At 71.1% G+C, this 47,977-nt stretch carries 41 protein-coding genes, 2 pseudogenes and 1 riboswitch; of the genes and pseudogenes, 18 read left to right on the top strand and 25 right to left on the bottom strand.

Annotation, left to right across the window (positions count from 1 at the left end; all coding sequences use genetic code 11):
- Positions 1-198 (bottom strand): annotated as a pseudogene (locus tag ABD378_RS14020) (hypothetical protein); the annotation flags it as partial.
- Between the two features lie 134 nt (positions 199-332).
- On the opposite strand from ABD378_RS14020, the gene ABD378_RS14015 reads away from it, so the two are divergent.
- Positions 333-2,402, top strand: coding sequence for a DHA2 family efflux MFS transporter permease subunit (locus ABD378_RS14015; RefSeq protein WP_344521062.1), 2,070 nt, complete (start codon positions 333-335; stop codon positions 2,400-2,402).
- Between the two features lie 49 nt (positions 2,403-2,451).
- On the opposite strand, the gene ABD378_RS14010 is transcribed toward ABD378_RS14015, so the two are convergent.
- The 5 genes from ABD378_RS14010 to ABD378_RS13990 all read right to left on the bottom strand — a co-directional run bounded on the left by ABD378_RS14010 (position 2,452) and on the right by ABD378_RS13990 (position 6,789).
- Positions 2,452-3,018 carry a GNAT family N-acetyltransferase gene (locus ABD378_RS14010; RefSeq protein ID WP_344521270.1) on the bottom strand — a complete coding sequence of 189 codons (567 nt, stop codon included), beginning with the start codon at positions 3,016-3,018 and terminating at the stop codon, positions 2,452-2,454.
- A 78-nt stretch (positions 3,019-3,096) separates the two neighbouring features.
- Positions 3,097-3,735: a LysE family translocator gene (locus ABD378_RS14005; RefSeq protein WP_344521061.1), complete on the bottom strand. Its 639-nt coding sequence runs from the start codon at positions 3,733-3,735 to the stop codon at positions 3,097-3,099.
- Positions 3,736-3,805: 70 nt separating this feature from the next.
- Complete coding sequence (locus ABD378_RS14000; RefSeq protein WP_344521060.1) at positions 3,806-4,132, bottom strand: antibiotic biosynthesis monooxygenase family protein; 327 nt, start codon at positions 4,130-4,132, stop codon at positions 3,806-3,808.
- Positions 4,133-4,192: 60 nt separating this feature from the next.
- On the bottom strand, positions 4,193-4,543 hold the full coding sequence (locus tag ABD378_RS13995) for a hypothetical protein (RefSeq protein ID WP_344521058.1): 351 nt from the start codon (positions 4,541-4,543) through the stop codon (positions 4,193-4,195).
- A gap of 104 nt (positions 4,544-4,647) precedes the next feature.
- Positions 4,648-6,789 carry a multicopper oxidase family protein gene (locus ABD378_RS13990; protein ID WP_344521057.1) on the bottom strand — a complete coding sequence of 714 codons (2,142 nt, stop codon included), beginning with the start codon at positions 6,787-6,789 and terminating at the stop codon, positions 4,648-4,650.
- A 294-nt stretch (positions 6,790-7,083) separates the two neighbouring features.
- On the opposite strand from ABD378_RS13990, the gene ABD378_RS13985 reads away from it, so the two are divergent.
- Together ABD378_RS13985 and ABD378_RS13980 are read left to right on the top strand one after the other, a co-directional pair.
- Positions 7,084-8,274 (top strand): sensor histidine kinase, encoded by a 1,191-nt coding sequence (locus ABD378_RS13985; RefSeq protein WP_344521055.1) that lies wholly within the window; start codon positions 7,084-7,086, stop codon positions 8,272-8,274.
- The gene (locus ABD378_RS13980; RefSeq protein WP_344521054.1) at positions 8,271-8,951 is read left to right on the top strand and encodes a response regulator; all 681 of its coding nucleotides are present in this window, start codon (positions 8,271-8,273) and stop codon (positions 8,949-8,951) included. Before ABD378_RS13985 ends, ABD378_RS13980 begins: the two co-directional genes overlap by 4 nt.
- A gap of 31 nt (positions 8,952-8,982) precedes the next feature.
- Here the strand turns inward: ABD378_RS13980 and ABD378_RS13975 are convergent, their stop codons facing one another.
- Positions 8,983-9,390: a DnaJ family domain-containing protein gene (locus ABD378_RS13975; RefSeq protein ID WP_344521053.1), complete on the bottom strand. Its 408-nt coding sequence runs from the start codon at positions 9,388-9,390 to the stop codon at positions 8,983-8,985.
- Positions 9,391-9,518: 128 nt separating this feature from the next.
- On the opposite strand from ABD378_RS13975, the gene ABD378_RS13970 reads away from it, so the two are divergent.
- A complete protein-coding gene (locus ABD378_RS13970; RefSeq protein ID WP_344521052.1) occupies positions 9,519-9,911 on the top strand; it encodes an FHA domain-containing protein in 393 nt (130 codons plus the stop codon).
- An 84-nt stretch (positions 9,912-9,995) separates the two neighbouring features.
- Here the strand turns inward: ABD378_RS13970 and ABD378_RS13965 are convergent, their stop codons facing one another.
- Positions 9,996-10,664 carry an O-methyltransferase gene (locus ABD378_RS13965; protein ID WP_344521050.1) on the bottom strand — a complete coding sequence of 223 codons (669 nt, stop codon included), beginning with the start codon at positions 10,662-10,664 and terminating at the stop codon, positions 9,996-9,998.
- Between the two features lie 142 nt (positions 10,665-10,806).
- On the opposite strand from ABD378_RS13965, the gene ABD378_RS13960 reads away from it, so the two are divergent.
- Complete coding sequence (locus ABD378_RS13960; RefSeq protein ID WP_386545274.1) at positions 10,807-11,922, top strand: serpin family protein; 1,116 nt, start codon at positions 10,807-10,809, stop codon at positions 11,920-11,922.
- A 135-nt stretch (positions 11,923-12,057) separates the two neighbouring features.
- Here the strand turns inward: ABD378_RS13960 and proP are convergent, their stop codons facing one another.
- Complete coding sequence (gene proP, locus ABD378_RS13955) at positions 12,058-13,476, bottom strand: glycine betaine/L-proline transporter ProP (RefSeq protein ID WP_344521049.1); 1,419 nt, start codon at positions 13,474-13,476, stop codon at positions 12,058-12,060.
- A 460-nt stretch (positions 13,477-13,936) separates the two neighbouring features.
- Here proP and ABD378_RS13950 point away from each other — a divergent pair, with 460 nt between their 5' ends.
- Entirely contained in the window at positions 13,937-15,997 is a 2,061-nt protein-coding gene (locus ABD378_RS13950) for a bifunctional glycosyltransferase 87/phosphatase PAP2 family protein (protein ID WP_344521048.1), read from the top strand.
- On the opposite strand, the gene ABD378_RS13945 is transcribed toward ABD378_RS13950, so the two are convergent.
- The gene (locus tag ABD378_RS13945) at positions 15,951-17,573 is read right to left on the bottom strand and encodes a hypothetical protein (RefSeq protein ID WP_344521047.1); all 1,623 of its coding nucleotides are present in this window, start codon (positions 17,571-17,573) and stop codon (positions 15,951-15,953) included. The two genes, ABD378_RS13950 and ABD378_RS13945, sit on opposite strands and share 47 nt — an antisense overlap.
- Before the next feature lie 224 nt (positions 17,574-17,797).
- Positions 17,798-19,042: a cytochrome P450 gene (locus ABD378_RS13940; RefSeq protein ID WP_344521046.1), complete on the bottom strand. Its 1,245-nt coding sequence runs from the start codon at positions 19,040-19,042 to the stop codon at positions 17,798-17,800.
- 294 nt (positions 19,043-19,336) lie between these two features.
- Here ABD378_RS13940 and ABD378_RS13935 point away from each other — a divergent pair, with 294 nt between their 5' ends.
- Positions 19,337-20,506 (top strand): steroid 3-ketoacyl-CoA thiolase, encoded by a 1,170-nt coding sequence (locus ABD378_RS13935; RefSeq protein ID WP_344521044.1) that lies wholly within the window; start codon positions 19,337-19,339, stop codon positions 20,504-20,506.
- A gap of 152 nt (positions 20,507-20,658) precedes the next feature.
- Here the strand turns inward: ABD378_RS13935 and ABD378_RS13930 are convergent, their stop codons facing one another.
- The 7 genes from ABD378_RS13930 to ABD378_RS13900 form a co-directional block, all read right to left on the bottom strand.
- The gene (locus ABD378_RS13930) at positions 20,659-21,114 is read right to left on the bottom strand and encodes an aggregation-promoting factor C-terminal-like domain-containing protein (protein WP_344521043.1); all 456 of its coding nucleotides are present in this window, start codon (positions 21,112-21,114) and stop codon (positions 20,659-20,661) included.
- A gap of 346 nt (positions 21,115-21,460) precedes the next feature.
- Positions 21,461-22,309 carry an ECF transporter S component gene (locus tag ABD378_RS13925; protein WP_344521042.1) on the bottom strand — a complete coding sequence of 283 codons (849 nt, stop codon included), beginning with the start codon at positions 22,307-22,309 and terminating at the stop codon, positions 21,461-21,463.
- Positions 22,306-23,997: an ABC transporter ATP-binding protein gene (locus tag ABD378_RS13920; protein WP_344521041.1), complete on the bottom strand. Its 1,692-nt coding sequence runs from the start codon at positions 23,995-23,997 to the stop codon at positions 22,306-22,308. The genes ABD378_RS13925 and ABD378_RS13920 overlap by 4 nt, the downstream gene beginning before the upstream one ends.
- Entirely contained in the window at positions 23,994-25,385 is a 1,392-nt protein-coding gene (locus ABD378_RS13915; RefSeq protein ID WP_344521039.1) for an energy-coupling factor transporter transmembrane component T, read from the bottom strand. Before ABD378_RS13915 ends, ABD378_RS13920 begins: the two co-directional genes overlap by 4 nt.
- An 8-nt stretch (positions 25,386-25,393) precedes the next feature.
- Positions 25,394-26,074: an SCO2322 family protein gene (locus ABD378_RS13910; protein ID WP_344521038.1), complete on the bottom strand. Its 681-nt coding sequence runs from the start codon at positions 26,072-26,074 to the stop codon at positions 25,394-25,396.
- On the bottom strand, positions 26,071-27,285 hold the full coding sequence (locus ABD378_RS13905; RefSeq protein ID WP_344521037.1) for an SCO2321 family membrane protein: 1,215 nt from the start codon (positions 27,283-27,285) through the stop codon (positions 26,071-26,073). Before ABD378_RS13905 ends, ABD378_RS13910 begins: the two co-directional genes overlap by 4 nt.
- A gap of 144 nt (positions 27,286-27,429) precedes the next feature.
- Positions 27,430-27,498: riboswitch (cobalamin riboswitch) on the bottom strand.
- A gap of 79 nt (positions 27,499-27,577) precedes the next feature.
- Positions 27,578-28,627, bottom strand: a complete 1,050-nt coding sequence (locus ABD378_RS13900) for a Strvi_7410 family MBL fold metallo-hydrolase (RefSeq protein ID WP_344521036.1) — start codon at positions 28,625-28,627, stop codon at positions 27,578-27,580.
- 226 nt (positions 28,628-28,853) lie between these two features.
- Here ABD378_RS13900 and ABD378_RS13895 point away from each other — a divergent pair, with 226 nt between their 5' ends.
- The 6 genes from ABD378_RS13895 to ABD378_RS13870 all read left to right on the top strand — a co-directional run bounded on the left by ABD378_RS13895 (position 28,854) and on the right by ABD378_RS13870 (position 37,439).
- The gene (locus ABD378_RS13895; RefSeq protein WP_344521035.1) at positions 28,854-30,320 is read left to right on the top strand and encodes an aldehyde dehydrogenase; all 1,467 of its coding nucleotides are present in this window, start codon (positions 28,854-28,856) and stop codon (positions 30,318-30,320) included.
- Positions 30,320-30,553 carry a ferredoxin gene (locus ABD378_RS13890; RefSeq protein WP_344521034.1) on the top strand — a complete coding sequence of 78 codons (234 nt, stop codon included), beginning with the start codon at positions 30,320-30,322 and terminating at the stop codon, positions 30,551-30,553. The genes ABD378_RS13895 and ABD378_RS13890 overlap by 1 nt, the downstream gene beginning before the upstream one ends.
- 206 nt (positions 30,554-30,759) lie before the next feature.
- Complete coding sequence (lanKC, locus tag ABD378_RS13885; protein ID WP_344521032.1) at positions 30,760-33,387, top strand: class III lanthionine synthetase LanKC; 2,628 nt, start codon at positions 30,760-30,762, stop codon at positions 33,385-33,387.
- A gap of 45 nt (positions 33,388-33,432) precedes the next feature.
- Positions 33,433-33,558 (top strand): SapB/AmfS family lanthipeptide, encoded by a 126-nt coding sequence (locus ABD378_RS13880; protein WP_135335021.1) that lies wholly within the window; start codon positions 33,433-33,435, stop codon positions 33,556-33,558.
- A gap of 141 nt (positions 33,559-33,699) precedes the next feature.
- Entirely contained in the window at positions 33,700-35,436 is a 1,737-nt protein-coding gene (locus tag ABD378_RS13875; RefSeq protein ID WP_344521031.1) for an ABC transporter ATP-binding protein, read from the top strand.
- A gap of 23 nt (positions 35,437-35,459) precedes the next feature.
- Complete coding sequence (locus tag ABD378_RS13870) at positions 35,460-37,439, top strand: ATP-binding cassette domain-containing protein (protein WP_425583842.1); 1,980 nt, start codon at positions 35,460-35,462, stop codon at positions 37,437-37,439.
- Here the strand turns inward: ABD378_RS13870 and ABD378_RS13865 are convergent.
- Both ABD378_RS13865 and ABD378_RS13860 read right to left on the bottom strand, forming a co-directional pair.
- A pseudogene (locus ABD378_RS13865) lies at positions 37,365-37,607 on the bottom strand (LuxR C-terminal-related transcriptional regulator); the annotation flags it as partial. The gene ABD378_RS13870 and the pseudogene ABD378_RS13865 sit on opposite strands and share 75 nt — an antisense overlap.
- Positions 37,608-38,090: 483 nt before the next feature.
- The gene (locus ABD378_RS13860; protein WP_344521030.1) at positions 38,091-38,726 is read right to left on the bottom strand and encodes a TetR family transcriptional regulator; all 636 of its coding nucleotides are present in this window, start codon (positions 38,724-38,726) and stop codon (positions 38,091-38,093) included.
- Positions 38,727-38,955: 229 nt separating this feature from the next.
- Between ABD378_RS13860 and ABD378_RS13855 the strand changes: the two genes are divergently transcribed.
- Genes ABD378_RS13855 through ABD378_RS13845 form a run of 3 tightly spaced genes read left to right on the top strand, consistent with a single transcriptional unit; the run spans position 38,956 to position 42,145 of the window.
- On the top strand, positions 38,956-40,314 hold the full coding sequence (locus tag ABD378_RS13855) for a glycosyltransferase family 4 protein (protein WP_344521029.1): 1,359 nt from the start codon (positions 38,956-38,958) through the stop codon (positions 40,312-40,314).
- Entirely contained in the window at positions 40,314-41,057 is a 744-nt protein-coding gene (locus ABD378_RS13850) for a class I SAM-dependent methyltransferase (protein WP_344521028.1), read from the top strand. The genes ABD378_RS13855 and ABD378_RS13850 overlap by 1 nt, the downstream gene beginning before the upstream one ends.
- Positions 41,054-42,145: a prenyltransferase/squalene oxidase repeat-containing protein gene (locus ABD378_RS13845; RefSeq protein WP_344521027.1), complete on the top strand. Its 1,092-nt coding sequence runs from the start codon at positions 41,054-41,056 to the stop codon at positions 42,143-42,145. Before ABD378_RS13850 ends, ABD378_RS13845 begins: the two co-directional genes overlap by 4 nt.
- Positions 42,146-42,325: 180 nt before the next feature.
- Here the strand turns inward: ABD378_RS13845 and ABD378_RS13840 are convergent, their stop codons facing one another.
- Positions 42,326-42,616, bottom strand: a complete 291-nt coding sequence (locus ABD378_RS13840) for a hypothetical protein (protein WP_344521026.1) — start codon at positions 42,614-42,616, stop codon at positions 42,326-42,328.
- A gap of 115 nt (positions 42,617-42,731) precedes the next feature.
- On the opposite strand from ABD378_RS13840, the gene ABD378_RS13835 reads away from it, so the two are divergent.
- Complete coding sequence (locus ABD378_RS13835; RefSeq protein WP_344521025.1) at positions 42,732-43,277, top strand: hypothetical protein; 546 nt, start codon at positions 42,732-42,734, stop codon at positions 43,275-43,277.
- Positions 43,278-43,325: 48 nt separating this feature from the next.
- Here the strand turns inward: ABD378_RS13835 and ABD378_RS13830 are convergent, their stop codons facing one another.
- The 4 genes from ABD378_RS13830 to ABD378_RS13815 form a co-directional block, all read right to left on the bottom strand.
- Positions 43,326-44,363 (bottom strand): LLM class F420-dependent oxidoreductase, encoded by a 1,038-nt coding sequence (locus ABD378_RS13830; protein WP_344521024.1) that lies wholly within the window; start codon positions 44,361-44,363, stop codon positions 43,326-43,328.
- A 116-nt stretch (positions 44,364-44,479) separates the two neighbouring features.
- Positions 44,480-45,343, bottom strand: a complete 864-nt coding sequence (locus tag ABD378_RS13825; protein WP_344521023.1) for a hypothetical protein — start codon at positions 45,341-45,343, stop codon at positions 44,480-44,482.
- Between the two features lie 170 nt (positions 45,344-45,513).
- A complete protein-coding gene (locus tag ABD378_RS13820; protein ID WP_344521022.1) occupies positions 45,514-46,512 on the bottom strand; it encodes an N-acetylmuramoyl-L-alanine amidase in 999 nt (332 codons plus the stop codon).
- A 22-nt stretch (positions 46,513-46,534) separates the two neighbouring features.
- Entirely contained in the window at positions 46,535-47,179 is a 645-nt protein-coding gene (locus tag ABD378_RS13815; protein ID WP_344521021.1) for a class I SAM-dependent methyltransferase, read from the bottom strand.
- 117 nt (positions 47,180-47,296) lie between these two features.
- On the opposite strand from ABD378_RS13815, the gene ABD378_RS13810 reads away from it, so the two are divergent.
- Positions 47,297-47,941 carry a CatB-related O-acetyltransferase gene (locus ABD378_RS13810; RefSeq protein ID WP_344521262.1) on the top strand — a complete coding sequence of 215 codons (645 nt, stop codon included), beginning with the start codon at positions 47,297-47,299 and terminating at the stop codon, positions 47,939-47,941.
- Positions 47,942-47,977 lie beyond the last annotated feature (36 nt).

Below are 47,977 nucleotides of genomic sequence, written 5' to 3'. Positions count from 1 at the left end.
CCTCGCGTCCCGCGCCGCGAAGGCGGCCCGCTCCGTACAGCCGCAGGCGGGCGCGCTGCCCGGCTCGCGCGACGTACCGCATTCGGGACATCGCTGAGCGTCGTCCGGGCCGCTGCCCAGCTCGTCGTCCCGGCCGCTGCCCGGTCCGTCGTCCCGGCCGCTTTCGGCGCCGCTCGCACGCGTTTCCCTGCTGCTCACTCTTGGTACCCCGCCCCTAGAGAACTCCAGCGATTATGCAGACCCTGGCTTCAACAGGCCATAACGGGCCACACGGACCAGGATGGAGAGGGAGAGCCCCTCGCGGGACACGCGGGAGCCCTCAGGAGGTGTCCATGACGCAGGACGTCAGCGCCCGCCCCGTGGGGCCGGAGCCAGATCCCGTCCCCGGGCCACCGGACGTACACGCACACGGCGGCGTACTGGTCTCCATCGGAGCACTGCTCCTCGGGATGCTGCTCGCGGCCCTCGACCAGACCATCGTCTCGACCGCACTGCCCACCATCGTCAGCGAACTCGGCGGCATGGAGCACCTGTCCTGGGTCGTCACCGCGTACCTGCTCGCCGCGACGGCCGCGACGCCGCTCTGGGGCAAGCTCGGCGACCAGTACGGCCGCAAGAAGCTGTTCCAGCTGGCCATCGTGATCTTCCTGGTCAGCTCGGCCCTCTGCGGCATGGCGCAGAACATGCCGCAGCTCATCGGCTTCCGCGCGCTCCAAGGCATCGGCGGCGGCGGTCTGATGGTCCTGTCGATGGCGATCGTCGGCGACATCGTCTCGCCACGCGAACGAGGCAAGTACCAAGGCCTGTTCGGCGCGGTCTTCGGTGTGACCAGTGTCCTCGGACCGCTGCTCGGCGGGCTCTTCACCGAGCACCTCAGCTGGCGCTGGGTCTTCTACATCAACCTGCCCATCGGCGTCGTCGCGCTCGTCGTCATCGCCGCGGCCCTGCACATCCCGGTGCGCTCGACGAAGCACACCATCGACTATCTCGGCACCTTCCTGATCGCGGCCGTCGCCACCTGCCTCGTCCTCGTCGCCTCGCTCGGCGGCACCACCTGGGACTGGGGCTCGCCGCAGATCATCGCCCTCGCGGTGCTCGGCGTCGTGCTCGCCGTGGCCTTCGTGTCCATCGAGCGCAAGGCGGCCGAACCTGTCATCCCGATGAAGCTGTTCCGGGTCAGGACGTTCACGCTCTCCGCGATCATCAGCTTCGTGGTCGGCTTCGCGATGTTCGGCGCGATGACCTATCTGCCGACGTTCCTCCAGGTCGTCCAGGGCGTCTCGCCGACCATGTCGGGCGTGCACATGCTGCCGATGGTGATCGGCCTGCTGATCTCGTCTACCGCGTCCGGCCAGATCGTCAGCCGTACGGGCCGCTGGAAGGTGTTCCCGGTCGCGGGCACCGGTGTCACGGCCCTGGGACTGCTCCTCCTCCACCAGCTGGACGAGAACAGCAGCACGGGCGAGATGAGCGCCTTCTTCTTCGTCTTCGGCTTCGGGCTCGGCCTGGTCATGCAGGTCCTGGTGCTCATCGTGCAGAACGCGGTGCCGTACGGGGATCTGGGCGTCGCCACGTCCGGCGCGACGTTCTTCCGCTCCATCGGAGCCTCGTTCGGTGTCGCCATCTTCGGCACGATCTTCGCCAACCGGCTCGTCACCAAGCTCTCCGACGCCGTCGCGGGGCAGCAACTGCCGCCCGGCGTCAGCGCCGACTCCCTGACGTCCGACCCGCGGGGCATCGCCGAACTCCCGGCAGCCGTGCGCCCCGGCGTCGTGCACGCCTACGCCTCGTCCATCACGGACGTCTTCCTGTACGCGGCGCCGGTGGCCCTGGTCGCCTTCGTCCTGGCCTGGTTCCTGAAGGAGGACAAGCTGCGCGGCTCGGTCACGGCGCCCGATCCGACGCAGACGCTCGCCAGCAATCCCGTCGAGCGTTCGTCGTACGACGAGGTGGCGCGGGCGCTCTCGGTCCTCGGCACACGGGAGGGCCGCCGCGAGATCTACGTACGCATCACGGAGCGCGCGGGCTACGACCTGCTGCCCGCCGCCAGCTGGCTCCTCCTGCGGATCAGCCGCCACGGCCACGTCGAACCGGCGACGCTCGCCGACCGCAGCACCGTGCCCCTGTCCGTGATCACGGCGGCGTCCCGCCAGGTCGAGGAGCGCCGTCTTGCCCGGCGCGAGGGCATGGGCCTGACCCTGACCGACGAGGGGCGGGCGGCGGTAGCCAAGCTGTCCAAGGCCCGCGAGGAGTCGCTGTCCGAGCTGCTCGGCGACTGGTGGGGCCCCGACCGGCCCACCGACCTGGTCAAGCTCGTCGAGGAACTCGGCGCCGAGATGTGCGGATCGGACGCCGAACGGCCGTACGACGGGAAGCCTCCACAGCGCGGCGTTGCGGCCTGAGCGGCGCCGCAACGCCGCTCCGGCCGCGGGGTGCCGCCCTCAACTGACCTCAACCGGCCCGAGGCGCCAGCTTCTTGGCGTACCAGCACTCGGCGTACATCCGCTCGGTGAGCGGCTCGCTCTCCTCGTAACCGTGCCGTGCGTAGAGCGCCCTGGCCTCGACCAGATCGAGGCGCGTGTCGAGGATGATCCGCGCGGCCCCGAGCGCGCGGGCGGCGTCCTCGGCGGCGGCTAGGAGGAGCGCGGCGCCGCCCTTGCCACGCATGTCCTCGCGGAGGAAGACGCGCTTGAGCTCGGCGGTACAGACGCCCCTCAGGTCGCCCATGAGCCGCACCCCGGCCGTCCCCGCGGGCTCGCCCCCGTACCGGGCGACGAAGAGGGCGCCGGTGGGCGGTCGCAGGTCGTCGCCCGTCTCCGCCGCGATCTCGCGCTCCAGCTCTTCGGGGGCGGTCCTGCGCCTCTCATGGAGGAGGTAGTACCGGTCGCTGACCTCTGTGTAGTACGCGCGCCAGAGCGCCGAGGCGACGGGGGAGTCGACGGCTTCGGGAACGACGGTCCAGGAGGCGGACCCTGCGTTGCTGGTCTCGACATTGCTCATGTCGCTCATGCGGCTCATATGGCTCATGGAGGCCATTCTCGGGACGCGACTGCCATGCCCCGCAAGCGAATTACGCCCCCTCGCCCCTCGCCCGGCTCAGTCCTTGCGCCCCGTGGCGGCGACGCTGACGCCGAGCCCGATCATGGTGAGCCCGCCGACCCCACCGATCATCGAGAGCCGCCGCGGCGAGTGCGCGAACCAGCCGCGCGCGGTGGCCGCGACCAGGCCCCACACACTGTCGGACGCGATGGCGATGGCATTGAAGACGAGGCCGAGCACCAGCATCTGCAGCACGACGTGCCCCTGCTCGCGGTCGACGAACTGCGGCAGCACGGCGGCGAAGAAGACGATGGTCTTCGGGTTGGCCACACCGACCGCGAACCCCTCCCACAACGTACGCAGCCCGCTGTGCGCAGGGCCGTCCCCGGTGAACGCGGCGTGCAGCGAGGCGCGTTGGCGCACTGCCTTGACCCCGAGGTGGACGAGGTAGGCGGCGCCAAGCAGCTTGAGCGCCGTGAAGACGACGACCGAACGCTCGACGACGGACCCGACCCCGAGCGCGACGGCCATGACGAGTACGTACGCACCGATCGTGTTCCCCAGCACGGTGGTCAGCGCGGCACGACGCCCCTGCGCCAGCGCCCGCCCGACGACGAACAGGACGCTGGGCCCGGGGATCACGATGAGCAGGAACGACATGGCCGCGAAGGCGAGTATCCGGTCGGTGGACATCATGGGGCCCATGGCACCACGGGGCTGCCGCGCGCCGGTACCTGTTTTTCCCGCGCCCGGGTGCTTCGCTTCCCTAGCCCTTGGGCGCGGCCTGCTGCACGACCTCGAACGACCAGACCGCGGCACTGCTGGACGCGGGCTTGGGCCGCTCCCCGCCCCCTGCGCCGCCGCCCTGGTGCGCGGCCTTCATCGGCCCTTCCATCCACGCCTTGAAGGACTCCTCGTCACGCCACCGCGTGTAGACCAGGTAGTCGTCAGTCCCCTCGATGGGACGGAGAAGCTCGAACCACTCGAAGCCGTCCGAGTTCTCGACGGCACCCGCGCGGGACGCGAAGCGCTTTTCGAGGGTTTCCCGCTGTTCGGCCGGGACGGTCAGGACGTTGATCTTGACGATGCTCATGCGTCCATCCTGCCGTAAGGGTGGGCAGCCTCGACGAGGCACCCAAGGAACGCACCGGGCCTACTCCGTGGACGACGTCGATTTGCCGGACTTCTCTTCTGCCGCCAGTTTCGCCGAACCTGCGTCGGGCCCCATGTCGAGGTCGATCTGAACTCCGGTGATCGACAGCCCCCGCCCGCCCTTGTCGGCAAGGATCTGACGGGCTTCGCGCCGAGCACGGGGATCGTCGGGTACGCCGCCCACTTCGATCAACTGGTCCGCGTCACGGGCATTCAACGCCTTGACGTAGGACTCAACGGCGTTACGGGCACCTTCTTCAGAGTCTGCGGCGCTCTCGGAGTCTCCTCCAGAGCCGCACGCGGACAGAAGTGCCACGGCCAGCGCGACGGATGCGAGGTACCGCCGGTCCATAGTGCCTCCCCGGGGAATCACGCGATGTCCCCATGATGCTAGGGGTGCAGTCCTGGGACCTCGGAGCGGCCGTACGTCTGGCTCTTTCCGGCGCGTCAGGACCCTCACTCGGGCTTGTTGCCGACGGGGCCGCCGATCTCGTACGGCGTGGTGACGTTGTCGTAGGCGAGGTGCATGACCATGCCGAGCTTGCTGTGCCAGAAGTTGTGGCAGTGGTCCATCCAGATGCCGGGGTTGTCGGCCTTGAAGGCGACCTGGACCTCCTCGCCGGGCCGGACGAGCACGGTGTCCTGCCACATCGGGCTGCCGGAGGCCCGCTTGCCGTTCTTGCTCAGCACCAGCATGTGGTGGCCGTGCAGATGCATCGGGTGGTCCTCGCTCCCGCGGTTGATGAAGGTGGCGCGGGCCAGGTCACCTTCCTTGATCATCAGCATCGGGGTGTCCGGGAAGACATGGCCGTTGATGGTCTGCTTCAGCCCGAAGCTGCCGTCGTAGAAGCCCAGCCACTCGTCGAAGACGAGTTTGTAGTCGCGGTCGAAGTCGCTGTCCGGGCGGAGTTCCGTCTTCTTGGGGCTGCCGTAGCTGTACGGGTCGAATTCGGGGCCGCCGTTCAGGTCCGCGTTCAAGTCCCCTTTGCCGTCCGGCGAGTACACGATGCCCGCGTCCGGCGCGCTGCCGTCGGTCACCCGCACCGGCCCGTCCGGCATGGTGAATTCGACGTCCATCCGGTTGCCACCGCCGAGCACCAGCTTCTTGCCCTTGAGCGGGGTCGGCTTGTGCACGTCCGTGCCGTCCAGGGCAGTGACCTTGTACGGGACGCCGTCAAGGGCGAACTCGCGAGTGGCGCCGCTGGTGTTGGTGAGCCGTACCCGCACCTTCTCGCCCGGCTCGGCGCGGCGCCGCTCCAGCTCGTCGGACGCGCCGATCGCGGACACCAGGCCCTTGTCGGTCTGCCAGTCGTGGGCGAGGACGCTGACGTCCTTGTCCACCGGCCTGGTCTGCTTCTTCGGCTCGATGACCAGGGCGCCGAAGAGGCCGCGTTCGACCTGCTCGGAGGCGGCCTGGTGGGAGTGGTACCAGCGGGTGCCGGACTCCTCCACGCGGAAGCGGTAGGTGAAGGACTTGCCGGGCAACACCGCGTCCTGGGTGGCGCCGGCCACGCCGTCCTCGCCGTTGGGGACGTCGACGCCGTGCCAGTGGATGGTGACAGGGGTCTTGCCGGGCAGCTCGTTCCGCAGCTCGATCTCGACCAGATCGCCCTCGGTGACCCGCAGTTGAGGGCCGGGGACCCGGCCGTTGTACGTCCAGGCGTCGACCGTCCTGCCGGAGGCCAGCTTTACCTTCTTGGCCTGCGCGGTGAGGGAGAAGCGCCGGTCGGGCGTACCACTTCTGGGACCGCGCAGCTTATCGACGGACATCCCGTGCGCCCCGCCGGTGCCCGGGGCCATGTGGTGGCCGTGGGCCATGTCGTGGTGCTGCCCGGAGGCACCGCCGCCCCAGTCGGCGCTGCCCTTCATCATCGAGAAGGTGTGCGGAAGCCGGCTGCCGGCGATTCCGTGATTGACCAGCCCCGCCACGGTGCCGAGCACCACCACGGACGTACCCAGCCGCACCGCCAGCGCCCGTCGCCAGGGGATCTCACGGCCCGTGAATAGGCGTTGCAGCCGCGCGTTGGCACGCCAGACCAGCAGCCCGGCGACCGCGGCGGTGATCAACCCGTAGGTGACGAGACTGATCCAGAACGACCGGTCCGGTGGCAGGAAGATCTGCGCGAGGCAGGCGAAGCCGCCGAAGGCCGCGAGCCGGGGCGGCACGACATGGCGCGGGGACCTGGCGCGCGACTGCTCATCCAGCGGCACCGGCGCATCCGGGTCGGGCAGCCTTCCCCAAGCTCTCGGCTTCGCTCGAGCAGGGGATACCCCATTCCGGGCGGCGGATGCCAGCCACGGCACCGTCCAGACCGCGGTGGCGATCACGGCCGGGAGCAGCATGACGAAGGTGGTGAACAGCCGCCGGTCGCCGACGAACGCCCACCCATGGAGGGCAAGCAGCCCGTACGTGACGAGCCTGGCGGCGGTGAGCAGCAGGGCGACGGCCACCAGCACCAGCGCGATACGGGACATCCGCCGCATGCGGCCGGCGGTGCGACGGCCTGGCTGCAGGCCTGTTGTGACGGCGGCGATCAGCCAGGCGGGGAGCAGGAAGATGCCAAGACCGAGTTCGAGTCCGGCTACGGCTACGTACATGGCCGTCACCCCCGGCCCTGCGACCGTCGGGCCGCGGTCGACGGCGGCTGTGGTGGGCGTCTGCGTGGCCGGCGGAGGTCGCGGGCGATCTGGTCGCCGAGGACCCGGAGGCGGCGGCGCCCTGCTGCGGTGGATTCGGTGATCTGAGGCATGCCGTCAGCGTGGCGATCACCGCACCGGCCGGGCATCCGCCGATCCTCGCTCTCTTCCTCGGCGGAAAGTCGCGGGCCGGGCGATGCCGCGTACAACTATCGATTGACGCGTGCCCTCCCGCACCGCGGCTAGCCTCCAGCCATGACATGGGACAGTCGCCTCACGGCCCACCGGGAACGCCTGCGGCCGGTGGAGGGCGCCCTGTTGGCGCTGGCCCTCGCCGCGGCCACGGTCACCATCGACGGGATGTCCGCGAGGTTCGACTACCTTGCCGCGCACCCGCCGCTCTTCGTGGCGATCCCGGTCGGGCTGGTGGTCGGCCTCGCGGCATGGTTCCGTGACCGCCGTCCCGAGCTGCTTCTGCTGGCTGCGCTGGGCGCCTATGTGGTGCTCTCGGCCTGGATCGCCGTGGTGTTCGCGCAGTACACCCTGGCCGACCGCGCCGCCTCCTGGCGCCGGGTCGCCGTCGCCTCCACGGTCGCCGTCACGGTGGTCGCCCTGCCGATATGGCGGGGCGGCGGCTTTGACGCGGCCATCATGAGCGTGGGCATCTGCGTCTTCCCGGCCCTGCTCGGCCTGTACACGGGCGCCCGCCGCCGCCTCATGGCCGAGCTGCGCGAGCGCGCCGAGCGGGCCGAACGCGATCAGCAGCAGCGGGTGTTGCAGGCCCGCAGCGACGAACGCGCCCAGATCGCCCGGGACATGCACGACGTCGTCACCCACCGCGTGGCCCTGATGGTGCTGCACGCGACCGCCCTCGAGGTGACCAAGGGCGCCTCCGCCGTCGACATGGGCAAGCAGATCGGCGCCATCGGCCGCGAGGCACTGACCGAGCTCCGCTCGCTGGTGGAGGTCCTGCACACCCGATCCGAGGCCCCGCTCGCCCCGCAGCCCGGCCTGGCCGAGCTGGAGACCCTGATCGCCGACTCCCGCAGCCTGGGGACGCCGGTCACCCTCGAACTGACCGGAGAACACGGCACCACACGCCCACCCGAGCTGCCGGCCCTGATCGAGCACGCCGTCTACCGGGTGGTGCAGGAGGCCCTGACCAACGTCCACAAGCACGCCGCCGACGCCGAGACCCACGTCCGGGTCCACTGCACCCGCCGGCTGCTGCACCTCACGGTGATCAACCGGCACGGTATCGGCGGCAACCCCTCCGGTCTGCCCAGCGGCGGCCACGGCCTGCTCGGCATCGCCGAACGGATACGGCTCGTCGGCGGCGAACTCACCTCGGGCCCGACCCCGGACGGCGGCTTCGAGATCGCCGCCGAGATCCCGCTGGACGACGTACCCCAGAAGCAGCCCACCCACATGGAAGCCACGCGATGAGCGAGACGACGACCCGGGTCCTGATCGTGGACGACGAATGGATGGTGCGCTCCATGCTCAGCACCATCATGGCGTCCGCCCCCGACATCGAAGTGGTGGGCGAGGCATCGGACGGCAATACGGCGGTGTCGATGGCCGCCGCCCTGGAGCCGGACGTCGTCCTGATGGACATCCGGATGCCCCGCTCCGACGGCCTGACCGCCACAGAGCGCCTCACCCACTCGCCCCGCCCGCCGCGCGTCGTCGTGCTGACCACCTTCGACCTGGACGAATACGTCCAGACAGCGCTACGTCACGGGGCGGTCGGTTTCCTGCTGAAGGACGCCACCGCCGATGACATGATCGCTGCGGTGCGCAGCGCGGCCCGCGGCGACGCGATGCTCTCCCCGAAGGTGACCCGCCGCCTCATCCGCCGCTTCACGGAGGACGACGGCCCCTCCGCCGGGCGGCAGCGCCGCCGCTCCGAGGCCCGCAGCCGCCTGGAGGCCCTGACGGAAAAGGAGCGCGAGGTCCTGATCGCCCTGAGCGGCGGCCTCTCCAACACCGGCATCGCCGCGGCCCTGCACATGAGCGAGGCCACCGCAAAGACCCACATCAGCCGGATCCTGTCGAAGCTCTCCCTCACCAACCGCGTCCAGGCGGCGATCCTGGCGCACCATGCGGGGCTCGTGGACTAGGGCGCGTGCCACCACTCGAAGCCGTCCGAGTTCAGTCCGGGTGGCGTTCGCGCCAGGTTCGGGTGATCTCGTCGACGTCGAAGGGCTTCAGGCCCAGGGGTGGGCCCGGGGGTGGCATGCGCAGGGCTTCGTGGATCTTGGTGTTGAGGTCGGTGACGAGTTTGCGGGCCGCCTGCTCGGAGGGGGCGTCCGGCGCCGCGGCGAGTACGTCCTCGGCCTCCTTGCGCAGGGCGAGGGTCGGGGGGAGGTGGGAGAGGCCCTCGCGGGCCATCTTCTGCTTGATCCACCACTGCTCGTCGTACGAGGAGTCGGCGAGGCCGTCCGGGAGCGGCTTGCCGCGGCCCTTCAGGGTGGCGAAGTCGCCGCGCTCCTCCGCCTCACGGATCTGCTTGTCGATCCACGACTCGAAGTTGACTCCAGGTGGCTTCCGTTCGGTCATGGGTCCATTGTTCCAAGGGCCCGTGCTTTCGCGCGAGGGGCGACTTAGGATGCGGCGCGGCGCGATGCGGAGCGGGCGAGGTGCGCTCCGGGGGTGCGCGTCCGGTCGTCGAGAGTGGGGGAGCGTACGTGCTTGAGCTGACCATGGCCCTGTTGTCCGGGGCTGACGAGGGGGCGACGGCGGGCATGCTCATGGCCGACGCGCCGAGCGCACCGGGTTCCGTGTTGCGGGTGGGGCGCGATCGCAGCGTGTGCCGTCTTGTGCCGCCCGATGACTGGCTGTTCGTGTCGCGTACGCATCTGGAGTTCCGCTGCGGGCCCGACGGGGCCTGGACCGTCACCTGGCTGCGCGGATCGCATCCCGAGCCCGCGTCGCAGGTGCGCCTGACGGTGGGTGGGGCGGCGGCGCCTCTTGAGTACGGGGGAACGGCGCCGCTGGCCCGGGGCGGGTCCGGTGACGTGGTCATCCAGGACCGGGCCGGGGCGCGCAGCGTGAACGTCGGGTTCTATCAGGAGGGTTGAGGGGGGCGCGTCGTCCTTCCTCCGTATCGGTCCAGCGCGTGGTCCAGTGCGCGGTCCGGCCTCGGTCCGGTATGTGGGCCGGGCTCAGTCCAGTACGCGGGCCAGTGCCAGGCCGTCGTAGCCCTTCGTGCCCACCGTCTGCAGCGCCGTGCCGCTCAGCTTCGGGTGCCGGGCGATGAGTTCGAGCGCCTTGCGCGTGCCCTGCACGCCGGGGTCGGTGGAGTCGGCGTCGGCCACCGCGCCGCTTCGTACGACGTTGTCGACGATGATCAGGCTGCCGGGGCGGGTGAGCTTGAGCGACCACTCCACGTAGTGCGGGTTGTTGGCCTTGTCCGCGTCGATGAAGACCAGGTCGAAGGGGGTCGCGTCCTCGTCCACCAGCGCGGCGAGCGAGTCGAGGGCCGGGCCCACCCGGACCTCGGTGAGCTTGTCGAGGCCGGCGCGGGCGAGATTGCCGCGGGCCACGTCGGCGTGGACCGGGGAGTACTCCAGGGTGATCAGCCGGCCGTCCGCGGGCAGGGCGCGGGCCAGCCAGATCGTGCTGTAGCCGCCTAGCGTGCCGATCTCGAGGATGCGGTGCGCGCCCTGGATCTGGGCGAGGAGCTGGAGCAGCTTGCCCTGATTCGCCGCGACGCTGATCTGCGGCAGACCGGCGGCGTCGCTGTCGTGCAGGGCCGCGGTCAGTGCCTCGTCGGCGGGGGCGAGCAGGTCGGTGAAGTAGGTGTCGACCGCGGTCCATTGCTGCTGGGTCATGGGGGCCTTCCCAAGTGTTCGTTAGGTTCGCTAACGATGTTAGTGGGGTGGGGGTCGATTGTCAGTGGGGACTCGCATACTGGGGTCGTCGGGCTGTGATGGCGCGACGCGGGATGTGGGCTGCGGGCTGTGGGGGGTTGAGATGACGTACGGAACGGGGCAGGTGCTGCCCGCGGCGGCGATCCGGGGGCTTGCCGACCGGTGGCTGCCGCTGATGGCTTCGCCGGGTGCGGGACCGCGGGGCGACGCGGGCGCGGGGGACTTCGCCTGCTCGCCCGCCGGTCTGTGGCTCGCGCTGGCCGCCGTCGCGGTGGGTGCGCGGGAGGAAACCGCCGGGGAGCTGCGGGAGTTGCTCGGCGTGGCGGGAGAAGACGCCGCGGGTGTGGTCACGGGAGCCGCGCGGGCGCTGGCCGGCACGGACGCGGTGGCTGTCGCCACCCGGGTGTGGAGCCGGGTCCCGGTGTACCGCGCGTATCGGGAGGCGCTGCCGGACGTGGGGTTCGGGCCGATGGATCCGGACGGCATCGACGCGTGGGTGCGGGAGGCGACGGACGGTCTCATCGATCGGCTGCCGGTGGTGATCACTCCGGATGTGCTGCTGCTCCTCGTCAACGCGCTTGCGCTCAAGGCGCGTTGGGAGATCCCCTTCGAGGGGGCGGGCACGCGCGACCAGGACTTCACGGACGCGCTCGGCGTGCGGCACCGGGTGCCCACCATGCACCGGCCCGTTCCGCTGAACTGCGCCTGGACGGTGGGCGGCGCGAGCGTCGTCGAGCTGAAGTGCCGGGCGGAGGGCGGGCGGGCGCCCGCCCGGGTGCGGTTCGTGCTCGGTGAGCCGGGTGCGGGGGCCGCCGAGGTGCTGCCGCTCGCCTGGGCGCCGGAGGGGCGGTGGACCGGGATCGACGCCGAGCAGATCAACATGGCGGTGCCGCGGATCTCCTTGCGGACGCGGACGGACGCGACGGAGCAGTTGGCCGCGCTGGGTGTGCGGTGGGCCATGAGCGAGAGGGCCGACTTCTCCGGGATGTCTCCGGAGCGGCTCGCGATATCTCAGGTCGTGCAGGAGGCGGTGGTGAGGGTCGCCGAGGAGGGGGTTGAGGCGGCGGCGGTTACGGCTGTGCCGATGGCGCCGGGCGGGGCGTATGTCCCTCGACGGATCGAGTGGATCGCCTTCAACCGGCCGTTCGGGGTTGTGGTGCTTGACGGGGTGGGGGAGGTGCCCTTGTTCACTGCCTGGCAGGCGGGGGTGCCGGGGTAGGGGCGCTTTTCTTTCCCCAACCCCGCCCCTTCCCGAAAACCCGCTCGGCGCGGGGGCCTTGGTTGCCGTCATCACCGGCTTCGCCGAGTTCGTCCTCAAGCGCCGGACGGGCTGGGTGGTCCGCCGAGTTCGTCCTCAAGCGCCGGACGGGCTGGAGATCGAACTCGCTTCCACCGCCGGGGGCGAACCCGGCAGCGGACGTCCCGCGCTCTCGCTCATGAACCACACCGCGACGCCGCCCACCACCGCCGCGGCCATCATGTAGTACGCGGGCATCATCATGTTCCCCGTCGCCCCGATCAGCGCCGTCACGACCAGCGGTGTCGTGCCTCCGAAGATCGACACGGAGATGTTGAAGCCGATGGAGAGCGAGCCGTAGCGGACCTTGGTCGGGAAGAGGGCGGGGAGTGTCGACGGCATCGAGGCCGTGAAGCAGACCAGGAGCAGGCCGAGCGCCGCCATGCCCAGGCCGATCGCCCAGAGCGAGCCCTGGCGGATCAGGAGCAGGGCGGGGACCGAGAGGAGCAGGAAGCCCACGCAGCCCGCCGCGATCACCGGGCGGCGGCCCACCCGGTCGGTCAGCGCGCCCGCGAACGGCTGGACGCACATCATCAGCGCCATCACGGCGAGCACGACCAGGAGCCCGTGCGTCTCGTCGTACTTCAGCTCGCTGGTCAGATAGCTCGGCATGTACGACAGCAGCATGTAGTCCGTGACGTTGAAGACCAGGACCAGGCCCATGCACAGGAGCAGCGCCTTCCACTGGCCCGTGACCATGTCGCGCAGGCGCACCTTCGGGCGGGACTGCTCGTCCTTGTGCGCCTTGGCCAGCTCCGCCGCGAACGCCGGGGTCTCCTCCAGCTTCATCCGCAGGTACAGGCCGATCAGGCCCATCGGGCCCGCGATCAGGAAGGGGATGCGCCAGCCCCAGGAGAGGAGGTCATCCGAGGACAGGAGAGCCGTCATCAGGGTCACAAGGCCCGCGCCGCCGATGTAACCGGCCAGCGTGCCGAACTCCAGCCAACTGCCGAGGAAACCCCGCTTCTTGTCGGGGGCGTACTCGGCGATGAAGGTGGAGGCGCCCGCGTACTCGCCGCCCGTCGAGAACCCCTGCACCAGACGGGCGATCAGGAGCAGGATCGGCGCGCCCACGCCGATCGCCCCGTACGACGGGATCAGGCCGATCGCGAACGTGCCCGCCGCCATCATGATCATGGTGAGGGCGAGTATCTTCTGGCGGCCGATGCGGTCGCCGAGCGGGCCGAAGACCATGCCGCCGAGCGGGCGGATCAGGAACGCCGCCGCGAAGGCGCCGAAGGTGGAGAGAAGCTGGGCCGTGGGGTTGCCCGACGGGAAGAAGACCTTGCCCAGCGTCACGGCGATATAGCTGTAGACGCCGAAGTCGAACCATTCCATCGCGTTGCCGAGCGCGGCCGCCTTCACCGCCCGCTTGACCAGCGCCGGGTCGACGACGGTGACCTCCGCCGACGCCTGCCCGGAGGGCGGGGCCTGCGTCTGCGGTGCGACAGGTGCGACGGATGCGGCGGTCGGCAAGGGTTCGCTCGCCTGCCTCTCGATTGACGACAAGGGCAGAGCCGCCCAGCAAGGGGCGGCCCGAAAGCGACCATAGGTGTAGGCGACATCATTACGTTCGGTGTCCGGTCGGCCGCACATCGTCCGGAAAGTGCCGCTATCCAGGGCAAATGGTTCCGCTTCCGGCGGAGGTGAGAAGGCGCCCTTGTGATCTTTGTCGCGGCTTGTACGGGGAACCGGGGCGACGCCCGGACGAAACGGGCAGTTAGGAAGTCTGCGCAAAAGCCGATAGAAAGCGGTGTGGATGCCAGGTGAAATGAGGGTTGCGCGCGTCTTCACATGAGGGCGCGGGCGTCCCGGAGCCGACTGCACGTCTCGGAGCAGCCGACTGCACAGCTCCGAGCCGACGGAGAACTCTCGGAGCTGACCGGACGTTGGGACCGAGCAGAGATGACGAGCGGGGCGGGAGGGCCGACGGCACGTGGCGAATGTCGAGCACGGAGGACCGGGAAATCCCTTTGGGGCGGGGGCCGGTGCACCGAAGACGCGGATCGGGGCGGCCCGTGTCGCCCTCTGGCTGATCGCCGCCGTGCTGGCGGTACGGCAGTTGGTCGTCGTCCTGCGTACGCCGGAAGGGGAGCGGCTCACCGACCTGGAGACCTGGATCGGTCCGGACGGCGTCCTTCATGTGAACGGGTCCTTCTACGACGCGGACAAGTTCACCGGCACCCCCTTCGCCGGACTCGTGCTCAAACCGTTCTCCCGCGCGGCCGAGCAGGCACTCGGCTGGGGCTGGACGTTCGGCACGCTGATCCTGGTCGTGATCCTCGGCATGGTCGCGGCACGGGCGCTGCCGCAGCCCGTGTCCCGGCGCACCTCACTGCTCGCCGCGCCCGTCGCGATCTGCCTCCTGATGCTGTCGCTCCCGGTGCGCAACACCCTGCACCTGGGCCAGACCAGCATCATTCCCGTACTTCTCGTCCTGCTCGGATGCTTCGCGGTCCGCGGGGAGCGGGCCAGCGGCGTCCTCATCGGCATCGGGGCCGCGCTGCAGCCCACCTTGCTGCTCTTCGCCGCCCTGTTCTGGTGCACAGGCCGCAAGCGCGCCACGGCATCCACCGGCGCCACCTTCCTCACCGTCACCGCGCTCGCCTGGGCCGCGATGCCGCACGACTCCTGGGTCTACTGGGTGCATCACCTGGCGGGCGCCGGCCTGGGCGCGAGCCCGGACGGTGTCGCCAACCAGTCGCTGCACGGCGCGCTGCTCCGGTTCGGCCTCGAAGGGCCGCTGGAGATCGGCCTGTTCACCGCCCTGAGCGCGGCCGTCGTCTGGTTCGGCCTGCGCCGCGCCGTCCGCTACGCCAAGGACGGGCAGCTGCTGCTCGCCGTCGCGATCACCGGCTGTGTCGCCGTCGCCGTGTCCCCGACGACCTGGCAGCACCAGCTCCTGTGGGTGCTGCTCGCGGTGGTCGGCCGGGTCGGCAAGAAGCAGTCCGACCGGTACATGTGGCCGGTGGCCGTCGTCCTCGTGTCGACATTGCCGGCGAAGATGATGCTGCCGAACATGCCGGTCGTGGAGCCCATCCGCGACAACACCGTGCTGATCGCCGCGCTCGCCGCCGCCACCGTCGTGCCGTTCCTTTCCCGTACGGCTCCGCAGTACCAGGAGCCCATCCCCACCGACTACGCCAAGCCGGTGCCCGCGCGCTGGAGCCGGGTGCCGCTGCTGCCGTTCTGGCGGCGGGTCATCACCCGGCCGAACCTGCTCCTCGAACTGCTCCTGATCCGCGTCGGCTACTCCGCCTACCAGCAGGCGCGGCTCGCCGCGACGGGCGGCACCAACTCGGGCGGGCGGGCCACCGCCGAGCGCCACGGCGACCAGATCTACTCGATCGAGCAGTTCCTGCACATCGACATCGAGCACTGGGTCAACCACGCGGTGGTGAAGGCGGGCTGGCTCGAGGACTTCTTCAACTTCTACTACACGTCGTTCCACTTCGTGGTGCCGCTGACCGTCCTCGGTGTGCTCTACGCCCGGCGCCCCGCCGACTACCGCTGGGCGCGCTCGGCGCTCGGCTTCGCCACGGTCCTCGCGCTCGTCGGGTTCTGGCTCTATCCGCTGGCCCCGCCGCGCCTGATGCCGGGCCTCGGCTTCATCGACACGGTCCATGGCGTGCAGGACTTCAGCCGGCCGGACTACGGCACGCTGACCGCGCTCACCAACCAGTACGCGGCGATGCCCTCGCTGCACTTCGGCTGGTCGCTGTGGTGCGGCGTGGTGATCGCGATCCTTGCGCCCAAGTGGTGGATGAAGGCGCTCGGCCTGCTGCATCCGCTGTTCACGGTCTCCGCGATCGTCGCCACCGGAAACCACTGGGTCCTGGACGCGGTGGGCGGCGCGGCCGTCGTCGGCGCGGGCTTCGGACTCGGCCACCTCCTCGCCGGGCCCCGGGTGGGCAGGACCCTGAAGGTGGCGACAGGGGCGCAGCCGCCGGTCATCGACATGTCGAAGGACTCGGCGAAGGACCGTACCCCGAGCTGATCCTGTACGTCCCCGGCCTGGACACCGTGAGCCGGGTGAAGTCGCCGTGCCGCTTCAGGCAGGCCCCCTCCGCCCGGAGCCACGGCGAGTACACCAGGCGCAGCGTCACCGGCTCGCGCGTGGGGACGCGGACCGTCATGGCCGAGCCGGTGGACCGGACGACGGACGCGGGCTTGGACACCATCGGCACCGCGTCCTTCACCCGGAACACCCGCCAGTGCGTGTCCCGCCACACCGGCTCCAGCCACTTGGGGCCGCCTGCGACCAGCGCGGCCTCGTCCTCGGCGAATCCGTCCGGCTTCCCCGACGGCAGCACCACATAGCCGACCGCCCACTTGTCCAGCCACGCCCGGTAGGTGGTGGCCGAGAAGGACCCGTCGTAGAAGAGCCGGCCGCGCTCGATGTCGAGCTGCCGGTTCCAGCCGCGCGCCATGTTCACGTACGGGGCGAGGGCCGTGGCCTCGCGGTGGTTGCGGGCCGGGACCACTTCCACGCGCCCCCGGTCGGCGCCGAGCCGCTCCAGCTCGCGGACCACGCCCTGGGTGTCGGCGGCCCACTTCGGCACGGTCGTCGACACCGCCAGATCGTCCACGGTCTTCTGCGTCACCCAGGCCGTGGAGAGCACGAGGGCGACGGTGAGCACGACGCGGCGTACGCGGGACAGCGCGGGCGCCAGCAGCGCGCCGAGCAGCGCCGCGGGCGCGAGCAGCTCGGCCAGGCGCTCCACGTTCGTGCCGATGGGGGACGGGATGAGATACGTCAGGACCGTCCCGGCCGCGTACACGGCCGCCCCCCACCGCAGCACCCGCCACTCGCGCGGAGCCGCCACGACCAGCGCCAGGCCGAACACCACGGGCGGGAAGATCCGGTCGAAGGGCATCAACTGCTCGCCGGTGAAAGGGAAAAGGACGGTCGTCGCCCCCACGACCACCACCGGCGGCACGAGCAGCGCAGTGGCACGCCCCCAGTCGCGTACGAGGAAATAGGCGGCGCCCGCCACGACGAGGAAGAGACCCGCCACCGGACTGGACATGGTGGCAAGGGCCGCGCACACCACGGCGGCCCCCACGCGCCGCTCCCGCACGAGAGCCAGGCACGCGGCGAACCCGAAGGCGATGCCGAGCGCGAACGTCGTGCGCCCCGACGCGACGTTGCACCACACGGCGAGCGAGGCGAGCACCGCGGGCCACAGCGGGCGCCGTATCCCGGTGCGCTCGATCAGCGCGGCGACCAGCCAGGCACCGGCGACGCCCGACACCACGGTCACCGTCTTCACGCCCATGGCGGCCATCAAGTAAGGGGAGATCAGGGAGTAGTTGGCGGTGTGCATGCCGCCGTACCAGAACAATCCGTACGCGGCAGCGCCGTGCTCGGAGGCGAAGCGGGCCCAAGCCTCCTGCGCCGCCAGGTCGCCGCCGCCGGTGGCGAGGAACGCCGCCCACACCGCGTACAGCGGAAGCGTGGGCAGGGTGGCGATGAGCGGAATCCGGTGGCGTCGGCAGAAGGCCCGGAGGGAGGCCTTCCGCCCGGTGGGTGTGCTGCCCGATGACGCGAGAGAGAGATCGGCGGAGACCACGGCGACCGTTTCCGTTCGAAGTCTTGGAGAGGCAACGTTTGCTTCTCAAGACGCGTCTCGCAACGGAAACGTTGGCTCCCGACAGCTCATGGCTGGATATGCCACCCGGATGCCACTACGGGCCGACCGGACACCGTCCACGGGCCGACCGGGCGCCGCCGGTGGCCGAGGGGAGGCAGGGGCAGGGCGTAGGGGGGAGTCGCCCCTGCCTCCCTGGCAGCAGGTCAGCCCGAGCTGACCTGCAGTTCCTTGACGCCGTTCAGCCAGGCCGAGCGGAGCCTGCGGGGGTCGGAGACCAGCCGCAGATCGGGCAGCGCGTCCGCGATCGCGTTGAAGATGAGGTTGATCTCCAGGACCGCGAGCGACTTGCCGAGGCAGAAGTGCGGGCCTCCGCCGCCGAATCCCAGGTGCGGGTTCGGATCGCGGGAGATGTCGAACTTCTCGGGCTCGTCGAAGACTTCGGGGTCGTTGTTGGCCGAGGAGTAGAAGATCCCGACGCGGTCACCCTTCTTGACCGTCACGTCCCCGATCTCGGTGTCCTGGGTCGCGGTGCGCTGGAAGGAGACGACGGGGGTCGCCCAGCGCACGATCTCCTCGGCGGTGGTCTCCGGGCGCTCGCGCTTGAAGAGCTCCCACTGCTCGGGGTGGGTGAGGAAGGCGTGCATGCCGTGGGTGATGGCGTTGCGGGTCGTCTCGTTTCCGGCCACCGCGAGCAGGATGACGAAGAAGCCGAACTCGTCGGAGGAGAGGTTGCCTTCGTCCTCGGCGGCCACCAACTGGCTGACGATGTCCTTGGCCGGGCACTCCTTGCGGGCGGCGGCGAGGTTCATCGCGTACGAGACGATCTCCATGGCTGCCTCGGCGCCGACCTCCTCGGTGATCGCGTACTCCGGATCGTCGTAGGCCGCCATCTTGTTGGACCAGTCGAAGATCTTCGTCCGGTCGTCCTGGGGCACGCCGATGAGCTCGGCGATGGCCTGCAGGGGGAGTTCGACGGCCACGTTCGTGACGAAGTCGAAGGAGCCGTCGGGCGCGGCGTTCGCCAGGGCCGTCTCGACGATGGAGCCCGCGCGCTCGCGCAGGGCGTCCTCCAGGGAGCGTATGGCGCGGGGTGTGAAGCCGCGCTGCACGATCTGGCGGACCCGGGTGTGCTCGGGCGGGTCCATGTTCAACATGATCATCTTCTGGACCTCGATCTGGTCCCGGCTGATCGTCTCGTTGAAGCGGATGACCGCGGTGTTGAGGTTCGAGGAGAACAACTCCGGGTGCGTGGAGACGTATTTGACGTCCGAGTGCCGCGTGACGGCCCAGTAGCCCGCGTCGTCGAAGCCGGAGATGCGCGGCGGCTGGGCGATCCAGCGCACCGGTTCCGTCTGTCGCAGCTGGGCGAACTCCGGGAGGGGCACGCGCTCTTGGAGCAGGTCGGGGTCGGTGAAGTCGAACCCGTCGGGCAGCGCTGGACAGGGCATCGGCAACTCCAGGAGTTCAGTTCCGGTTGTGAGTCGTGGTGCTGAGTCATGGTGCTGAGTCCGGCTCTTGCTTCTGACGGACCATCAGGAGATGCCCCGCAAGGTAGTAACGGGTTCTACAAGTGGCAAGGCCCGTGACGGGTCCGCTTTCGTGCAGGTAGTGCGCAAGGTGCGTGCAAGCCCCTTGCGGTGCCGGGGTCGGGCTCAGCAGACTGCATGCAGAACTAGAACGCGTACTAGTTCTCCGCGTGGGTGCCGGGACACTCGCGCGGGATGTGGATGGAGAGGACGCCCATGGCCGCGGAACCTGTCATCGTCGAAGCCGTACGCACCCCCATAGGTAAGCGCGGCGGCGCGCTCGCCAACCTCCACCCCGCCTATCTGCTCGGCGAGACCTATCGCGAGCTCCTCGGCCGCACGGGCATCCACGCCGACTGTGTCGAGCAGATCGTGGGCGGCACGGTGACCCACGCCGGGGAGCAGTCCATGAACCCCGCGCGCACGGCCTGGCTCACGATGGGCCTTCCGTACGAGACCGCGGCGACGACAGTGGACTGTCAGTGCGGCTCGTCGCAGCAGGCGAGCCACATGGTCGCCAACATGGTCGCGGCCGGCGTCATCGACGTGGGGATCAGCTGCGGCGTCGAGGCGATGTCACGGGTGCCGCTGGGGTCGGGCTCCAAGCACGGTCCCGGCAAGCCGTTCCCCGAGGAGTGGAACGTCGACCTGCCCAACCAGTTCGAGGCGGCCGAGCGGATCGCCCGCAACCGGGGCCTCACGCGGGAGAACGTCGACTCGCTCGGCCTCATCTCGCAGGAGCGCGCCGCCACCGCCTGGGCCGAGGAGCGCTTCAAACGCGAGACGTTCGCCGTCCAGGTCCCGACGACGGAGGAGGAGCAGGCCGCGGGGCAGGGCATGTGGCGGCTCGTCGACCGGGACGAGGGGCTGCGCGACACGTCGATGGAGGGCCTGGAGCGGCTCAAGCCGGTGATGCCGACCGCCGTGCACACCGCGGGCAACTCCTCGCAGATCTCGGACGGCGCGGCGGCGATCATGTGGGCGTCGAAGCGGATGGCGCGGGCGCTGAAGCTGAAGCCGCGGGCGCGGATCGTGGCACAGGCGCTCGTGGGCGCCGATCCGCACTTCCACCTGGACGGGCCGATCGACGCGACGCGGGCGGTCCTGGGCAAGGCGGGGATGTCCCTGAAGGACATCGACCTGGTGGAGATCAACGAGGCCTTCGCCTCGGTGGTGCTGAGCTGGGCGCAGGTCTTCGAGCAGGACCTGGAGAAGGTGAACGTGAACGGGGGCGCGATCGCGCTGGGGCATCCCGTGGGGGCGACCGGAGCTCGGCTCATCGCGACCGCCCTGCATGAACTGGAGCGCCGGGACAAGGAGTTCGCGCTGATCACCATGTGCGCGGGCGGGGCTGTGGCCACGGGGACGATCATTCAGCGGCTGTAGGGCCGGTCTGGAGATGCAGAACGCCGGGGCCGGGCTGGATATATCCAGCCCGGCCCCGGCGGCATTCAGCCCGTCCGGCGTTTGAGGACGAACTCGGCGAAGCCGGTGATCGACGGTGCGCAGGGCTTCGGCTCAGGCGGCAGCGCCAGGGCTCAGTACCAGCCGTTGGCCTGCCAGTGAGCCCAGGCGCCCGTCGGGCTGCCGTAGCGGTCGTTCATGTAGTCGAGGCCCCACTTGATCTGGGTCTCGGGGTTGGTCTTCCAGTCCGCGCCTGCCGAAGCCATCTTCGAGGCGGGCAGGGCCTGGACCAGGCCGTAGGCGCCGGAGGACGAGTTCGTCGCCTTGTGGTTCCAGTGGCTCTCGTGCTCGACGATCTTGCTGAACGCCTTGTACTGCGCGGGGTCCGGGATCATCTTCTTCGCGATCGCCTGCGCCGAGGAAGGAGCCGCGGCGGGAGCGGCGGCCGGAGCGGCCGCCTTCGCCTCGGTGGGGGCCGCGGCCTGGGCCGGGCCCGCCATGAGCACCATGCCGGTCGTGGCGGCGGCCACGGCGGCACCGGTGAGGGCCTTCTTCGGGGTGGCAATACGGCGGAGGAGCGTGGCGGACAAAGCGTGACCTTCCGTGGGGGACATGGTGTCGCGGGCACGCCGTGGGCCACGGGGTGTGGCTGGGGGAATGCGTCGGCGCCCTGGGCCTTGAGGCCGTCGGCGCCGTGCGACTCGATCCAGAGAAGCAGGGCTGTTACGTCTCCGCAATGACCCCTTTTACTAGTGGATGTCGCATGTAAGCAGAAGGTCCTTTGTGTGACGTGGCTCTCAATCCCCAGGTCAGGGCGTATATTGACGCGTCCGCGTCAGGAGAGTTGATCTACGGCCCTGCCTAGTAGAGGACCAAGGTCCTGTGGGCCGCCTCACCGCGAAGGGACCCCTTCGGTAACGGAGAGCCGACGGCCGCCTACGCCTTCGGCCCCTCGAATGTGACCTGGGCCTCGAAGGCGGCCCGGCGCGTGGCCCGGCGCAGCGCCTTCAGGACGGCGGGGCCGAGGGCGAGGCTCAGCAGGACGGTGACGACGGCGCGGGGAAGGTCCCAGCCGAGCGAGGTCGCCAGGCAGTACGCGATGAAGCGGCCGAGGTTCTCGCCGACAGGGTCGCCGGGCACGAAGGAGACGCCGGTCGCGAGGCCGCCGAGGTAGGGCCAGCCCTGCAGGTTCATGACGGTGCCGTACAGGACGGACGAGACCGCTCCGTAGGTGGCGAGCAGCCACAGCTCGCGCCGCCCGCGCAGGCTGTCGGGGCCCGGCAGCAGTCCCGCGCCCATGCAGACCCACCCCATGGACAGCATCTGGAACGGCATCCATGGCCCGACGCCGCCGGTGAGCAGCGCGGAGGCGAACATGGACACGGCACCGAGCACGAACCCGAACCCCGGTCCGAGCACGCGCCCGCTGAGCACCATGAGGAAGAACATCGGCTCGATCCCGGCCGTCCCCGCCCCCAGTGGTCGCAGGGCGGCCCCCGCGGCGGCAAGCACCCCGAGCATCGCGATGGCCTTGGCGTCGAGCCCGACATCGGCGATGGTCGCCACGACCACGGCGAGCAGGAGCGGCAGCAGGGCCGCGAAGAGCCAGGGCGCGTCCTGGGCGTGCGCGCTGAGCCCCGATTCCCCGCCCGCGATGAGCGGCCACCCGAAGGCCACGACGCCGACCGCGCTGACGAGCGCGAGGGCGCCGATGGAACGCGGGCCCAGGCGGATGGGGCGGACCTGGCGGATGGCGGCACGGCCGGTTCCGGGAGCGTGGCTCACGCGGCCCCACCCCCGGCACCCAACGCGTCCCGTACCTCCGTGACCGTCAGCCACCGCTGCGGGGCAAGGATCTTGGTGGTCTGCGGGGCGAAGGACGGGGACGAGACCACGATCTCCGGGGTCGGGCCGTCCGCGACGATCTCGCCGTCGGCGAGGATCGCCACCCGGTGGGCCAGTTCCGCCGCCAGTTCCACGTCGTGCGTGGCCAGGACGATCGCGTGGCCCTCGGCGGCCAGGCCGCGCAGGAGCGTGACCAGGCGGGCCTTGGCCGCGTAGTCCAGGCCCCGGGTCGGCTCGTCGAGGAGGAGAAGGGGAGGGCGGGCCGTCAGGACGATCGCGAGGGCCAGGGTGAGGCGCTGGCCCTCCGAGAGGTCGCGGGGGTGGGTGTCGTCCGCGATGCCGGGGAGCAGCTCTGTGACCAGCGCGCGGCAGGTGCCCGGGGCCGCCGCCGCGTCATGGTCCGCCGCCGCGCACTCGGCGGCCACCGTGTCCGCGTAGAGGAGGTCACGCGGCTCCTGGGGGACCAGGCTCACGTGGCGGATCAGTTCGCGCGGGCCCGTGCGGTGCGGGACGGCTCCGCCGACGCGGACGGAGCCAGCCGAGGGTTCGAGCAGGCCCACCAGGGTCGACAGGAGGGTGGACTTTCCGGCGCCGTTGCGGCCCATCAGGGCGACCGTCTCTCCCGCGCGGACGGTGAGGTCCACGCGGCGCAGGGCCTCCACCCGGCCCCGGCGGACGGCCAGACCGGAGACGTTCGCGGCGGCTGCCTCCGGTGCATCCGTCTTCGTACGCTTACGCAAGCTGGGCCAGCGCGTCGCGGGGCCCGCCACGGGAGGCAGGGCCTCGGTCTCCTCGCGCGGCTCGGCTTCCGCCATCGCCAGGCGCTCCCGCAGCGCGCCCGCCCTGCGCCGCGCGTCCCGCACCGTCAGCGGCAGCGGCGACCAGCCCGCCAGGCGGCCGAGGCCCACCACCGGCGGGTAGACCGGAGAGACGGCCATCAGCGACGCGGGATCCCCGAGCACGGGCGGCTCGCCGGGCGCCGCGAGCAGCAGCACCTGGTCCGCGTACTGCACGACCCGCTCCAGGCGGTGCTCGGCCATCAGGACCGTGGTGCCCAGGTCGTGCACGAGGCGCTGCAGTACGGCGAGTACTTCCTCGGCGGCGGCCGGGTCGAGGGCCGACGTCGGTTCGTCGAGGACGAGGACCTGGGGGTGCGGCGTGAGCACCGAGCCGATGGCCACGCGCTGCTGCTGGCCGCCGGAGAGCGTGGCGATGGGGCGGTCGCGCAGATCGGCGAGGCCAAGCAGGTCGAGCGTCTCCTCGACCCGGCGGCGCATCACGTCGGGGGCGAGCCCGAGCGACTCCATCCCGTAGGCGAGCTCGTCCTCGACCGTGTCCGTCACGAAGTGCGAGAGCGGGTCCTGACCCACCGTGCCGACGACGTCGGCGAGTTCACGCGGCTTGTGTGTACGGGTGTCGCGCCCCGCCACCGTCACACGGCCCCGCAGCGTGCCCCCGGTGAAGTGCGGCACGAGTCCGCTCACCGTGCCGAGCAGCGTCGACTTGCCGACCCCGGAAGGCCCGACGAGGAGCACCAACTCGCCCTCGGGCACGGCGAGATCGACCCCGCGCACGGTGGGCTCGGCGACCCCTTCGTACGTGACGGAGACATCCTCGAAGCGGATCATGAGGGCTCCTCGGTGGGTACGGGGGCGTCGGACTCGGAGGGCGGGGCGGCGGACTCGGGAGGGGCGGGCGCCGGTTTCCCCGCGGAGGGGGCCGTCGGCTTGTCCACGTGTGCGGACGCCGAGTCCCCGGCATGCGCGGGCGGCGGCCCCGGGGGCGCGGTGTCCGGCTCTCCTGCTGGTGCGGACGCCGGGCTCCCCGCCTGAGCGGACGCCGACTCCCTGGCCCGCGCCGGACTCGGTTTCCCCGTCCGCTCCGGTGCCGCCGCCGCCGCGGGCACCGGTGCCACGAAGGCGGGCAGCAGCCCGACAAGCACCGCCGCCGCGGGCCACAGCGGCAGCGTCGGCGCCGTCAGCGGGACGACTCCGGGGTGCAGGGCGGACGCGTCGTAGGTGGCGGCCCAGATCATCAGGCCCGCCACCGCGATCCCCGACCCGGCGACGAGCCAGGCGCGCACGCCCCACGGGTCGGGGCGGTAGCGGGTGCGGACGGAGCGCCGGCCGCCGAGGCGCAGTCCTGCGAGGGCGGCGACGAGACCGGCGGCAAGGACCGGCAGACCGTAGCCCATGCCTCCCTCGGAGAGCAGGCCGTACGTTCCCGCGCAGACGCCCATCAGGCCGCCCAGCGTCAGCACTGCCGTCGTCCTGCGCACCCCGGCGGGCACCGGCGCGCTGCGGCCGAAGCCGCGCGCGTCCATCGCGGCGGCCAGGGCGACCGACCGCTCCAACGCGCCTTCGAGGACCGGCAGCCCGACCTGGAGCAGCCCCCGGATGCCCTTGTCGGCGCGCCCGCGAAGGCGCCGCGCGGCCCTGAGGCGCTGCACATCCATGATCAGGTTCGGCGCGAACGTCATCGCGACGACGATGGCGACCCCCACCTCGTACAGCGCGCCCGGCAGCGACTTGAGCAGCCGGGCCGGGCTGGCAAGCGCGTTGGCGGCGCCCACGCAGATGAGGAGACCGGCCAGGCGCACCCCGTCGTAGAGCGCGAAGAGCAGCCCCTCGGCCGTCACCCTGCCGCCGATCCGTACCCCCTTCGCCCAGTCGGGCAGCGGCACTTCGGGAAGCGTCACGATGACATGCGTACCGGGGATGGGGGAGCCGAGTACGACGGCGAAGACGAGCCGGATCGCGATCACGAAGAGGCCCAGCTTCACGAACGCGCCGTACGACCGCGCCCACGGGGCGGACGTCTTGCGCGCCGCGACGACATACCCCGCGACCCCGATGAGAAGGCCGAGCAGCAGGGGGTTGGTGGTGCGGGACGCCGCGACGCCGAGGCCGAGCGCCCACACCCACCAGGCGCCCGGGTGCAGCGCGTTGCTCCGGTGCGCTTCGGGGGCCAGACGCCGCCGCAGCGCACCGGGAGCGGTGCTCGGGTGATCGGTCATCGCGCGGGTCAGCCGCGTCGGCGGCGTGCCTGCCAGACGGCGGCCCCGCCGAGCAGGGCGATGGCGGCCACGCCCGCGATCAGGCCGACGGAGGGACCACCGGAGTCGTCCTTCTTCGCGCCGGACTCGGTCGACTCGCTCTCGGCGGGCTTCTTCTCAGACTCCCCGTTGCCCGCGACCTGCTCGCCGCAGCCCGACTTCGGGTAGTCCGCGATGGCGCACAGCAGCGCGTTGCTGTCGTAGCGCAGCGGCTTGGCCACCGCGGCGAGCGCGTCCGCGCTTGTCGCGTCGTCCGCGATCTGCGCGCAGGCGGTACGCGGCTTCGGCGGGGTCTCGCCGCCGGGGGCGTCACCCGGTGTGCCGAAGTCGATGACCAGGGCGATGCGCTTGCGGTCGTCCTTGGCGGGGGTCTTGGCGCAGATCGTGTCGAAGTCCGCGGCGGCGCGCGGCTTCGCGGAGTCCTTCGAGTCGTCGGACACGGAGAACCGGAAGCCCTGGACGGCCCCGTCGTCGGGGCGGGCGGTGCTCGGCCCCTGGGGCGCGTACGCCCACTTGGAGCCGTCCCGGTCCCAGAAGGACCAGTAGCGGTAGCCGACGGCCTGGGCGGGGGCGGCGGCGAGGATGCCGAGCAGGGCGGCGACGAGCGCCCCGATCACCAGGCGTCCGCACCGCGCGCGACCCCGCGTCACAGCTGCTGCTTCTTCTTGTTGCCGCTGTAAAGGAAGCCGATGCCGATACCGGCGACCATGCCGACGCCGATGATCCACCAGATGCTCACGCCGCCGCCGTCGCTGTCCTTCTCGTCGGCGGCCTGCTCGGTCGCCTGCGGGGCCGGACCTTGCGCATTGAGCTGCTTGACCAGGTCCGCGCCGCCGAAGTCACGCGGGTCCAGGCCCGAGGCATGGGCGGCGAAGATCAGCTGGGCGTAGGCGGCGGGGCCGGACTTCTTGGCCCAGTCGGCCGAGTTCTTCGCCAGCCACTGGGCCGACTTCTCGGCCTGCTCCTGCTGGCCGGCCGCGGCGAGCGCGAGCACGGAGTCGGCGGTGTTGCCCAGGTCGGGCATGTTCTTGGCGCCGGGCATCGACGACATCAGGTGGTCGTCGCCCTTGGCGAGGGTCTTCAGGAGATAGCCCGTGCCGTTCGAGGCCGCCTGCTCGGCGGTGTCCGCCTTCGCGCACTTCGGGGCCGCGGCCTCCTTCTTGGCGGCATCGACGACCAGGCCCTTGCCGTGGGCGCCGAGGACACCGGCCGCCGTGGCGTCCGCGTTCGGCGAGAGCTTGCCGGACTTGGCGTCCGCGAGGCCGAAGGCGCCGCCGTCCTTGCCGCAGCTCATCGAGAGGGCGGGCAGGGCGTCGTAGGGGGACTTGCCGTCCTGCGACTTCATCGACCGCGGCTTCTCGCCCGCCGCGGCGAGCGCGCCGATGACGATGCCGGTGGAGTTGGCGTCGGATGCCATGCCGGGGCTGTAGCCCCAGCCGCCGTCCTTGTTCTGCACCGACTTCAGCCAGCCGACGCTCTTGTCGACCGTCTTCTTCTGACCGCCGAGCGCGGCGAGCGCCTGCACGGCGGAGGCCGTCGCGTTGCTGTCGAACATCGTCTTGGAGTCGCACGGCTCGGCCGCGTCGGCGCGGTAGGCGGCGAAACCGCCGCTCGCGCACTGCTGTCCTGTGAGCCAGTCGACGGACTTGTCAGCGGGCTTCACACCGGCCGAGTCCTGGGCGAGCAGGGCGTACGACTGCCGGAACACCCCGTCGAACTTGGGGTCGGCGTCGCCGTACAGACCGGAGGGAAGCGCGGCGGAGGGCGACGGGGACGCGGTGTCCGCGAAGGCGGCCGGGGCGGCGGCCGAACCGAACACGGCGACGGCGGCCAGGACCGCTGCGCTGCGGCGAACGTTCATGATGCGGCGGGTGCCTCTCCCTGCGGGGAGCGGGGCAGCACGGGCGCGTAGCGGGCACGGGCACCGGGCGGCTCCGGCTCCGTATACCTCGACGGTGCCGTTCATCGGGGGCCCCGATGAAGCGAGCCGGTCATGCTTCGTACCGGGCAATCCGGCTCACCGCGGATGCGGTATACGGCTGCGGGTCAGCGCCGGATTCGCACCGGCTTCCCCCTGTACGGGCATGATGACGACGGGGCCACTCTACCGGCCCGTAGGGGGAGTGGCCGGGGCGCCCGCCCCCGGCCGGAGGTCACACCGCGCGGTACCGCACAGGATCGCTGCCCACCGCCTCCGCGCGCCCCAGCTTCACCAGGCGCCGCACATGGGCCTCGGCCTCGGAGACCGCGATGTTCCGTGAGCCGTACCGGATCTCGGCCCAGGGGCGGTTCCACTCCATCCGCTCGGCGAGCTGCCAGGGCGTGAGGGGCTCGGCGAGGAGGGCGAGCAGGTCGGTGAGGCGCTCCTCGTGGTGGGCCAGGATCTCCCGCACGCGGGCCGGGGCGTCCGTGAACGCGTACTGGTGGGCGGGCAGCACCTCGGCGGGGCCCAGGCGGCCGATGCGCTCCAGGGAGTCGATGTAGTCGCCCAGGGGATCGGTGATCGTCTCGTCGTCCGGGTCCTCGTACAGGCCGATGTGCGGCGTGATCCCGGGGAGCAGATGGTCGCCGGAGAACAGGCGGCCGTGCCCCGGCAGTCGCGCCGGGTGCTCCTCCTCCAGGTGCAGGCAGACGTGGCCCGGGGTGTGGCCCGGCGTCCAGATCGCGCGGAGCCTGCGCCCCGGCAGTTCGAGCAGTTCGCCGGGTGTGATGTCGCGGTCGGGGAGCGCGGCGGCCATGCCGGGAAGGCGGGGTGCGCGGCCCGCGTCACGGGCGGCGAGGAGCGGGGCCAGGTGGTCGGCGGGGGCGCCCGCGGCCGTCAGCTTCTCCACCATGTAGTCGAACCAGCGCGCGGGCGGTCCTGTCCGCGTGCGGCGTACGACCGACGCGTCCGCCTCGTGCATCGCGATCCACGCGCCCGAGGCCTCGCGGACCTTGGCCGACAGGCCGTGGTGGTCGGGGTGGTGGTGGGTGATGACGACGCCGTGCACCGCGTCGGCGGACGTGCCGCAGGCAGCGAGGCCGGTGGCGAGGGCGTCCCAGGACGTGGGGTCGTCCCAGCCCGTGTCGATGAGGACCGGACCCGCGTCGGTGTCCAGGAGATGGACGAGGGTGAAGCCAAGCGGGTTGTCCGGGATCGGGACCTTGATGCTCCATACGCCCCCGCCGTGCTCGGTCACCTGCGGATCGGTCACCTGCGTCATCGGGCGCCCTCATCTCTCGTCGGCTGCGCGGCCACGACCACGGCCCTCGTTCACCATAACTAGAACTAGTTCCAATGATCGCCCAAGTCGACTGTTTCGTCAGGCTACTTGAAAGGCTGCTCGCACCTCGCTCCCCGTGGACTACTGGAACTAGAACTGGTATCAGTTCTGAAACAGTGTCAGGAAGCGTGCCGCGCAGGCGGAATCCCGCAGGAGGCAGTCAGCCATGACCGAGCTCGTGGAACACGGACAGCTTTTCATCGGCGGGGAGTTGGTGGACCCCCTCGGCAAGGACGTCATCGAGGTGATCTCGCCGCACACCGGCAAGGTCTTCGCGCGGGTGCCGCACGCCGCGCCCGCCGATGTCGACCGGGCCGTCGCCATCGCGCGCAAGGCGTTCGACGAGGGGCCCTGGCCCCGGATGACGCTCGACGAGCGGATCGAGGTCATCACGAAGATCAAGGACGCGTTCGCCGTACGGCACGAGGAGATCGCCCGCGTCATCAGCTCCGAGAACGGCACCCCGTACACCTCCAGCGTGATGGTGCAGGCCCTCTCCGCGATGATGGTCTGGGACTCGGCGCTCACGGTCGCGCGCGACTTCACGTACGAGGAGGCGCGCGACGGAGCCCTCGGCAAGATCCTCGTCCGGCGCGAGCCGGTGGGCGTCGTGGCGGCCGTGGTCCCGTGGAACGTCCCGCAGTTCACCGCGGCGGCCAAACTCGCGCCCGCGCTGCTCGCCGGATGCCCGGTGATCCTCAAGACCTCGCCCGAGGCGCCGCTCGACGCCTACATACTCGCCGACATCGCCACCGAGGCCGGTCTTCCGCAGGGCGTCCTCTCGATCATCTCGGCGGACCGCGAGGTGAGTGAGTACCTCGTCGGGCACCCCGATGTGGACAAGGTGTCCTTCACCGGCTCCGTCGGCGCGGGCAAGCGCGTCATGGAGGTGGCGGCCCGCAATCTCACGCGCGTGACCCTGGAGCTCGGCGGCAAGTCGGCCGCGGTGATCCTGCCCGACGCGGACGCGGCGAGCGCGGTCGCGGGCATCGTCCCCTTCGCCTGGATGATCAACGGCCAGGCGTGCGTGGCCCAGACCCGCATCCTCGTGCCGCACTCGCGCTACGACGAGTTCGCCGAGGCCTTCGCCGCCGCGGCCTCCGCGCTCAAGGTCGGCGACCCGCTCGACCCGGAGACCGAACTCGGCCCGCTCGTCGCCCAGCGCCAGCAGCAGCGCTCGCTCGACTACATCCGCATCGGCCAGGAGGAAGGCGCAAAGATCCTTACGGGCGGCGGGCGTCCGGCCGGGCTCGACCAGGGCTGGTACGTCGAGCCGACGCTCTTCGGCGGTGTGGACAACTCGATGCGCATCGCCCGCGAGGAGATCTTCGGCCCGGTCATCTGCCTTCTTCCGTACGGCGACGAGACCGAGGCCGTGAAGATCGCCAACGATTCGGACTACGGGCTCAGCGGCAGCGTGTGGACGGCGGACGTGGAGCGCGGCATCGACGTGGCGCGGCGGGTGCGCACCGGGACGTACTCGGTGAACACCTTCAGCCTGGACATGCTCGGCCCCTTCGGCGGCTACAAGAACTCGGGCCTGGGGCGGGAGTTCGGGCCCGAGGGGTACGGCGCGTTCTTCGAGCACAAGATGATCCACCTCCCCGCGGGCTACGAAGGGGCGGGTGCCTGATGGGTGACCGCTGGCACGTCGAGGTGGACCGCTCGGTCTGCATCGGCTCCGGGATGTGCGTGATCACGGCGCCGGGCGGATTCGCGCTCGACTCCGCCCGCCAGTCGCACCCCGCGGATCCTGAGACCGACGCCAACGAGAAGGTGCTCGAAGCGGCCGAGGGGTGTCCGGTCGAGGCGATCACCATCACGTTGTCAGGCAGCGGGGAGGTCGTTTTCCCGCCGGAGGACTAGCAGAGTTCGCACCGGCAACGGGCTTTACTTCCGTGACGCCGACCGCACCGTTCTGTGTGGGTCTCGTGTTCATTATGTGCACTCGAACGGGTGCGAACAGGACTTTACGCATGCGTTCCGCATGCCCGATCGATGACGTCTGTGACTGTCCGTCCCCTTTGCGACCTGGAACTCTCTGAGCCAGGCCACATAGGGAGGGGACGTTCGTGGACAAGCGGTACGAGGTCTACTGTCTGGCTGACAGGCACTTCTACGAGACTCCGGACCGTTTGTCCGTGGGCGGCACCGCCCCCGAGTTCGGGACGGCGGGGCGCCCGGTCCCGCAGGGATGGCGGTCGGCGCGCGAGGGTGACTGGCTGACATTCATCCCCGTCGACGAGGGCGGGCACGCACGGCCCGCGCCCCAGCAGGGCTGGAAGATCCATGTGTCCGCCACGCTGGAGAACGCCGACCGGGTCGCCGCGGCGGTCTGGGACCACTGCGTGCCGCGCGCCGTCCCCTTCAAGTTCATCGCGGGACGGCACCTCCTCCACCTGCGCAACAGCAAGTACGCGGGACGCGACGGCAGCGGCAAGTTCGCGACGCTCTATCCGGCCGACGACCATCAACTGCAGGCGATCCTGAGTGAGTTGGGGCAGGCTCTCGAAGGGGTCGAGGGCCCCTACATCCTCACCGACCTGCGCTGGCAGGAAGGCCCGCTGTACGTCAGATACGGCGCCTTCACCCGACGTATGTGCGTCAACGAGCGCGGCAGTCTCGTCCTCGCGATCGAGAACGACCGTGGCGTCCTTGTCCCCGACTCGCGCGACCCGGCCTTCCGGGTCCCCGAGTGGGTGACGCTGCCGGCGTTCCTCGAATCCCAGCTGGCGGCACGGAACAACACGACGACCACCGACCTGCCCTACCGCATGGAGAAGGCGCTGCACTTCTCCAACGGCGGCGGGGTCTACGCGGGTACCGACACACGGGACGGCCGCAAGGTCGTCCTGAAGGAGGGCCGGCCGCACGCGGGCCTGGCGTCCGACGGGGCCGACGCCGTGGCCCGCCTGGAGCGCGAGCGGGACGCGCTGGAGAAGCTGGCGGGTCTCGGCGTCGCGCCCGAGGTGCGCGACTGGTTCGAACTCGGCGGCCACCGCTTCCTCGTCATGGACTTCCTGGAGGGCCGCACCCTCAACTCCTTCTTCGCGGACCGGCATCCGCTGCTGGTCAGTGAGCCGGACGCGGACGCGATCGCCGCGTACACGGCTTGGGCGCTGCGGATCCACCGCGCCGTCGAGGACGCCGTCGCGGCCGTGCACGAGCGGGGCGTCGTCTTCAACGACCTCCACATGTTCAACATCATGGTGGGGCCCGACGAAGAGTCCGTATCCCTCCTCGACTTCGAGACGGCGACGAAGGTGGGCGAGGGCAGCAGACAGGTCGTGGCCCACCCCGGATTCATCGCACCCGCGGACCGCGAAGGTGTGGACGTCGACCGCTACGCCCTCGCCTGTCTGCGGCTCGCCCTCTTCCTGCCGATCACCACGCTGCTCGCCGTCGACCGGGGCAAGGCCGCGCACCTCGCGACGGTGATCGCGTCCCAATTCCCCGACGTGCCCAAGGAGTTCCTCGCTGAGGCCGTGGCGGAGATCGAGCGCGGCGGGCAGGAGCAGGCTCACGCGAAGGGCGCCACCAGGGCGACCGCGGGGCCGGCCGCACCGCTCGTCGAGCTCGCCGACTGGCCGCACAGCCGGGACTCGATGGTCAAGGCCATCATCGCCTCGGCCACCCCGGAGCGTGACGACCGGCTCTTCCCCGGCGACATCGCGCAGTTCACCGACGGTGGCGGGCTCGGCCTGGCGCACGGCGCGGCCGGAGTGCTGCTCGCCCTCGCCGAGAGCGGCGCCGAACGCTACGAGGAGGGCGAGCGCTGGCTCCTGAAGCACACCGAGCTCGCCCCTCCCGGCACGCCCCTCGGCCTCAACGACGGCCTCGCGGGCATCGCCCACGTACTCGAACGCCTCGGCCACCGCACCCGCGCGCTCGACCTGATGGAGCTCGTCCTCCGGGAGAACTGGCAGCGGCTCCCCTCCGACCTGCACGGCGGCCTCGCCGGACTCGGCCTCGCCCTGGACGCCCTCGCGCACAGCACCGGCGAGGAGCAACTCGCCCAACACGCACTGCGAGCAGCGGAGTTGATCGGCGAGCGGCTGACCGCCGACAGCCCTCCGAGCGGGCGGCCACGGGCCGGTCTGCTGCACGGGGCCACCGGTCCCGCACTCCTCTTCCTGCGGCTCTACGAGCGCAACGGCGACCCCGCGCTCATCGACCTGGCGGCGCGGGCCCTGCGTGCGGACCTCGACCGGTGCGTGGCGCGGCCGGACGGCAGCCTCGGCGTGGACGAGGGCTGGCGCACGATGCCCTACCTCGGCGACGGGAGCGTCGGCATCGGGATGGTCATCGACGACTACCTGTCGCACCGGGACGACGCCGGGTTCGAGGCGGCACGGCCCGGCATCCTGGCCACCGCGCGCTCACGCTTCTGCGTACAGCCCGGCCTGTTCCAGGGGAGGGCCGGACTGCTGCTGCACATCAACCGCAGCACCGCGCCCGGCATCACACCCGAGGACGTCGCCGCGCAGATCGAGGGACTCGGCTGGTTCGCGATGCCGTACGCCGGCCAACTCGCCTTCCCCGGCCACCAGATGCTGCGCCTCTCCATGGACCTGCACACCGGAACGGCGGGCTGTCTCCTCGCCCTCGCCGCCGCCCTGGGGGACGGCGGAGCACACGTCCCCTTCCTGCCGCCGCCCAGGCGGCCCCAGAGCCGGCCCCGCTACGCATCGGAGTCGTGACACAACCCATATGGACAACAACGTCCCCAAATGAGAGGGAACATCATGGCGCTTCTCGACCTGCAGAGCATGGAGTCCGACGAGATGACCGGTGGCGGCGGCGGTGGCGGCGGCAGTCAGGTGAGCCTGCTGCTGTGCTGGAGCGCCGCGAGCGTGCTGCTCTGTCTGTGACGTCGGCCCGTGCCTGAGCGGCACGGTCTGTGAGGGACTGGGCGGTGCCTCTGCCAAGAGGCGCCGCCCGGCTCCATCTACGCCACGGACACCCCGTCGGACCCCCGTCACGGACACGAGGACTGCGAGGACCCGGACCGCATGGCGACCACTACCAGCCGTCCTCATCAACCTCATCAACCTGCCGACGACGCGGGCCTGTTGAAGGCCGCGACCCGGTACAGCGCCGCCCGCTGCGCCGCCCTGGCGCTGTGCAGTGTTGCGGGGGCGGGCGCGAGCCTCTTCCTGCCGTTCGCGATCGGCCGCGCCCTCGACGCCGTCCTCGCGGGTCACGCGGCGGGCCACGTCGGCGCCGACGCCACCCGCTGGATCCTCGTGTGCACGGCGCTCATCGGCGCGAGCGCGCTCCTCGACGCCTGCGACGGCGTCCTCACCGGAACCACCAACGCCCGCACCACGGCCTGGCTGCGCGGCCGTGTCGGACGCCATGTCCTGGCCGTCGGGCCACGCGCCACCGCGCGCTTCGCCCCCGGCGACCTGGTGGCCCGCCTCATCGACAACGCGGCACACGCGGGCGTCGCGCCCGCCACCCTCGCCGCGCTCCTGGCCGCCCTGGTCGCGCCCGTCGGCGCCATGGTGGCCCTCGCCCTGATCGACGGCTGGCTCGCCGTGGTGTTCATCGCGGGGGCGCCCGTCCTCGTCCTGCTCCTGCGGTGGTTCGTGCGCGTCTCGTCCGACTGCGTGGCGCGCTACCAGCAGGTCCAGGGGGACATCGCGGGGCGCCTCAGCGAGGCGATCGGCGGGGCCAGGACCATCGCGGCCGCGCACACCGAGGACAAGGAGGCGGGGCGCGTCCTCGGCGCCCTGCCCGAACTCTCCCGCCAGGGTCACCGGATGTGGCGGGTCCAGGGCCGCTCCCAGTCGCAGGCCGTCGCGGTCGCGCCGCTCCTGCAGATCGCGGTCGTCGCGGTGGCGGGGCACCTGGTGGTCCAAGACCGCATCACCGTGGGCGAGTTGCTCGCCGCATCCCGGTACGCGGTGCTGGCCACCGGGATCGGCATGCTCGTCGGACAGCTGGGAGCACTGGTACGGGCGCGGGCCGCGGCGCGGCGCCTGGGGGAGGTGCTCGGCGAGCCCGCGACCTCGTACGGAGCCGCGGAACTCCCCGTCGCGGACGGGCTGTTGGAGATACGCGGCGTCAAGGTGACCCGCGGCGGGCGCACCGTGCTCGACGGCGTCGATCTGACGGTGCCCGCCGGCGGCACGCTCGCCGTGGTCGGCCGCTCCGGCGCGGGCAAGTCCCTTCTGGCGTCCGTCGCGGGCCGGCTCGCCGACCCCGACGAAGGGGACGTACGACTCGACGGCGTCCCGCTGCGTTCGCTCAGCCGCGAGGAGCTGCGCCGCGAGGTCGGCTACGCCTTCGAGCGGCCCGCGCTGCTCGGCGCGACCCTGGAGGACACGATCGGCTTCGGCGCCCCGCGCCCGGCGCCGTCCCGCATCCGCGAGGCGGCCCGCGCGGCGCACGCCGACCCCTTCATCACCCGCCTCCCCGACGGCTACGCCACGCCCTGCGGGCAGGCTCCCCTCTCCGGCGGCGAGGCCCAACGCCTCGGCCTGGCAAGGGCGTTCGCGAGAGGCGGGCGCATCCTGATCCTGGACGACGCGATGTCGAGCCTGGACACCGTGACGGAACACCACATCGCCGAGGCCGTGCTCCACCACACCCCGCACCGCAGCCGCCTGATCATCGCCCACCGTGCGGCGACGGCGGCCCGCGCGGACGTGGTGGCGTGGCTGCACGACGGCCGGATCCGGGCGGTGGGGACGCACGCGGAACTGTGGGAGCGGCCGGAGTACCGGGAGGTGTTCGGCGCGTGAGGCGCGTGAAGGGCGTGAAGCGAGTGAAGCGTGCGGCGCCCGTGAAGCGCGTACAGCCCTCCCCGGCCCCGCAGGGCACCTACAGCCGAGGGGTCCGCTTCCTGTGGCGCAGGTGGCCGGTGGTGCTGCGGCTCGCGCTCTGGTCCGTCCTTGAGACCGGGCAGACCTTCCTCACCGGGTACGCCCTCGCGAAAGCCCTGGACGACGGGTTCCTCGCGGGGCGTGAGGCGGTGGGCCTCGGGTGGCTCGGCGCGGCCGGGCTCGGCGTCGTGGTCGCCGCGTACGGCACGGGGCGGGTGTACCGCGCGGTCGCCGACCTGGTGGAGCCCTTGCGGGACACCCTGGTGCGGCAGGTCGTCGACCGGGGGCTGCGGGACGCGGACGGGGCCTCCGTGTCCCGGCTCACCCAGCAGGTGGAGATCGCGAGGGACACGTTCGCGGGCCTGGTCCTCGTGTCCCGCTCCTTCGTCTTCACTGCGGTGGGCGCGCTGATCGGCCTGTTCTCGCTGGCCCCGCTCCTCCTCCTGGTGGTCGCGCCGCCGCTGTTGGCCGGTATCGGCCTGTTCGTGGCGAGTCTGCGCCCGCTGGCCCGGCGCCAGGAGCGATTTCTCGTCGCGGACGAGGGCATCGCGGCCCAACTGGGCACGGTCTCACCGGGGTTGCGGGACGTCGCGGCCGCGGGCGCGGAGCAGGACGTGGCCGAGGACCTGGACCGGGGCGTCGCCGCCGAGTACGCGGCGGCCGGTTCCCTCGCCCGCTGGGGCGTCCTGCGCACGGCGGCCCTCGCGACCGGAGGCCAGCTCCCGCTCGTCCTGCTCCTGGTCACGGCCCCTTGGCTCCTGAACCGCGGGGTGACACCCGGCGCCCTGGTGGGGGCGATCGCCTACGTCACCCAGGCCCTGCTCCCGGCCCTGCACAACCTGATCCACGGCCTGGGCACGAGCGGCTCCCGCCTGGCGATCGTCCTGCGCCGCCTGACGTGGGCCCCGCCGACGGAGGCTGCCGCTTCCGACCGGGTCGAGCGTGGGGCGGATGGTGATGCGCGGCGTGCGGGCCCCGTGCGGCGGGACGGCGCGACGCCTGCTCGTGACGGGTCGGTGACCGGTGAAGGACCCGCCCTCCAGCTCACCTCCGTCACCTTCGCCTACGGCCCCCTCGCCGAGTCCGTCCTGCGCGATCTGTCGCTCACCGTCCCGCGCGGCGGCCACCTGGCGGTTGTCGGGCCCAGTGGGATCGGGAAGTCCACGCTCGCCGGGCTCGTGGCCGGGCTGTTGGAGCCCGGCAGCGGTCTCGTCCGCGTGGACGGGCGGCCCGTGCGGGGGCGAGAGGCCGCCGGGCGGCGGGTGTTGATCCCCCAGGAGGCGTACGTCTTCACGGGCTCGGTGCGGGAGAACCTGGAGTATCTGCGGGCGGATCCCGTCGCCGACGCGGAGTTGCTGGCCGCCGCGCGGGCCGTCGGGCTCAGCGGCGTGATCGAGCGGCTCGGCGGGCTCGACGCCTCCGTCGACCCCGCCGCGCTCTCCGCAGGCGAGCGGCAGCTCATCGCGCTGACCCGCGCCTATGCCTCGTACGCCCCCCTGGCCCTGCTCGACGAGGCCACCTGCCACCTCGATCCGGTGGCGGAGGCCCGCGCCGAGCGGGCGTTCGCGGCGCGTCCTGGCGGCACCCTCGTGGTGATCGCCCACCGCATCAGCTCGGCCCGCCGCGCCGACCGGATCCTGGTGATGGACGGGACGCACACCCTGTGCGGCCGCCACGAGGAGCTGCTCGAGAGCTCCTCGCTCTACCGCGAACTGTCCGGCAGCTGGGGCCCGGTGAACGGGTCGCCCCAGGTGAACGCGGCGTCATACCCAGCCCTCCCCGCGGGAGATCCGTATGGCGTCGATCCTGTTGCGGGCCCCGGTCTTGCGGGTGATGGCCGCCATGTAGTTGCGCACCGTCCCGTTGGTCAGGTGCAGACGGTGCGCGATCTCGGCGACGGGCGCGCCTCCGGCGGCGAGTGAGAGCACCAGTAACTCCCGGTGGGTGAGCGGCATCTGAGATGCCTTCAGGAATCCGAACCCCAGTGACTCGTCCACGAACCGCTGCCCGGCCGCCACCTGCCTGATCCCGGTGAGCAGCCGGTCCGGCGGACTCGCCTTGTCCACATAGCCGAGGGCGCCGGCCTCCATACAGCGCCGGAGCAGTCCCGGCCGGTGGCCGGAGACCAGGACGAGGAGCGGGCAGCCGAGCCCGCCGTTCACGGGATGGGACTGTTCCCCGAACTCGGCGGACGCATACGCCGTGTCGCCGTCGGGGTCGACCACGCAGACGTCGGGGCGTACGACGCCCGTACGGTCGCGGGCGCTGTGCCATGGTGCATGGGACACCTCCAGATCCGGCTCACGGGCGAGACGTTCCGCCAGAGCCGATCGCATCAGACAGGCGTCGTGCACGAGAAGAACCCGGATCACGTTCCGATCCTCCAGCTTGCCGCTTATGGTCCCGATTGCTTCATTCAGCACGTAGACCATTCATACGGCGCCGACGGCTCATCCGGACGCGTAGAACTGGCCAAGCGGGACCAGGAGAGGCTCAGGGGCGCAATTGCCAGGTGACTGCGCGCCCCCCGTGCACCGATTGTTGCGGGGGCGCGGATCCCGGCCGCTCGCCGGCTAAGGGGTCTCGGGAGACGTCAGGTCGATCAGGCGGCACACCATCTCGATGTCGATCTTGACCTGCGCGATCGACGCCCGGCCCGAGAGCCAGGTGATCAGCGCCGAGTGCCAGGTGTGCTCGATGACCCGGACCGCCGAGAGCTGCTCGGGGGTCGGCGCGTCCGCCAGGCCCATCGCGTCCAGGATGATCGCCGTGGTCAGCCGCGAGACCGTGTCCACCTCGGGGCTCACGGAGCGGTCGGCGAAGGTCAGCGCCCTGACCATGGCGTCCGCGAGATGCGGCTCGCGCTGCAGGGCGCGGAAGGCCCGCATCAGCGTCTCGGCGCACCGCTCGGCGGGTGTCTCACCCGCGGGCGGGCGCTTACGGATCGTGGTGTGCATGTGCTGCAGCTGGTCCTGCATCGTGGCGACCAGGAGATGCACCTTGGAGGGGAAGTAGCGGTACAGCGTGCCGAGGGCGACGCTGGAGGACTCGGCGACCTCGCGCATCTGCACCGCGTCGAACCCGCCCCTGCTCGCGAGTTGGGCGCTGGCGTGCAGGATGCGGCGGCGGCGCGCCTCCTGCCGTTCGGTCAGGGGCGGCGACGCCGGATCAGCTGCTGCGACTTCCGCTGCCTTGGCTTCCGCTGTCATATGTCCCGTTGTCCCGTTGTTCCGTCGTCCCGGTCCGGTCACGTGGTCGGCCAGCATGGCAGGGCACCCGCCGTGGCGCGAATCACCTGATCCGGGCCTTACAGCGCGGCTACCTGCCGGTAGATTCAAAGCTCGTTCAGCGATCATTCAACGATCAAGTCTGAAACTTGTTCTAGATTACCGTCCCGGCGTAACCTCGCGGACAACCGCAGGGAGAAGGGGGCCGAGAGTGACCGCTGAGGCCATGGAGGCGGGCCCCCGGACGGGGTCGGACGCCGATGGTGACCGTCCGTTGCGCATCGCTCTCCTCACGTACAAGGGGAACCCGTTCTGCGGGGGACAAGGCGTCTACGTACGTCACCTCTCGCGCGAGCTGGCCCGCCTGGGCCACAGCGTCGAAGTGATCGGCGCACAGCCCTATCCCGTCCTGGACGAGGGCCTCGAAGGGCTCAGGCTCACCGAGCTGCCGAGCCTCGACCTCTACCGCTCGCCCGACCCCTTCCGCACGCCGAAGCGCGACGAGTACCGCGACTGGGTCGACGCGCTCGAAGTGGCGACGATGTGGACCGGCGGCTTCCCCGAGCCCGCCACGTTCAGCCTGCGCGCCCGCCGCCATCTGCGGGCCAGGCGGGGCGAGTTCGACGTCGTGCACGACAACCAGACGCTCGGCTACGGCCTGTTGGGCGACCTCGGCGCGCCGCTCGTCTCGACGATCCATCACCCCATCACCGTGGACCGCAGGCTGGATCTGGAGGCGGCGCCCGACTGGCGCCGCCGCATGTCCGTACGCCGCTGGTACGCGTTCACACGCATGCAGAAGCGCGTGGCCCGCAGGCTGCCTTCCGTGCTCACCGTCTCCGGCACATCGCGCCAGGAGATCGTCGACCACCTCGGCGTACGCCGCGACCGCATCGACGTCGTGCACATCGGCGCCGACACCGGCCTCTTCTCGCCGGACCCGTCGGTCCCCGAGGTGCCGGGCCGGATCGTCACGACGTCCAGCGCGGACGTCCCGCTCAAGGGCCTCATCTACCTCGTCGAGGCCCTTGCCAAGGTCCGCGCCGAGAACCCCGCCGCCCACCTCGTCGTCGTCGGCAAGCGCGCCGAGGACGGCCCGGTGGCGCAGACGATCGAGAAGTACGGCCTCGAAGGCGCCATCGAGTTCGTCAAGGGCATCACCGACGACGAGCTGGTGGACCTCGTCCGCTCGGCCGAGGTCGCCTGCGTCCCTTCTCTCTACGAGGGCTTCTCGCTCCCCGCGGCCGAGGCGATGGCGACGGGGACGCCGCTGCTCGCGACGACCGGCGGCGCGATCCCGGAGGTCGCGGGCCCGGACGGCGAGACCTGCCTTGCCGTGCCGCCGGCCGACCCCGGCGCGCTCGCCGCGGGACTGAGCCGGCTGCTCGGCGACCGCGAGCTGCGGGCCCGCCTCGGCGCGGCAGGACGTGAGCGGGTTCTCGCCAAATTCACCTGGGCCCGCGCCGCCCAGGGCACCGCAGAGCTGTACCGCGCGGCGATCGCCCGCACTTCAGACCCGCAATCCGGCCGCCCCGCCGCCACCCCGACGTACTCCGGGAGCCCTAGCTGATGCTGACCGTCGACTTCACCCGCTTCCCGCTCGCCGCGGGCGACCGCGTCCTTGACCTGGGCTGCGGCGCGGGCCGGCACGCCTTCGAGTGTTACCGGCGGGGGGCCCGGGTGGTGGCCCTCGACCAGAACGGCGAGGAGATCCGCGAGGTCGCCAAGTGGTTCGCCGCGATGAAGGAGGCGGGCGAGGCGCCGGCGGGCGCGACCGCCACCGCGATGGAGGGCGACGCGCTCAACCTGCCCTTCCCCGACGACTCGTTCGACGTCGTGATCATCTCCGAGGTCATGGAGCACATCCCCGACGACAAGGGCGTACTCGCGGAAATGGTCCGCGTGCTGAAGCCCGGTGGCCGCATCGCGGTGACGGTCCCGCGCTACGGCCCCGAGAAGATCTGCTGGGCCCTGTCGGACGCCTACCACGAGGTCGAGGGCGGCCACATCCGCATCTACAAGGCGGACGAACTGCTCGGCAGGATGCGCGAAGCGGGCCTGAAGCCGTACGGCACGCACCACGCGCACGCGCTGCACGCGCCGTACTGGTGGCTGAAGTGCGCGTTCGGCGTGGACAACGACAAGGCGCTGCCGGTCAGGGCGTACCACAAGCTCCTGGTCTGGGACATCATGAAGAAACCGCTGGCCACGAAGGTGGCGGAGCAGCTGCTCAACCCGGTCGTCGGCAAGAGTTTCGTGGCGTACGCGACGAAGCCGCACCTGCCGAAGACCGACGCGAAGACCGACGCGTGACGAGCCCGGAGCGGACCGAGCACCTGGTCCTGCCCGGCGTCCTGACGGCCGATCAGGCCATGCGGACGGTGCGCGGGATCCTGGCCGTCCAGCGCGAGGACGGCGCGATCCCGTGGTTCCGCGGCCACCATCTCGACCCCTGGGACCACACCGAGGCCGCCATGGCCCTGGACGCGGCGGGCGAGCACGCGGCGGCGGCCCGCGCCTACGACTGGCTCGCGCGGCACCAGAACCCGGACGGGTCCTGGTACGCGGCGTACGCCGACGGGGATCCGCACGACGTGACGGACCGGGGCCGCGAGACGAACTTCTGCGCGTACATCGCCGTGGGCGTCTGGCACCACTACCTCTCTACCGGCGACGACACGTTCCTGGACCGCCTGTGGCCGACGGTCGTGGGCGCGGTGGAGTTCGTCCTCGGGCTGCAGCAGCCGGGCGGCCAGATCGGCTGGAAACGAGAGCCGGACGGTGCCCCGGTCAACGAGGCGCTCCTGACCGGCAGTTCATCGATCCACCAGGCGCTGCGCTGTGCTCTCGCCATCGCGGAGCAACGCGAAGAACCCCAGCCGGACTGGGAACTGGCGACGGGCGCGCTCGCCCACGCGATATGCGGTCACCCCGAGCGCTTCCTGGACAAGGACCGCTACTCGATGGACTGGTACTACCCGGTCCTCGGCGGCGCGCTGACGGGCGCGGCGGCCAAGTCCCGCATGGAGGAGGGCTGGGACCGCTTCGTGGTGCCGGACCTGGGTGTGCGCTGCGTCATCCCCAACAACTGGGTGACGGGCGGCGAGAGCGCCGAACTCGCCCTGGCCCTCTGGGTGTTGGGCGAGTCCGACCGCGCCCTTGAGATCCTCCAGTCGATCCAGCACCTGCGCGACCCGGAGTCCGGCCTCTACTGGACGGGCTACGTCTTCGACGACAAGGCGATCTGGCCCGAGGAACTGACGACGTGGACGGCGGGCTCCCTGCTGCTCGCGGTGGCGGCACTCGGCGGCGACGAGGCCACCTGCGCGGTGTTCTCAGGAGAACGCCTGCCGGTGGGCCTCACGCCGGAGTGCTGCGGGGCTCCTGCCGGAGGTCAGTAGCGGCGGAGTCGTCCGGCGATGGCGTGGCCGACGAAGACGTACACGAGGGCTGCCAGGCCATAGCCGCAGACGACTCGGGCCCAGGCCTCGTCGAAGGTGCTGTGTTCTTCCGGGGGGTGCCCCCGGACCCCCGGGCCGTGTGAACAGCGTGCGGGGGTTGGGGGCATCGACTCCGGTGGTTCAGTAGCGGCGGAGTCGTCCGGCGATGGCGTGGCCGACGAAGACGTACACGAGGGCTGCCAGGCCATAGCCGCAGACGACTCGGGCCCAGGCCTCGTCGAAGGTGAAGAGGTCATGGGACCAGCCCGCCAGCCAGCGGGCCACGTCGTGGATGAACTGGACGAGGTCGTTGGCGCGGTTCGCGTCCAACAGATACATGAGGATCCACAGGCCGAGGATGATGGCCATCACGTCCGCGACGATGACGACGACCCGCGCTGCGGTGCTGCCACGTGCTTGTCGGGTGGACATGAGGGGGCGAGTACCAGGTTCGGCCTGGCCGAAACCCGTACGGGCTCGCCCAGGTGGCGGGCCCCGCCGGGCGGGGTGAGGCTGCCGGGAGAGCTGTCCACTCCTGGAGGTCCCCGTGTCGCTGTCCGCCACGGCCGTACGCCGGTCTCTCGTCGCCCCTGTGCTGTGCTGCGCCCTGCTCGCGGGGACGACCGCGTGCAACGACGACGCCGACGCGGTGTCCGCTCCGTCGGCCTCCAGCTCCGCGGAGAAGCAGAAGTTCGCCAAGACGCGCTTCGTCGCGAACGCGGGGATCGCCGCCGGGGCGACGTACCAGTGGATCGTGAAGCCGTTCCGCGCGGGGAAGTTCAAGAAGGGCGCCGACGGGCGCAAGTTCGCCCTGATCAAGGCGGGCCTCGCGGGCACACTCGCCTACAACCGCCTGAAGGCGGCGACGAAGAACGCCAAGGGCGACCCGACGCTGGCCAAGGCGGTGGCGCCCCTCACCGCCGGCATCGACGCGTTGAAGGATCTCCCCTCGAAGCTGCGCAAGGGTGACTCCACGGACTCGGTCGTGAACTCCTTCGACGACGTCATCAACAAGGTGAAGGACGCGGGCAAGGGCGCGGGCGCGGAGGTCAAGGACAAGGTGCCGTCGGCGGGGGAGCTGGCGAAGGGCTAGGCCCCCGGCCTCGGGCGTCCCTTGTCACCGGCTTCGCCGAGTTCGTCCTCAATCGCCGGACGGGCTGGATGGTTCCTGGCCGTTCAGCTCCGCAAGCACCCGCAACGTATGACGGTCCGGCGCAAGCACCAACAGGTCCGTCACGGGACCCTTTCGCCACAACTCCAGGCGTTCCGCGATCCGTTCACGGGGCCCGACCAGCGAGATCTCATCGGCGAAGGCATCAGGAACGGCAAGGACCGCCTCCTCACGGCGCCCCGCCAGAAACAGCTCCTGAATCCTCCGCGCCTCCTCCTCGAACCCCATCCGCCCCATCAGATCCGCATGAAAGTTTCGCGCGGAGGCCCCCATTCCGCCGATATAGAACCCCAGCATCGCCTTGACCGGAAGCAAGCCCTCCGCCACGTCGTCGCAGACCTTCGCCCGCGCCATGGGCGCCACGATGAAGCCGTCCCGCGCATCCGCCAGCGACGCCTCGTACACATCGGACCGCATCGGCGACCAGTAGAGCGGCAGCCAGCCGTCCGCGATCCGCGCCGTCTGCGCGATGTTCTTCGGCCCCTCCGCCCCGAGAAGCACCGGCAGGTCCGCCCGCAGCGGATGCGTGATCGGCTTCAGGGGCTTGCCGAGCCCGCTGCCGTCATCGCCCCGGTAGGGGTGTGAGTGGAAGCGCCCGTCGATGGCGACAGGGCCCTCCCGCCGCAGCACCTGGCGGATGACATCCACGTACTCCCGCGTCGCGGTCAGCGGCGACTTCGGGAACGCCCGCCCGTACCACCCCTCCACCACCTGCGGCCCGGAAAGACCGAGCCCGAGCATCATCCGCCCGCCGGACAGGTGGTCCAGGGTCAGCGCGTGCATCGCGGTCGTCACCGGCGACCGCGCCGCCATCTGGACGACCGCCGTGCCCAGCTTGATCCGTGAGGTCTGCGCCGCGATCCAGGTCAGGGGGGTGAAGGCGTCCGACCCCCATGCCTCCGCCGTCCACACGGAGTCGTAACCGAGCCGCTCGGCCTCCTGGGCGAGCTCCACGTGCCCGGGGTCGGGGCCGCGCCCCCAGTAGCCGAGTGCGAGTCCCAGGCGCATACGCGATCCCGATCCCTTCTAGCTTTCTGACGGCCCGTCAGTTCACTGCGGGGTGGCGACTGTACGACAACGGCCCCCCGCCCGGAAGGGCGAGGGGCCGCGATGTGCGTCAGAGATCAGCCGCGCTGAATCCCCGTGGTGTCCTGCAGCACGCCACGACGGCCGTCCTGCGTCTGGGCCACCAGGCCAGGACCGCGCTGCTCGACGGCCAGGTACCAGGTGCCGGGCGCCAGTTCGGCGATCGGCGTCGGCGAACCGTCCTCCGCGTACAGCGGACGCGGCACCGGCACGGCGAACCAGAACGGCGAGAAGTCACCGGTGGCCTGCGCCGCCCCGGGAGGCGGCGTCTGCTGCCCCTGCTGCGGCTGACCCGGCTGGGCGCCGTAGGGCTGCTGACCCTGCTGGGGCTGACCGGGCTGGGCGCCGTACGGCTGGCCCTGCTGCGGCTGACCCTGCGCACCGGGGTACCCGTACCCACCCTGCGGCTGGCCGCCGTAGGGCTGGGGGGCGACGGGGCGCGGGGCGCCGACGAGGGGGGCCTTGAAGGCGGGGACGGTCAGGGCGAGGACCGCACCGGCCGCCAGGACCAGCGCGGCGATCAGGGAGAGAATGGTGCCGACACCGGCGCTGACGCCACTGTCACCCGATCCCATGTTGTCGAAGCCGCCGGCCGGGTCGAAGATCTGACCCAGGGCGCTCCAGGCGGCGGCGATGGCGAAGGCCACACCGAAGTGCCCGAGGTCGAGGCCGAGGACCTTCGGAGGCGTCGGCAGCCCGCGGGAGACGACGATGCAGACGGCGCCGATGACCCCGGCCAGGGTGACGCCCAGGAGGAACGGCCCACTGTTCCAGGCGTTCGGGATGTCGGCTGAGTCCGGGGCACCTTCGAGGTCAATGATGTCCAGGAACGAGGCGATGAACAGCAACACCGCTGCCCCGATCACCACGCCGTCGCCTCGAGTGAGAGAGCGGATATTCACTTCAGGTCCTTCGTAAGTCGTCTCGTCGGTGGAGGCGTCACTCGCCCCAGGTCGCGGCGCAGAGCGCGGGGATGGCCCCCCATCGTACGGAGGACATTATCGTTCACACGGGTGGGGTGTCTGCTCGGGATAAAGACGTACCGACCCGTTATCCCCGACCGACCAACCCGTTATCCCCGCAGAAAGCTCACGATTCCGTCGGAGATCCCCTGCGCCGCCTTCTGCCGCCAGGCGCCACTCGTGACCAACGCCTCGTCCTTGGCGTCCCGCATGTTGCCGCACTCGATGAACACCTTGGGGACGGTGGACAGGTTGAGGCCGCCCAGATCCTTGCGTACGTCGAGGCCCGTGCCGTCACCGACATAGTTGGACGGGGGGCTGCCCGTCGCGCTCAGGAACTTGCCCGCGATGCGCTCGCCCAAGTCGCGTGACGGAACGACGATCTTGGAGGTGTCCGCGGCGCCGGACTTCACCGACGCGGGCAGGATCACATGGAAGCCGCGGTTGCCCGCCGCCGAGCCGTCGGCGTGCACGGAGACGACGGCGTCCGCGTGGGCGTCGTTGCCGATGCGGGCGCGCTCGTCGACGCACGGGCCCCAGGGGCGGTCGCCGTCCTGGGTGAACTTGACCGTGGCGCCCTGCTTCTCGAGCAGCGTGCGCAGGCGGCGCGAGACGTCGAGGGTGAACTGGGCCTCGCTGTAACCGTTGTTCGTGGAGGTGCCCGTGGTGTCGCACTCCTTGCGGTGCGTGCCGACGTTCACCAGGCGGTTGATCTCCGCGGTGTGCTTGCCGTTGCCCGTGTTGTGGCCGGGGTCGACGACGACGACCTTGCCCTTGAGGGGCCCAGAGGCGGCGGGACGGCTCGACGACTTCGGGGGCTTCGTCGTGCTCGGCTCGCCACTCGCCTCGCCGTCGCCGTCGTCACCCTTGTCGTCGTCCTTCTCGGAGGTCGAAGGGGCCGGATCGGCGGCCGACGAACCCTGCGCGGACTGGCTGGAGGCGGGCAGCGTTCTCGCCGGCTCGCTCCCCCCGGGTCCGCTCGTCGCCTCGTAGATGAGCCACCCCGCCAGGCACGTCGGCACCAGCGCGGCGAGCGTCACGGTGAGAGGGCCGCCGCTGAAACGGCGGGGCGGGCGTGGGGGCTGCATTTCCGGACCTACGTACGACACGACAGCGACTCTAACCGCGAGGTCAGATCCCCGCTCCCGTTCGCCGCAGGACGCGCAGCGAGTCGGTTGCCGAGACCTCGGTGAACGCGCCGGACTCCAGTGCCCTGAGGTAGACGCGGTACGGGGCCTGGCCCGTCATGATGTCGGCCGGGTTCGGGAAGACGTCGTGGATCAGGAGCAGGCCGCCATCGGCGATGTGCGGGGCCCAGCCCTCGTAGTCGCCCGTGGCGTGCTCGTCCGTGTGGCCGCCGTCGATGAAGACGAGACCGAGTGCCCCGCCCCACGCCTTCGCCACCTGCGGCGAGCGGCCGACGATCGCGATCACATGCTCCTCCAGGCCCGCGTGGTGGAGCGTGCGGCGGAAGGTGGGGAGGGTGTCCATGCGGCCGACCTCCGGGTCGACCGTCGCCGGGTCGTGGTACTCCCAGCCCGGCTGCTGCTCCTCGCTGCCGCGATGGTGGTCCACCGTGATCGCGGTGACGCCTGCCTGGCGTGCGGCGTCCGCGAGCAGGATCGTGGAGCGGCCGCAGTACGTTCCGACCTCCAGGAGCGGAAGACCGAGCGCCGCGGCGTCCGTCGCCGCCGCGTACAGGGCGAGGCCTTCGCCGGTGGGCATAAACCCCTTCGCCGCTTCGAAGGCGGCCAGAATCTCCGGCTTGGGAGCCATGGGGGTTCCTCCCGGTCGTAATGCGGTGGGGTTCGTCTGCGGGCCGCCCTATGCTGCCGCATGGCCCGGCCGTTCACGGAGGCGGGGCCGTACAGAGGAGTGGAAGGCGGCCTGTTCATGCAACTCGTACCGGCGGATCCGACGGTGCTGCATCCCTTTCCGGACCAGCCTCGCGTCGTGCTGCTGAAGCCGCTGGTGAAGTCGCCGTTGATCGAGGTGGGGGAGTACTCCTACTACGACGATCCGGATGACGCGACGGCCTTCGAGACGCGCAATGTCCTTTACCACTACGGGCCCGAGAAGCTTCGTATCGGGAAGTTCTGTGCGTTCGGGACGGGGGTGCGGTTCATCATGAACGGCGCCAATCACCGGATGGACGGGCCCTCGACTTTCCCGTTCCCCATCATGGGGGGCTCGTGGAGCGAGCACTTCGATCTGATCAGTGGGCTGCCGGGGCGGGGGGACACCGTTGTCGGCAACGATGTCTGGTTCGGGTACGGGGTGATGGTGATGCCCGGGGTGCGGATCGGGCACGGGGCCGTCATCGCCTCCGGGTCGGTTGTGGTGGATGACGTGCCTGATTACGGGGTTGTCGGGGGTAATCCCGCCAAGCTCATTCGTACGCGGTACAGCGAGGACGAGGTTGCGCGGCTGCTGGCCGTCGCCTGGTGGGACTGGCCCGCGGAGCACCTCACCGAGCATGTCCGGACCGTCATGTCCGGCACGATCGATGAGCTTGAGAAGGCCGCGCCACGCGGGTAGCGAGGCTGATTGCAGGAAAGTCCCGCGACACGCGGT

The sequence above is a fragment of the Streptomyces rectiviolaceus genome (assembly GCF_039533825.1).
GTDB classification, from domain to species: domain Bacteria; phylum Actinomycetota; class Actinomycetes; order Streptomycetales; family Streptomycetaceae; genus Streptomyces; species Streptomyces rectiviolaceus.
Note: the sequence above shows the minus strand (reverse complement) of the source record. Positions and strands in the feature narration are given on the sequence as shown.

Coding starts and splice junctions, on each gene's coding strand:
- ABD378_RS14015 (WP_344521062.1), top strand. CDS start 333: ATGACGCAGGACGTCAGCGCCCGCCCCGTGGGGCCGGAGCCAGATCCC.
- ABD378_RS14010 (WP_344521270.1), bottom strand. CDS start 3,018: ATGAGCCGCATGAGCGACATGAGCAATGTCGAGACCAGCAACGCAGGG.
- ABD378_RS14005 (WP_344521061.1), bottom strand. CDS start 3,735: ATGATGTCCACCGACCGGATACTCGCCTTCGCGGCCATGTCGTTCCTG.
- ABD378_RS14000 (WP_344521060.1), bottom strand. CDS start 4,132: ATGAGCATCGTCAAGATCAACGTCCTGACCGTCCCGGCCGAACAGCGG.
- ABD378_RS13995 (WP_344521058.1), bottom strand. CDS start 4,543: ATGGACCGGCGGTACCTCGCATCCGTCGCGCTGGCCGTGGCACTTCTG.
- ABD378_RS13990 (WP_344521057.1), bottom strand. CDS start 6,789: ATGTACGTAGCCGTAGCCGGACTCGAACTCGGTCTTGGCATCTTCCTG.
- ABD378_RS13985 (WP_344521055.1), top strand. CDS start 7,084: ATGACATGGGACAGTCGCCTCACGGCCCACCGGGAACGCCTGCGGCCG.
- ABD378_RS13980 (WP_344521054.1), top strand. CDS start 8,271: ATGAGCGAGACGACGACCCGGGTCCTGATCGTGGACGACGAATGGATG.
- ABD378_RS13975 (WP_344521053.1), bottom strand. CDS start 9,390: ATGACCGAACGGAAGCCACCTGGAGTCAACTTCGAGTCGTGGATCGAC.
- ABD378_RS13965 (WP_344521050.1), bottom strand. CDS start 10,664: ATGACCCAGCAGCAATGGACCGCGGTCGACACCTACTTCACCGACCTG.
- ABD378_RS13960 (WP_386545274.1), top strand. CDS start 10,807: ATGACGTACGGAACGGGGCAGGTGCTGCCCGCGGCGGCGATCCGGGGG.
- ABD378_RS13940 (WP_344521046.1), bottom strand. CDS start 19,042: ATGCCCTGTCCAGCGCTGCCCGACGGGTTCGACTTCACCGACCCCGAC.
- ABD378_RS13935 (WP_344521044.1), top strand. CDS start 19,337: ATGGCCGCGGAACCTGTCATCGTCGAAGCCGTACGCACCCCCATAGGT.
- ABD378_RS13920 (WP_344521041.1), bottom strand. CDS start 23,997: ATGATCCGCTTCGAGGATGTCTCCGTCACGTACGAAGGGGTCGCCGAG.
- ABD378_RS13915 (WP_344521039.1), bottom strand. CDS start 25,385: ATGACCGATCACCCGAGCACCGCTCCCGGTGCGCTGCGGCGGCGTCTG.
- ABD378_RS13905 (WP_344521037.1), bottom strand. CDS start 27,285: ATGAACGTTCGCCGCAGCGCAGCGGTCCTGGCCGCCGTCGCCGTGTTC.
- ABD378_RS13900 (WP_344521036.1), bottom strand. CDS start 28,627: ATGACGCAGGTGACCGATCCGCAGGTGACCGAGCACGGCGGGGGCGTA.
- ABD378_RS13895 (WP_344521035.1), top strand. CDS start 28,854: ATGACCGAGCTCGTGGAACACGGACAGCTTTTCATCGGCGGGGAGTTG.
- ABD378_RS13890 (WP_344521034.1), top strand. CDS start 30,320: ATGGGTGACCGCTGGCACGTCGAGGTGGACCGCTCGGTCTGCATCGGC.
- ABD378_RS13880 (WP_135335021.1), top strand. CDS start 33,433: ATGGCGCTTCTCGACCTGCAGAGCATGGAGTCCGACGAGATGACCGGT.
- ABD378_RS13875 (WP_344521031.1), top strand. CDS start 33,700: ATGGCGACCACTACCAGCCGTCCTCATCAACCTCATCAACCTGCCGAC.
- ABD378_RS13860 (WP_344521030.1), bottom strand. CDS start 38,726: ATGACAGCGGAAGCCAAGGCAGCGGAAGTCGCAGCAGCTGATCCGGCG.
- ABD378_RS13850 (WP_344521028.1), top strand. CDS start 40,314: ATGCTGACCGTCGACTTCACCCGCTTCCCGCTCGCCGCGGGCGACCGC.
- ABD378_RS13840 (WP_344521026.1), bottom strand. CDS start 42,616: ATGTCCACCCGACAAGCACGTGGCAGCACCGCAGCGCGGGTCGTCGTC.
- ABD378_RS13830 (WP_344521024.1), bottom strand. CDS start 44,363: ATGCGCCTGGGACTCGCACTCGGCTACTGGGGGCGCGGCCCCGACCCC.
- ABD378_RS13815 (WP_344521021.1), bottom strand. CDS start 47,179: ATGGCTCCCAAGCCGGAGATTCTGGCCGCCTTCGAAGCGGCGAAGGGG.
- ABD378_RS13810 (WP_344521262.1), top strand. CDS start 47,297: ATGCAACTCGTACCGGCGGATCCGACGGTGCTGCATCCCTTTCCGGAC.